51 protein-coding genes and 1 riboswitch (2 of these 52 running past the window's edge) are annotated in these 56,860 nt (G+C 59.8%); of the genes, 23 read left to right on the forward strand and 28 right to left on the reverse strand.

The annotated features are described in order from the left end of the window. The 3 genes in view from AC1Q6D_RS01870 to AC1Q6D_RS01880 are tightly spaced (at most 32 nt apart) and all read left to right on the forward strand, a layout consistent with a single transcriptional unit that may run on beyond the window. Positions 1–65, forward strand: the final stretch of a protein-coding gene (locus tag AC1Q6D_RS01870; RefSeq protein WP_103402781.1) for a D-amino acid dehydrogenase. 1,177 nt of this gene lie to the left of the window's left edge; only the last 65 of its 1,242 coding nucleotides appear in the window; its start codon lies beyond the left edge, outside the window; its stop codon occupies positions 63–65. Between the two features lie 27 nt (positions 66–92). After that, entirely contained in the window at positions 93–446 is a 354-nt protein-coding gene (locus tag AC1Q6D_RS01875) for a RidA family protein (protein WP_103402780.1), read from the forward strand. Between the two features lie 32 nt (positions 447–478). Beyond that, positions 479–1,381 (forward strand): transporter substrate-binding domain-containing protein, encoded by a 903-nt coding sequence (locus AC1Q6D_RS01880; RefSeq protein WP_103402779.1) that lies wholly within the window; start codon positions 479–481, stop codon positions 1,379–1,381. 98 nt (positions 1,382–1,479) lie between these two features. Here AC1Q6D_RS01880 and AC1Q6D_RS01885 read toward each other — a convergent pair whose 3' ends face one another. Next, entirely contained in the window at positions 1,480–2,199 is a 720-nt protein-coding gene (locus AC1Q6D_RS01885; protein WP_103402778.1) for a 16S rRNA (uracil(1498)-N(3))-methyltransferase, read from the reverse strand. 82 nt (positions 2,200–2,281) lie between these two features. Beyond that, positions 2,282–3,688 carry an adenosylmethionine--8-amino-7-oxononanoate transaminase gene (locus tag AC1Q6D_RS01890; RefSeq protein WP_103402777.1) on the reverse strand — a complete coding sequence of 469 codons (1,407 nt, stop codon included), beginning with the start codon at positions 3,686–3,688 and terminating at the stop codon, positions 2,282–2,284. Positions 3,689–3,911: 223 nt separating this feature from the next. On the opposite strand from AC1Q6D_RS01890, the gene AC1Q6D_RS01895 reads away from it, so the two are divergent. Further along, positions 3,912–5,678, forward strand: coding sequence for a flavin monoamine oxidase family protein (locus AC1Q6D_RS01895; RefSeq protein WP_103402776.1), 1,767 nt, complete (start codon positions 3,912–3,914; stop codon positions 5,676–5,678). 404 nt (positions 5,679–6,082) lie between these two features. On the opposite strand, the gene llpB is transcribed toward AC1Q6D_RS01895, so the two are convergent. Then, complete coding sequence (gene llpB, locus AC1Q6D_RS01900) at positions 6,083–6,583, reverse strand: lectin-like bacteriocin LlpB (RefSeq protein WP_103402775.1); 501 nt, start codon at positions 6,581–6,583, stop codon at positions 6,083–6,085. 980 nt (positions 6,584–7,563) lie between these two features. On the opposite strand from llpB, the gene AC1Q6D_RS01905 reads away from it, so the two are divergent. Together AC1Q6D_RS01905 and AC1Q6D_RS01910 are read left to right on the forward strand one after the other, a co-directional pair. Further along, positions 7,564–8,115 carry a cytochrome b gene (locus AC1Q6D_RS01905; protein ID WP_103402774.1) on the forward strand — a complete coding sequence of 184 codons (552 nt, stop codon included), beginning with the start codon at positions 7,564–7,566 and terminating at the stop codon, positions 8,113–8,115. 32 nt (positions 8,116–8,147) lie between these two features. Continuing rightward, positions 8,148–8,741, forward strand: coding sequence for a YceI family protein (locus tag AC1Q6D_RS01910; protein WP_103402773.1), 594 nt, complete (start codon positions 8,148–8,150; stop codon positions 8,739–8,741). Positions 8,742–8,986: 245 nt separating this feature from the next. On the opposite strand, the gene rhlE2 is transcribed toward AC1Q6D_RS01910, so the two are convergent. The 4 genes from rhlE2 to ahcY form a co-directional block, all read right to left on the reverse strand. Continuing rightward, positions 8,987–10,855, reverse strand: a complete 1,869-nt coding sequence (gene rhlE2 / locus AC1Q6D_RS01915) for an RNA helicase RhlE2 (RefSeq protein ID WP_103402772.1) — start codon at positions 10,853–10,855, stop codon at positions 8,987–8,989. Between the two features lie 223 nt (positions 10,856–11,078). Continuing rightward, positions 11,079–11,894 carry a substrate-binding periplasmic protein gene (locus tag AC1Q6D_RS01920; RefSeq protein WP_047534442.1) on the reverse strand — a complete coding sequence of 272 codons (816 nt, stop codon included), beginning with the start codon at positions 11,892–11,894 and terminating at the stop codon, positions 11,079–11,081. A gap of 193 nt (positions 11,895–12,087) precedes the next feature. Next, positions 12,088–12,933, reverse strand: coding sequence for a methylenetetrahydrofolate reductase [NAD(P)H] (gene metF / locus AC1Q6D_RS01925; RefSeq protein WP_047534440.1), 846 nt, complete (start codon positions 12,931–12,933; stop codon positions 12,088–12,090). 185 nt (positions 12,934–13,118) lie between these two features. After that, positions 13,119–14,528, reverse strand: a complete 1,410-nt coding sequence (gene ahcY, locus AC1Q6D_RS01930; protein WP_103402771.1) for an adenosylhomocysteinase — start codon at positions 14,526–14,528, stop codon at positions 13,119–13,121. Between the two features lie 23 nt (positions 14,529–14,551). After that, positions 14,552–14,654, reverse strand: a riboswitch (S-adenosyl-L-homocysteine riboswitch). 198 nt (positions 14,655–14,852) lie between these two features. Here ahcY and AC1Q6D_RS01935 point away from each other — a divergent pair. Together AC1Q6D_RS01935 and AC1Q6D_RS01940 are read left to right on the forward strand one after the other, a co-directional pair. Next, positions 14,853–15,260 (forward strand): acyl-CoA thioesterase, encoded by a 408-nt coding sequence (locus AC1Q6D_RS01935; protein ID WP_003229043.1) that lies wholly within the window; start codon positions 14,853–14,855, stop codon positions 15,258–15,260. A 172-nt stretch (positions 15,261–15,432) separates the two neighbouring features. Beyond that, positions 15,433–16,320: a formate/nitrite transporter family protein gene (locus tag AC1Q6D_RS01940; protein ID WP_103402770.1), complete on the forward strand. Its 888-nt coding sequence runs from the start codon at positions 15,433–15,435 to the stop codon at positions 16,318–16,320. A gap of 21 nt (positions 16,321–16,341) precedes the next feature. On the opposite strand, the gene AC1Q6D_RS01945 is transcribed toward AC1Q6D_RS01940, so the two are convergent. Then, positions 16,342–17,511: an MFS transporter gene (locus tag AC1Q6D_RS01945; RefSeq protein ID WP_103402769.1), complete on the reverse strand. Its 1,170-nt coding sequence runs from the start codon at positions 17,509–17,511 to the stop codon at positions 16,342–16,344. A gap of 328 nt (positions 17,512–17,839) precedes the next feature. Between AC1Q6D_RS01945 and AC1Q6D_RS01950 the strand changes: the two genes are divergently transcribed. Both AC1Q6D_RS01950 and AC1Q6D_RS01955 read left to right on the forward strand, forming a co-directional pair. Further along, the gene (locus tag AC1Q6D_RS01950; RefSeq protein ID WP_103402768.1) at positions 17,840–18,673 is read left to right on the forward strand and encodes an EamA family transporter; all 834 of its coding nucleotides are present in this window, start codon (positions 17,840–17,842) and stop codon (positions 18,671–18,673) included. Positions 18,674–18,724: 51 nt separating this feature from the next. Then, positions 18,725–19,108, forward strand: coding sequence for an MAPEG family protein (locus AC1Q6D_RS01955; RefSeq protein ID WP_103402767.1), 384 nt, complete (start codon positions 18,725–18,727; stop codon positions 19,106–19,108). Between the two features lie 97 nt (positions 19,109–19,205). Here AC1Q6D_RS01955 and mltA read toward each other — a convergent pair whose 3' ends face one another. Then, a complete protein-coding gene (gene mltA, locus AC1Q6D_RS01960; RefSeq protein WP_103402766.1) occupies positions 19,206–20,387 on the reverse strand; it encodes a murein transglycosylase A in 1,182 nt (393 codons plus the stop codon). 129 nt (positions 20,388–20,516) lie between these two features. On the opposite strand from mltA, the gene AC1Q6D_RS01965 reads away from it, so the two are divergent. Beyond that, positions 20,517–20,966 (forward strand): c-type cytochrome, encoded by a 450-nt coding sequence (locus AC1Q6D_RS01965; RefSeq protein ID WP_103402765.1) that lies wholly within the window; start codon positions 20,517–20,519, stop codon positions 20,964–20,966. Between the two features lie 130 nt (positions 20,967–21,096). On the opposite strand, the gene AC1Q6D_RS01970 is transcribed toward AC1Q6D_RS01965, so the two are convergent. From AC1Q6D_RS01970 to AC1Q6D_RS01990, 5 genes are all read right to left on the reverse strand, one after another. Continuing rightward, complete coding sequence (locus AC1Q6D_RS01970; RefSeq protein WP_090466632.1) at positions 21,097–21,492, reverse strand: DUF1090 domain-containing protein; 396 nt, start codon at positions 21,490–21,492, stop codon at positions 21,097–21,099. Between the two features lie 99 nt (positions 21,493–21,591). Next, positions 21,592–23,271: an NAD-dependent DNA ligase LigB gene (gene ligB / locus AC1Q6D_RS01975; protein WP_103402764.1), complete on the reverse strand. Its 1,680-nt coding sequence runs from the start codon at positions 23,269–23,271 to the stop codon at positions 21,592–21,594. A 244-nt stretch (positions 23,272–23,515) separates the two neighbouring features. After that, on the reverse strand, positions 23,516–24,706 hold the full coding sequence (gene metK / locus AC1Q6D_RS01980) for a methionine adenosyltransferase (RefSeq protein ID WP_103402763.1): 1,191 nt from the start codon (positions 24,704–24,706) through the stop codon (positions 23,516–23,518). 19 nt (positions 24,707–24,725) lie between these two features. Next, positions 24,726–25,721: an ArsR/SmtB family transcription factor gene (locus AC1Q6D_RS01985; RefSeq protein ID WP_103402762.1), complete on the reverse strand. Its 996-nt coding sequence runs from the start codon at positions 25,719–25,721 to the stop codon at positions 24,726–24,728. Between the two features lie 12 nt (positions 25,722–25,733). Next, positions 25,734–25,955, reverse strand: a complete 222-nt coding sequence (locus AC1Q6D_RS01990; protein ID WP_146041450.1) for a hypothetical protein — start codon at positions 25,953–25,955, stop codon at positions 25,734–25,736. A 39-nt stretch (positions 25,956–25,994) separates the two neighbouring features. Here AC1Q6D_RS01990 and tkt point away from each other — a divergent pair, with 39 nt between their 5' ends. From tkt to AC1Q6D_RS02025, 7 genes are all read left to right on the forward strand, one after another. Next, entirely contained in the window at positions 25,995–27,992 is a 1,998-nt protein-coding gene (tkt, locus tag AC1Q6D_RS01995; RefSeq protein WP_047534409.1) for a transketolase, read from the forward strand. Between the two features lie 203 nt (positions 27,993–28,195). Beyond that, entirely contained in the window at positions 28,196–29,260 is a 1,065-nt protein-coding gene (gene epd / locus AC1Q6D_RS02000; protein ID WP_090466638.1) for an erythrose-4-phosphate dehydrogenase, read from the forward strand. Positions 29,261–29,277: 17 nt separating this feature from the next. Then, positions 29,278–30,441, forward strand: a complete 1,164-nt coding sequence (locus AC1Q6D_RS02005) for a phosphoglycerate kinase (protein ID WP_103402760.1) — start codon at positions 29,278–29,280, stop codon at positions 30,439–30,441. A gap of 35 nt (positions 30,442–30,476) precedes the next feature. Further along, complete coding sequence (locus AC1Q6D_RS02010; RefSeq protein WP_103402759.1) at positions 30,477–30,698, forward strand: hypothetical protein; 222 nt, start codon at positions 30,477–30,479, stop codon at positions 30,696–30,698. A 56-nt stretch (positions 30,699–30,754) separates the two neighbouring features. Beyond that, the gene (locus AC1Q6D_RS02015) at positions 30,755–31,087 is read left to right on the forward strand and encodes an MliC family protein (RefSeq protein WP_047534398.1); all 333 of its coding nucleotides are present in this window, start codon (positions 30,755–30,757) and stop codon (positions 31,085–31,087) included. A 255-nt stretch (positions 31,088–31,342) separates the two neighbouring features. Beyond that, a complete protein-coding gene (fba, locus tag AC1Q6D_RS02020) occupies positions 31,343–32,407 on the forward strand; it encodes a class II fructose-bisphosphate aldolase (protein ID WP_019694035.1) in 1,065 nt (354 codons plus the stop codon). A gap of 236 nt (positions 32,408–32,643) precedes the next feature. After that, positions 32,644–33,060 carry a hypothetical protein gene (locus tag AC1Q6D_RS02025; RefSeq protein ID WP_103402758.1) on the forward strand — a complete coding sequence of 139 codons (417 nt, stop codon included), beginning with the start codon at positions 32,644–32,646 and terminating at the stop codon, positions 33,058–33,060. A gap of 95 nt (positions 33,061–33,155) precedes the next feature. On the opposite strand, the gene AC1Q6D_RS02030 is transcribed toward AC1Q6D_RS02025, so the two are convergent. Beyond that, complete coding sequence (locus AC1Q6D_RS02030; RefSeq protein WP_103402757.1) at positions 33,156–33,824, reverse strand: polysaccharide lyase family 7 protein; 669 nt, start codon at positions 33,822–33,824, stop codon at positions 33,156–33,158. Positions 33,825–34,146: 322 nt separating this feature from the next. On the opposite strand from AC1Q6D_RS02030, the gene AC1Q6D_RS02035 reads away from it, so the two are divergent. The 3 genes from AC1Q6D_RS02035 to AC1Q6D_RS02045 are packed head-to-tail and all read left to right on the forward strand — an operon-like array spanning position 34,147 to position 37,121. Next, positions 34,147–36,270, forward strand: a complete 2,124-nt coding sequence (locus AC1Q6D_RS02035) for a putative bifunctional diguanylate cyclase/phosphodiesterase (protein WP_103402756.1) — start codon at positions 34,147–34,149, stop codon at positions 36,268–36,270. A gap of 45 nt (positions 36,271–36,315) precedes the next feature. Continuing rightward, on the forward strand, positions 36,316–36,807 hold the full coding sequence (locus tag AC1Q6D_RS02040; RefSeq protein WP_047534383.1) for a M48 metallopeptidase family protein: 492 nt from the start codon (positions 36,316–36,318) through the stop codon (positions 36,805–36,807). A gap of 17 nt (positions 36,808–36,824) precedes the next feature. Further along, positions 36,825–37,121, forward strand: coding sequence for a winged helix-turn-helix domain-containing protein (locus AC1Q6D_RS02045; protein ID WP_007894945.1), 297 nt, complete (start codon positions 36,825–36,827; stop codon positions 37,119–37,121). Between the two features lie 106 nt (positions 37,122–37,227). On the opposite strand, the gene AC1Q6D_RS02050 is transcribed toward AC1Q6D_RS02045, so the two are convergent. Then, the gene (locus AC1Q6D_RS02050; protein ID WP_047534377.1) at positions 37,228–37,680 is read right to left on the reverse strand and encodes a GNAT family N-acetyltransferase; all 453 of its coding nucleotides are present in this window, start codon (positions 37,678–37,680) and stop codon (positions 37,228–37,230) included. A gap of 255 nt (positions 37,681–37,935) precedes the next feature. Between AC1Q6D_RS02050 and AC1Q6D_RS02055 the strand changes: the two genes are divergently transcribed. Further along, on the forward strand, positions 37,936–38,673 hold the full coding sequence (locus AC1Q6D_RS02055; RefSeq protein WP_103402755.1) for a substrate-binding periplasmic protein: 738 nt from the start codon (positions 37,936–37,938) through the stop codon (positions 38,671–38,673). Positions 38,674–38,700: 27 nt separating this feature from the next. Here AC1Q6D_RS02055 and yccS read toward each other — a convergent pair whose 3' ends face one another. The 11 genes from yccS to betI form a co-directional block, all read right to left on the reverse strand. After that, positions 38,701–40,884, reverse strand: a complete 2,184-nt coding sequence (yccS, locus tag AC1Q6D_RS02060; protein WP_103402754.1) for a YccS family putative transporter — start codon at positions 40,882–40,884, stop codon at positions 38,701–38,703. 252 nt (positions 40,885–41,136) lie between these two features. Continuing rightward, on the reverse strand, positions 41,137–42,315 hold the full coding sequence (locus AC1Q6D_RS02065; protein WP_103402753.1) for a BaiN/RdsA family NAD(P)/FAD-dependent oxidoreductase: 1,179 nt from the start codon (positions 42,313–42,315) through the stop codon (positions 41,137–41,139). A 156-nt stretch (positions 42,316–42,471) separates the two neighbouring features. Next, complete coding sequence (gene dbpA / locus AC1Q6D_RS02070) at positions 42,472–43,809, reverse strand: ATP-dependent RNA helicase DbpA (RefSeq protein WP_256590107.1); 1,338 nt, start codon at positions 43,807–43,809, stop codon at positions 42,472–42,474. A 105-nt stretch (positions 43,810–43,914) separates the two neighbouring features. After that, positions 43,915–45,342 carry a multidrug transporter subunit MdtD gene (mdtD, locus tag AC1Q6D_RS02075; protein ID WP_103402751.1) on the reverse strand — a complete coding sequence of 476 codons (1,428 nt, stop codon included), beginning with the start codon at positions 45,340–45,342 and terminating at the stop codon, positions 43,915–43,917. Between the two features lie 162 nt (positions 45,343–45,504). Beyond that, positions 45,505–46,842, reverse strand: coding sequence for a TldD/PmbA family protein (locus AC1Q6D_RS02080; protein ID WP_103402750.1), 1,338 nt, complete (start codon positions 46,840–46,842; stop codon positions 45,505–45,507). Then, entirely contained in the window at positions 46,842–48,284 is a 1,443-nt protein-coding gene (locus AC1Q6D_RS02085) for a TldD/PmbA family protein (protein ID WP_103402749.1), read from the reverse strand. The genes AC1Q6D_RS02080 and AC1Q6D_RS02085 overlap by 1 nt, the downstream gene beginning before the upstream one ends. A 231-nt stretch (positions 48,285–48,515) precedes the next feature. Next, a complete protein-coding gene (locus AC1Q6D_RS02090) occupies positions 48,516–48,860 on the reverse strand; it encodes an AzlD domain-containing protein (RefSeq protein ID WP_103402748.1) in 345 nt (114 codons plus the stop codon). After that, on the reverse strand, positions 48,857–49,582 hold the full coding sequence (locus AC1Q6D_RS02095) for an AzlC family ABC transporter permease (RefSeq protein ID WP_103402747.1): 726 nt from the start codon (positions 49,580–49,582) through the stop codon (positions 48,857–48,859). Before AC1Q6D_RS02095 ends, AC1Q6D_RS02090 begins: the two co-directional genes overlap by 4 nt. Before the next feature lie 314 nt (positions 49,583–49,896). Continuing rightward, positions 49,897–51,600, reverse strand: coding sequence for a choline dehydrogenase (betA, locus tag AC1Q6D_RS02100; RefSeq protein WP_103402746.1), 1,704 nt, complete (start codon positions 51,598–51,600; stop codon positions 49,897–49,899). Between the two features lie 133 nt (positions 51,601–51,733). Further along, a complete protein-coding gene (gene betB / locus AC1Q6D_RS02105; protein WP_476304846.1) occupies positions 51,734–53,206 on the reverse strand; it encodes a betaine-aldehyde dehydrogenase in 1,473 nt (490 codons plus the stop codon). Between the two features lie 107 nt (positions 53,207–53,313). Further along, positions 53,314–53,907: a transcriptional regulator BetI gene (gene betI, locus AC1Q6D_RS02110; protein ID WP_047534344.1), complete on the reverse strand. Its 594-nt coding sequence runs from the start codon at positions 53,905–53,907 to the stop codon at positions 53,314–53,316. Positions 53,908–54,286: 379 nt separating this feature from the next. On the opposite strand from betI, the gene AC1Q6D_RS02115 reads away from it, so the two are divergent. Beyond that, positions 54,287–56,227, forward strand: coding sequence for a BCCT family transporter (locus tag AC1Q6D_RS02115; protein WP_236693156.1), 1,941 nt, complete (start codon positions 54,287–54,289; stop codon positions 56,225–56,227). A gap of 197 nt (positions 56,228–56,424) precedes the next feature. On the opposite strand, the gene choV is transcribed toward AC1Q6D_RS02115, so the two are convergent. Further along, on the reverse strand, positions 56,425–56,860 hold the 3' end of the coding sequence (gene choV / locus AC1Q6D_RS02120) for a choline ABC transporter ATP-binding protein (protein ID WP_103404188.1). The gene runs 743 nt beyond the window's last position; the window shows 436 of its 1,179 coding nt (coding positions 744–1,179); its start codon lies off the right edge, out of view; the stop codon is at positions 56,425–56,427.

Raw genomic sequence — 56,860 nt, forward strand, 5'->3', positions numbered from 1 at the left:
GTGAACTGATCGGCCAGCGCCGGCCCTCCATCGATATGCACGGTTTCAACCACCGGGCCGCCTGATCTTTTATTTGCCAAGAGGACACTGCAATGACCATTACCCGACTCCACAGCAACCCGAGGTTGTCTGGCGCCGTGACGTTTGGCGATCTGGTATTTCTCTCTGGCCAAGTGCCGGGTGAAGCCTCGGACGTGGGCGGTCAGACCCGCGAAGTGCTGGCCAGGATTGATGCGTTGCTGGCCGAAGCCGGCAGCCACAAGGATCAAATGCTCAGCGCGACCATTTACCTGAAAAATATCACCGACGATTTTGCCGCCATGAATGAGGTCTGGTCGAACTGGCTATCGCCAGGGCAGGCCCCGAGCCGCACGACCGTGCAGGCCGAGCTGGCGAGACCGCAGGTGCTGGTGGAAATCACTGTCATCGCCGCTCGTTTGAAATGACCCTCATCCAACACCCACAACGGAGAATAACAATGCAAAAAATCACGTTGCTCGGCTGCACCCTCGGACTGTTGCTCACGAGTCAGGTCCAGGCCAACGAGGCCCCACTGACCGGCACCCTGAGCAAGATCGCCAACGCCAAGAGCATTACCCTGGGCTATCGCGATGCGTCAGTGCCGTTCTCATACGTGGGTGATCAAACCGGCAAACCGATGGGCTATTCGGTGGATCTGGCGGGCAAGATTGTCGAGCGTATCCAGCAGCAACTGGCGCTGCCGGACCTGAAGGTGAATTACAACCTGGTGACCTCGCAAACACGCATTCCTCTGGTGCAGAACGGTACCGTGGACCTGGAGTGTGGCTCCACGGGCGTGACCGCCGAGCGGCAGAAGCAAGTGGCGTTTTCCTATGGCTTCATCTATGTAAAAGGCCAATTGCTGACCGCCAGGGACAGCGGTATCAAAAGCTTCGCCGACTTGCGTGGCAAGAACGTGGTGACGACTGCCGGTACGACCAACGAGCGCTTCCTGAAGAGCTACAACGTCGACCACAAGATCGACATGTTCGTGATCAGCGCCAAGGACCACGGCGAAGCCTTTCAGATGCTGCAATCGGGTCGTGCCGCCGCTTTCTATATGGACGATGCGCTTCTCTACGGCGAGCGCGCCAAGGCCCATGACCCACACAAGTGGGTGGTGGTGGGAGAGGAACAATCGCGGGAAATCTACAGCTGCATGGTGCGCAAGGACGACCCGCAGTTCCTGGCCCTGGTCAACGGCGCACTGGGGGATCTGTACAGTTCGGGGGAAATCAACGGCATTTACCAGCGCTGGTTCGAACAGCCGATTCCGCCGAAGGGTTTGAACCTTGAGTTTCCGATGACCAGCGAACTCAAGGCGATCATTGCCAGGCCGGTGAGCGATCCGGTGCAATAGTGATCGGTGCTGTTCCCGTAGACCGCGTCGCGGCCATCGCGAGCAGGCTCCCACAGTGGAACGCATTTGAACTGTGGGAGCCTGCTCGCGACAGGGGCCTAGAAATCGCCCCAAAGCTGCTGGGCCACCGCCAAGGCAACCACCGGCGCGGTCTCTGTACGCAATACCCGAGGCCCCAGCCGGGCTGCATGAAAACCAGCGCCCTTGGCCTGATCCACTTCCGCATCCGATAACCCGCCTTCCGGGCCGATCAGAAAGGCCAGCGTCGCAGGCTTGGCATGACTGATCAGTGGTTCGGCCACCGGGTGCAGCACCAGCTTCAATTCAGCCTGAGTCTGCTTCAACCAATCGGCCAACAGCACCGGCGGATGAATCACCGGCACCCGTGAGCGCCCGCATTGCTCGCAGGCGCTGATCGCGACCTGGCGCCAGTGCAGCAGGCGTTTGTCGGCGCGCTCGTCCTTGAGCCGGACTTCGCAGCGCTCGCTGAAGATCGGGGTGATTTCGCTGACACCCAATTCAGTGGCTTTCTGGATTGCCCAGTCCATGCGCTCGCCACGGGACAGGCCCTGACCGAGATGGATCTGCAGTGGCGATTCGACCTGGCCGGCGAACTGCTCGTCGATCTGAACCACGACACGCTTCTTGCCGACCTCAACCAGAGTGGCGCGGAACTCCTGGCCCGAGCCATCGAACAGTTGCAGCAGATCGCCCTCGGCCATGCGCAATACGCGGCTGATGTAATGGGCCTGGGCTTCGGGCAATTCGTGTTCGCCGGTACTCAGGGGGGCGTCGATAAAGAAACGGGACAGTCTCATTGGGGGTCTCTACTAAATTCGATCGGAGTCGCTTTTGGGGCGAGGGCGCTTGCTCCCACGCCACAGGGTCGTGCAGTGACGGTCAGCCCGGATCACGGAACCCCGGATGGAAGTCCTTCGGCACCGAAACACTGACGCTGTCGCGAGTCGCGATGTCGATGCCTTCGCTGGCCACTTCGGCCAGAAAGTCGATCTGCTCCGGCGTGACCACGTACGGCGGCAGGAAATACACCACGCTGCCCAGAGGTCGAAGTAAAGCACCGCGCTCCAGCGCATGCTGGAACACCTTCAGGCCACGGCGCTCCTGCCACGGATAGGCCTCTTTGCTGGCCTTGTCCTTGACCATTTCGATGGCCAGGACCATGCCGGTCTGGCGCACTTCGCTGACGTTAGGGTGATCCACCAGGTGCGCGGTGGAGGAGGCCATGCGCCGCGCCAGGGCCTTGTTGTTCTCGATGACGTTGTCTTCTTCGAAGATATCCAGCGTTGCCAGCGCCGCCGCACAGGCCAGCGGGTTGCCGGTGTAGCTGTGCGAGTGCAGGAAGGCGCGAAGGGTAGGGTAGTCGTCGTAGAAGGCGCTATAGACGTCTTCGGTGGTCAGGCAGGCGGCCAGCGGCAGATAACCACCGGTCAGGGCCTTGGACAGGCAGAGGAAATCCGGGCGGATGCCGGCCTGTTCGCAGGCGAACATGGTGCCGGTGCGACCGAAGCCGACGGCGATTTCGTCATGGATCAGGTGTACGCCATAGCGGTCGCAAGCTTCGCGCAGCAGCTTGAGGTACACCGGGTGGTACATGCGCATGCCGCCGGCACCCTGGATCAGCGGCTCGACAATCACTGCCGCGACCGTGTCGTGGTTCTCGGCCAGGGTCTGTTCCATGGCGGCGAACATGGTGCGCGAGTGTTCTTCCCAGCTCATGCCTTCGGGGCGCAGGTAGCAATCCGGGCTTGGCACCTTGATGGTGTCGAGCAGCAGGGCTTTGTACGTTTCGGTGAACAGCGGCACGTCGCCCACCGACATCGCCGCCATGGTTTCGCCGTGGTAGCTGTTGGTCAGGGTCACGAAGCGCTTCTTGTTCGGCTGACCGCGGTTGAGCCAGTAATGAAAGCTCATCTTCAGCGCCACTTCGATGCAGGACGACCCGTTATCGGCGTAGAAGCATCGCGTCAGGCCTTCCGGCGTCATCTTCACCAGGCGCTCGGACAGCTCGATCACGGGCTGATGGCTGAAACCGGCGAGGATCACGTGTTCGAGTTGATCGACCTGATCCTTGATGCGCTGGTTGATGCGCGGGTTGGCATGGCCGAACACATTGACCCACCAGGAGCTGACGGCATCGAGGTAGCGTTTGCCTTCGAAGTCTTCCAGCCAGACGCCTTCGCCGCGCTTGATCGGGATCAGTGGCAGTTGTTCGTGATCTTTCATCTGGGTGCAGGGATGCCACAACACCGCGAGATCGCGTTCCATCCACTGTTTATTCAGGCCCATTTTCACTCTCCTGGAGGCGGTCCGTGACAAGCGCGGACCTACAATCGCGCAAGCCTATGCAATGGATCGCGTGGGGACAACCCATTGTGTCGATTGAGCTACTTTGTATAGGGCGATCAGACGCTGCTGGCAGGCGTCTGGCGGCTGACGTATCCTTCGCGGTTCTTGAGCCGACTGGCTCGCAAAAACCGCTATTTTTTCGTGTATTTCCGGAGTTCGCTGAATGTCTGTCGGTTGGCTGCGCGCCTGTGCGCTGGTGATGTTGGGGCTGTTCAGCGTGTCTGCGCTGGCCAAGGATAAAACCGCGATCGTGATCGGCGGTGGGGTTTCGGGCCTCACGGCGGCTTACGAACTGCAGAACAAGGGCTGGCAGGTCACGCTGCTGGAAGCCAAACCGAGCCTGGGCGGTCGCTCCGGCATGGCCACCAGCGAGTGGATCGGCAACGATAAGACCCAGCCGGTTTTGAACAAGTACGTCTCGACCTTCAAGCTGAGCACCACACCAGCGCCTGAGTTTGTGCGTACCCCGGGCTATCTGATCGACGGCGTGTATTACAGCGCTGCCGACCTGGCGACCAAGGAGCCGGCCACCGCCGACGCACTCAAGCGCTACGAAAAGACCGTGGACGACCTGGCGCGTTCGATCGACGACCCGCAGAACCCGGCCGCCACCAACACGTTGCACGCCCTGGATCAGATCAACGTGTCCAGCTGGCTCGACAAGCAAAACCTGCCGGCCACCGCGCGCCAGTTGATCAACCAGCAAATTCGTACTCGCTACGACGAACCTTCGCGCCTGTCGCTGCTGTACTACGCGCAGCAGAGCCGTGTTTATCGTGGCGTGTCGGACCGTGACCTGCGCGCTTCGCGTCTGGTCGGGGGCAGCCCGGTGCTGGCCCAGGCCTTGGTCAAGCAGCTGAAAATCATCAAGACCAACTCCCCGGTCTCGGCCATCACCCAGGAAAAGGACAGCGTCACCGTCAAGGTCGGCAGTGTCGGCTATCAAGCTGACTACGTCGTGCTGGCCGTGCCATTGCGCGCCCTGAACAAGATTCAGATGACCCCGGCGCTGGACGCCCAGCATCAGGCGGCGATCAAAGGCACTAACTACGGTTGGCGCGACCAGATCATGCTCAAGTTCAAGACGCCTGTGTGGGAAAGCAAGGCGCGCATGTCCGGCGAGATCTACAGCAACACCGGTCTGGGCATGTTGTGGGTCGAGCCGGCCTTGAAGGGCGGTGCCAACGTGGTGATCAACCTGTCCGGCGACAACGCCCGGGTGATGCAGGCGTTCGGCGACAAGCAAATGGTCGATCAGGTGCTGATTCGCCTGCATGCGTTTTACCCACAGGCCCGTGGTGCGTTTACCGGTTATGAAATCCGTCGCTACAGCACCGACCCATCGATGGGCGGCGCTTACCTGGCGTTCGGTCCCGGCCAGATCAGCAAGTTCTGGCGCCTGTGGGAACGTCCGGTCCAGCGTGTAGCCTTTGCCGGCGAACACACCGACACCTTGTACCCTGGCACCCTGGAAGGCGCATTGCGCACCGGTCAGCGTGCAGCCAGCCAGGTAGAAGACCTGGCGGCGGGCAAGTCGTTTGAGCCGGAGAAAGTGCTTCCGGTGGCGGCTGCGGCAGCAGGTGCTGGCGCGGTGGCGGCGAAGAAAGGCAACTTCTTCACCAATCTGTTTGGTGGCTCGGATGATGAGAAGAAACCGGCACCGGTCAAGGCCCCTGAGCCTGTCGCGCCACCGGCTCCTGCTCCTGCTCCTGCGCCGGTCGCTGCGCCAGCCCCGGTCGAAGCAGCGAAGCCTGCAACACCGGTGAAAGCCGAGCCGGCCAAGAAAGCTCCGGCGAAGAAACCGGCGGCCAAGACCGAGGCGAAAAAAGCCCCGGCCAAGGCACCGGTCAAGAAAGCCGAACCGGCTAAGAAGCCAGCGGCCAAACCGGCAGCCACCCCGGCTCCGGCAACGGAGGCGAAGGCTCAGTAACCTTCAGGTGTAAAAAAAGCGCGGCCCATGGGTCGCGCTTTTTTTTGCTCATTTATTAAGCGAAAGAGACGTCCTGTTTTCGCGCAGGATTTTGCATTCCACAATCTCGGTCCTACACGCTTCAGTGATATATCAGAGCCTTCCCACAAAATAATCAGAAATAAATTATAGATAGTGCAAGATATTAAGATATATTCTCTTCGAAAATCTTGGGGGGTATATGAAAGTATTATTGGCAATAACAATTTTCGTTGCGCTTTTTGGTTGTGTAGATGGTCGCCTGACTATTCAAGGGAGTAACCTTGAACTGACCCATAAATGCCAGATTGATCCGTACAAACCAGATTGCTTACAGCCACCCCCTGCCATTAAAGGTCCTTAGGTATCTAAAATTTTTATCATAATTAGATGGGGCTTAACGAGAAAGTCCAGGTTTTAATTACTATATCTTCAAATAAAATATTAATCGGCTTCGGTTTTGGGATTCGACCAGGGACGAATCCGTAGCGTGCCCAGCACAGGTTACCGTTTCGCCTATCGTAAATGACTAGATTTCCGTCATCTTGAATAGCCATACAAGCGTTGTTCCAAAGCGATTTATCAATGCTGTGGGTGCTTTCAGCAATCCATGTACGCCTTCTGGACGGGTCATAAAGAAAACCATTGTTGCTGATCACAAAACGCAGAGGCTCACGCATTTTTTTCTGATACAAGGTTCTGCTATAAGCTTGATTAGCATCTGCAATCCAGACTACAGCGCCATTATCCGTGATGACTAAATTTCCATCAGCTTGCAATACCAATCGAAATCGACTGTTTGGAGACATTAGATATTGCCCTGGCAACATCGATTGATAGGGAGGCAGCACCGGAGAACCACTTGCTTGAAATTGTGTAGTAGCCATGTTTTTTCCTGATCTAATGAATAGTTGAGTTCTCATTGAATCAGGTTGAAATTCGGAAAAGGCTATACATATTTATCGCTTGGCCAAAAAATCACCGTGGTTGGCGCGAAACAAAAAAGGATACGTCGGCAGTCGTGTGTGCTCTGGATCGGTAAGGGCCGAGCCGGCCAAGAAAGCTCCGGCGAAGAAACGAGCGGCCAAACCGGCAGCCACCCCGGCTCCGGCAACGGAGGCGAAGGCTCAGTAACCTTCAGGTGTAAAAAAGCGCGGCCCATGGGTCGCGCTTTTTTTTGCCATAAATTCCGCTTTCAACTACGCGGTCCTACACGCCTCAACGATGTGTCAGATGCGTCCCACAATCGAATCAGAGCGAAATGATAGAAGGCGGCTGCTCTTGAACCCCAGGATCTTCAAAACCTGGAGGTCCCATGAAAGCACTCGCACTGACCGTTTTATTGATGGCCCTTTCTGGCTGTGCAAACGGCCATTTTTTTCCCCAAAGGACATGGTTATGAATCGGACTTCAAATGTCAGATGAACCCTTACGATCCTGTATGCCTAGAGATACGTCAGGTCTACCACAATTAGGGAAACGGGTAAGCCGTGCTATCCAGCGGGAGTGATCACTCCTCTCCACAGGTTCACGCCGATCAGTCAAGAGAATGCGAGCCACCGCAGGCGCGAGCTTGCTCGCGACAGTCATTAACGATAACGCGCTTTCGTCTAACTGATCGGCATTGGGCCCCAGGGCCCCGTGCTTTGCTTGAGGAAAAACCGTAAGCAGAAATCGAATAAATCGTTCAGTACAGGTGTTCTCAGATTTGTATTCACTTTTACTGACAATTTGGCCTTTAATCTTTTCTTAACTCGGCGATTTCACACTCTTGATCGTATTTCTCGATATTTCAAAGCAAAATTTTCCGCTTTAATTCGATAGATAACTCGATAGTCTTGGGCCAGCACTTACAGGGATCTAGGCAATGCAGCTACGTAATTCCACTTCTCGCTATGGCTGGGTCAGCATCTTCCTGCACTGGGGGGGAGCGCTGGCGGTATTCGGCCTGTTCGCCCTGGGTCTGTGGATGGTCGATCTGGGTTATTACGACCCTTGGCGTAAAGCCGGGCCGGACATCCACAAGAGCATCGGGCTGATATTGCTGGCGTTCATGGTGTTGCGTGTGTTGTGGCGTTTCATCAGCCCGCCACCGCCGACGTTGAGCAGCTACAGCCCTATGACGCGTCTGGGCGCCAAGTTGGGCCATGCCTTTCTGTATGTCTGCCTGTTTGCCGTGATGATTGCCGGTTACCTGATTTCCACCGCAGAAGGTGTCGGGATTCCGGTGTTTGACTGGTTTGAAGTGCCTGCACTGGTTTCCGGACTTCCGGACCAGGCAGATAACGCCGGTGCGATTCACCTCTACCTGGCATGGGCGCTGGTCATTTTTTCCGGCCTCCATGCGTTGGCAGCTTTGAAACACCACTTTATCGATCGTGATGTGACCCTCAAGCGAATGCTGGGTCGCAAAGCCTGAAATTCAACCTCGACTATTAAGGAAAACCAAGCATGTTGAAAAAGACTCTCGCCGCTCTGGCAATCGGTTCCGCCCTGCTGTCCGCCAACGTCATGGCCGCTGACTACGTTGTCGATAAACAAGGCCAGCACGCCTTCGTTGACTTCAAGATCAGCCACTTGGGTTACAGCTACATCACCGGTACTTTCAAGGACATCGACGGTACGTTCAGCTTTGACGCTGCCAAGCCTGAAGACAGCAAGATCGAGTTCAACGTGAACACCGCCAGCGTCTTCACCAACAACGCTGAGCGCGACAAGCACATCTCCAGCAAAGACTTCCTGAAAGTGGCTGATTTCCCCAAGGCTACGTTCAAGTCCACCAGCGTTAAATCCACCGGCAAAAATGCCGACGGTAAAGCCACTGCTGACGTGACCGGCGACCTGACGATTGCTGGCGTGACCAAGCCAGTCGTGGTCAAGGCCACTTTCCTGGGTGAAGGCAAGGATCCATGGGGCGGCTACCGTGCCGGCTTCGAAGGCACTACCAGCATCAAACGCTCTGATTTCGGCAAGATGATGGACCTGGGTCCACAGTCCGACGCCGTTGAGCTGTACGTCACCTTTGAAGGTGTGAAAGCGAAATAATTTTTCGCCCCTGACACAAAAAACGCCCGCTGCTTTTCAGAGCACGGGCGTTTTTTATTGCCGGGCACACATCCCTGTGGGAGCGAGCCTGCTCGCGAAAAACCCATAGGCGCCGCTGGGCATCTGGTTTAACGCGTTATCGTTCACGACCATCGCGGGCAAGCCCGCTTCCACAGGGATTGTTTTTGTCCCATAAAAATTGCCCCGGCTCTTTCGAGTCGGGGCATTTTTATTTCGGCGATAAATCAGCGATTGCGGGTCAGCAATGCCGGTTTTTCTCCGCGAGGACGGCTTGGCAGTTGATCCAGTTGCTCAGGTGTCGGGAAGCGATCAGCCTTCGACTCCTTGTGCATGATCTTCGGCGCCGGGCCACGCGGGTTCTGCACGGCCGGCTCCGAACGAGGCTGGTCGTCGCGGGCCGGACGGCGGTTGCGCGAGTCTTCGCGACGGGCCTGGCCGTCACGAGGTGCACCATTGCGTGGGCCGCTGCGTTTGGCCGGTGGCGTGCCGGTGCTGGCGCCATCGCTGCTGCGCGGACCGTTCTGGCGACCTTGTGGCTTGCCGCCACGTGGTGCGCCCGAACCGGCTGCCGTGCCTTGTGCCGGAGCACCCGGACGGCGGCCACGGCCCTGGGCCGGCTTCTGCTGTGGCACGTAGTCGACGCGGTTACCGAAGTTATCGATATCGTCGTCCAGGAACTCGTCCGGGGCACGATCAGCAGCGGCACGTGGCGGCTGGCTTGGCTGGCGCTGTTCGCGGGCCGGCGTGCCTTCGCGTGGCTTTTGCTCACGGGCCGGGCGCTCGCCGCGACCGGAGGCCGCTGGTTTTTCCTTGCCTTTGTCCTTGCCCTTGTCCTTGCGGCCGCCACCGCCGCCGTTCGGGCCATCGCCGCGCGGGCCACGTGGATTGCGCGGGTTACGCACATCCGGACGCTCGCGAACTTCAGGCTTCTCGGCTTCCACGGCGCTCGAATCGAAGCCCATCAGATCGCCGTCGGCGATTTTCTGCTTGGTCATGCGTTCGATGCTTTTGAGCAGCTTCTCTTCGTCCGGTGCCACCAGCGAGATCGCTTCACCCGAACGACCGGCACGGCCAGTCCGGCCGATACGGTGCACGTAGTCTTCGTCGACGTTCGGCAGTTCGAAGTTGACCACGTGTGGCAATTGGTCGATGTCCAGGCCGCGGGCGGCGATGTCGGTGGCGACCAGGATGCGTACGTCACCGGCCTTGAAGTCGGCCAGGGCTTTGGTACGGGCGTTCTGGCTCTTGTTGCCGTGGATCGCGACGGCACTCAGGCCGTGTTTGTCCAGGTACTCGGCCAGGCGGTTGGCGCCGTGCTTGGTGCGGGTGAACACCAGCACCTGTTCCCAGGCGCCTGCGGTGATCAAATGCGCCAGCAGCGAGCGTTTGTGGTTGGCCGGCAGGCGGAACACGCGTTGCTCGATGCGCTCGACCGTGGTGTTCGGCGGCGTGACTTCGATGCGTTCCGGGTTATGCAGCAACTTGCCGGCGAGGTCGGTGATGTCCTTGGAGAAGGTTGCCGAGAACAGCAGGTTCTGCCGCTTGGCCGGCAGGCGGGCCAGGACCTTTTTCACGTCGTGGACGAAGCCCATGTCGAGCATGCGGTCGGCTTCGTCCAGCACGAGGATTTCCACGTGGGACAGATCGACGCTGCCTTGGCCGGCGAGGTCGAGCAGGCGGCCAGGGCAGGCCACCAGTACGTCTACACCGCGGGACATGGCCTGAACCTGCGGGTTCATGCCGACGCCGCCGAAGATGCAGGCGCTGACGAATTTCAGGTCACGTGCGTAGACCTTGAAACTTTCGTGCACTTGCGCGGCGAGCTCGCGAGTCGGGGTCAGGACCAGTACGCGCGGTTGACGCGGGCCATGACGCTGGGATTTGTCCGGATGACCGTTGGGGAACAACCGCTCCAGGATCGGAAGGGCGAAACCGCCGGTTTTACCCGTACCTGTCTGTGCCGCGACCATCAGGTCGCGACCTTGCAACACGGCGGGAATGGCCCGCTGTTGCACCGGAGTAGGCTCGGTATAGCCCGCTGCCTCGATGGCGCGGACTAAAGCCTCGGAGAGACCGAGGGAAGCAAAGGACATGAGTAATCCTGTTTTAGTTAGGGCTTGGCCCAATGGGAGTCTTGCCTGGCGCGAATGGCGTTTAAGAGGAACGCAATCCCGTCCGGTCCTACTGGGTTTCGAAAGCTCGTCAGGAGCGCTCGCGCGGGCCGCAAAGCTGCGCTGTAGCGGGGTCGAGATGCCTTGAACGATTCCGAGCGTCCGGGCGTGAGCCTGGCGGGAAGGCCGGAGTATAACAGAGCAATCACTGCGCGCCGCTTTCCTGCTGCTCAACGGTTTTTGCCGTAGTGGCGGTGGGGCCCGGCGGGTTCACCACGGTGGCCGGGTCGGCACCGTATCGGGCGCTTAGCTCTGCGTAGGCCGGCTCACGCTTGAAGCGCTTGAGTTCAGCGCCGAAGCGTTGCACCAGCAAGTCCATGCCAGCATTGCGTCGCACTGCCAGGAATTGGCTCTGTTGGCTGATGACGGTCGGGTTTTCGGTGATTTGGTCGCGGATGTGCAGTTCGTCGAGCAGGTGCTGGCCGACCCGGCGATCGGTGATCAGCAGGTCGATGCGCCCGCGCACCAGTTTGCCGAAGTTGGCTTCATGACTCGGCGCCGGTTCACGGGTGAACAGTGTCGATTCCCTGAAGTCCTGGCTGTACAGGTAGCCCGGTGAGGTGCCGATGGTCAGGCCGCGCAGTTCGTCGAGCGTGCGAAAGGGGTGCGGTCGTTCGTTGGCGTAGAACATCACGAACTGCACTTCGGAGAGCGGTTCGCTGGGGTAGAGCAGGGTCGCGTCGCGTTCATCGCTGTGGAAAATGTCCAGCGCGCCATCGGCCTGGCCGGTTTCAAGCATCGACAGGCAGCGTTTCCACGGCAGGAATTGCCACTCGACTTCGATACCCAGGCGCTTGAAGACGATTGCCGTGGTTTCGTAGTCCAGCCCCAGGGATTTACCGTTCTCCTCATAGACGTAAGGAGCCCAGGGTTCCGTGACAATGCGCAATTTCTCGCCCCGGGCGGCAAAGCTCAGGCAAGTGAAAACAAGCACGGCGAATAACTGTGTGATCAAAGGCATAGGTTTGAGATTACGACGAGAAACGGGAAAGAGCCAGAAACTGGATCCAGAAGCTCTATCTCCATGTGTTGCGCATCAACAAATGTGCTGTGAAAAGCAAAAAATCGCCGCCTGCGAAGGTGCCTGCAGAAACGTCGGTTTCCATGCAGGCGCCTTTGCGGGCGGCGATCTTTTGGTCTTGCTTTGATCGCTTTTAGCGCGGCAACTTCAGATTGTTCCACACCGCCAGGCTCGCTTCGGCCTGATTCAGTGTGTAGAAGTGCAGCCCTGGCGCACCACCTTGCAGCAGGCGTTCGCACATCTCGGTGATGACTTGCTCACCAAAGCGTTGAATGCTCTGGGTGTCATCGCCGTAGGCTTCCAGTTGCTTGCGGATCCAGCGCGGAATTTCCGCACCGCAGGCGTCGGAGAAGCGTGCGAGTTTGCTGTAGTTGGTGATCGGCATGATCCCCGGCACGATGGGGATGTTCACGCCCAGTGCCCGTACACGCTCGACAAAATAGAAGTAGCTGTCGGCGTTGAAGAAGTACTGGGTGATTGCGCTGTCGGCGCCGGCTTTGGCCTTGCGGACGAAGTTGGCGATATCGTCTTCGAAATTGCGCGCTTGCGGGTGCATCTCCGGGTAAGCGGCCACTTCGATGTGGAAGTGATCACCGGTCTCTTCACGAATGAATTCAACCAGGTCATTGGCATGGCGCAATTCGCCGCTGGCCATGCCCATGCCCGAAGGCAGGTCACCACGCAGGGCAACGATACGTTTGATGCCGGCAGCCTTGTACTGGCTCAACAGGCCGCGCAAGTCATCCTTGCTGTCGCCCACGCAAGACAGGTGCGGCGCGGCAGGTACTTTGACTTCGCTTTCGAGCTGCAACACGGTGTTGAGGGTGCGATCACGGGTCGAACCGCCAGCGCCGTAGGTGCAGGAGAAGAAATCGGGGTTATAGGTTGCCAACTGGCGGGCAGTGGCGAGCAGCTTTTCATGCCCAGCGTCGGTCTTCGTAGGGAAGAACTCGAAGCTGTAGCGACGGTCTTGGGACATGGAGGGGGCCTCCAGCTGCAAGCTGCAAGTTGCAAGCTACAAGAGGGCGTAGCGCCGACTCTCGTCGTTGAAACCCGCAACTAACGGCTGCGTAATAGCGATGAAGAAGCGAGCAACAAGCCTCAAACCTCAAGTAAACGAACCGCTTTTACTTGCCGCTTGAAGCTTGCCACTTGCAGCTGCTGTCAGTAGCGATAAGCGTGTGGCTTGAACGGACCTTCGACGGTCACGCCGATGTAGTCGGCCTGGGTCTTGGTCAGTTGAGTCACCACGCCGCCGAAGCCACGGACCATTTCCAGGGCCACTTCTTCGTCGAGTTTCTTCGGCAGTACTTCAACGGTCAGGCGCTCGGCTTTCTGGGCTGGCGACAGGTCGGCGTACTTTTGACCGAACAGGAAGATCTGAGCCAGAACCTGGTTGGCGAACGAACCGTCCATGATGCGGCTTGGGTGGCCAGTGGCGTTGCCCAGGTTAACCAGACGGCCTTCGGCCAGCAGGATCAGGTAGTCGTCGTTCTGGGCATCGAATGCGCCAGGACCGGTACGGTGGATCTTGTGTACCTGTGGCTTCACTTCTTCCCATGCCCAGTTCTTGCGCATGAAAGCGGTGTCGATTTCGTTGTCGAAGTGGCCGATGTTGCAGACAACAGCACGCTTCTTCAGGGCTTTGAGCATGTTCGAGTCGCAAACATTAACGTTGCCGGTGGTGGTCACGATCAGGTCGATCTTGCCCAGCAGTGCCTTGTCGATGCTGGCTTCGGTGCCGTTGTTGATCCCGTCGATGAACGGCGAAACCACTTCGAAACCGTCCATGCAGGCTTGCATGGCGCAGATCGGGTCGACTTCGGACACTTTAACGATCATGCCTTCCTGACGCAGGGACTGAGCCGAGCCCTTGCCCACGTCACCGTAACCGATGACCAGCGCTTGCTTGCCGGACAGCAGGTGGTCGGTACCGCGCTTGATCGCATCGTTCAGGCTGTGACGGCAGCCGTACTTGTTGTCGTTCTTGCTCTTGGTGACCGAGTCGTTGACGTTGATGGCCGGGATTTTCAGCTCGCCCTTGGCCAGCATGTCCAGCAGGCGGTGTACGCCGGTGGTGGTTTCTTCGGTCACGCCGTGGACGCGATCCAGAACCTGCGGATATTTCTTGTGCAGCAGCTCGGTCAGGTCGCCGCCGTCGTCGAGGATCATGTTGGCATCCCAAGGCGCGCCATCCTTGAGGATGGTTTGCTCCAGGCACCACTCGTACTCTTCTTCGGTTTCGCCTTTCCAGGCGAAAACCGGAATGCCGGCAGCGGCGATGGACGCAGCGGCCTGGTCTTGAGTCGAGAAAATGTTGCAGGACGACCAGCGTACTTCGGCACCCAGGGCAACCAGGGTTTCGATCAGCACGGCAGTCTGAATGGTCATGTGGATGCAGCCGAGGATCTTCGCGCCCTTGAGCGGTTGCTCTTCGGAGTACTTGCGGCGCAGACCCATCAGGGCTGGCATTTCGGATTCGGCGATGATGGTTTCGCGACGGCCCCAGGCTGCCAGGGACATGTCGGCCACTTTGTAATCGGTAAAATCTGCAGGCGTGATAGCAGCGCTCATGAAGAGCCTCCATTCGTAATGTATGCGAATGGGCGCCGTTGTGCGTTTAGTGTCTGGCCGATGACAGCCAAGCAACGCCCCATCCGAGCCTGACAGGTTGAACCTGCTGCAGCGCCCCTCGGACAGGTGGCGGGAAAACGGTACCAGGTTGAGGTTACCGTTTTGAAACGGGGGCGATTATAGCGGGCTATGCTGATCTTCCAAAGTCTTTCTGTTGGTCAATGTCCGAACGGTAATCGAGACCATAGTCGATGGTTAATAGAGCTCTAGCCCGGGGTCTGCCAAGATAGCGCCCATCATTCGGCAAGACGCTCAGGAGTGAATATGAATTTCCACACCCGCAAATGGGTTAAACCAGAAGACCTCAACCCCAATGGCACCCTGTTCGGCGGTAGCCTGTTGCGCTGGATCGACGAAGAGGCGGCGATTTACGCCATCGTCCAGTTGGGCAACCAGCGCGTCGTCACCAAGTACATTTCGGAAATCAACTTCGTCAGCGCCTCGCGCCAGGGCGACATCATTGAACTGGGCATCACCGCCACCGAATTCGGTCGCACCTCGATTACCCTGACCTGTGAAGTGCGCAACAAGATCACCCGCAAAAGCATCCTCACCGTTGAAAAAATGGTGTTTGTGAACCTCGGTGAAGACGGTCTGCCGGCGCCCCACGGCCGCACCGAGATCAAGTACGTCAAAGACCAGTTCAAGGAAGATGAATTGGTTACGAAGTGACATCGGCGTTGGCTTCATCGCGAGCGGGCTCGCTCCCACAAGGCGCGCGTTGCACCTGTGGGATCGAGCTTGCTCGCGAAAGCGGTTGTGCCGTCACCGAAGATTTACCCGCCTACTGAACAGCCGTGAGCCACGGGGGTCGTAGCTAAAAGCCCCCCACGGTGACCACGTCATGATCACGCCAACAGACGGCAAGACCCCCGACCTCTCGGCGAAAGAACAGCACGAGGTCGAAAAAAACCAGCCACCGCGCGCGGCGGTGCTGCACGAAATCATCCGCACCCAGGGCGATCAGGAGCTTGAGCGCAGCATCGCCGCGCTGTGGTGGTCGGCGCTGGCCGCCGGCCTGACCATGGGCCTTTCCCTGATGGGCATGGGCTTGCTCAATTCCCGGCTGCCAGAGGGTGAAGGCTTCAAGGTGATTGCCAGTTTCGGTTACTGCGCGGGTTTTCTCGCGGTGATCCTCGCCCGTCAACAGTTGTTCACGGAAAACACCCTGACCGCCGTATTGCCGATCATGAGCAAGCCCACGCTGGCCAACTTCGGTCGCTTGCTCAGGCTGTGGACGGTGGTGCTGGTCGGCAATCTGTGCGGCACCTTGCTGGTGGCCTACGTCATGCTGAAGCTGCCGATCTTCGACAGCAAAACCGATTTGGCCTTTCTCGACATCGGGCGCAAGGTCATGGAGAACGATTCCGGCCAGATGTTCGCCAAGGGCATCGTCTCCGGCTGGATGATCGCCACCATGGTCTGGATGATTCCATCCATGGAGAGCGCCAAGATGTGGATCATCATCCTCATCACCTACCTCATGGCGCTGGGGGATTTCACCCACATCGTGGTCGGTTCGGCCGAGGTTTCCTACCTGGTGTTCGCTGGTGAATTGCCGTGGAAGGATTTCTGGCTGGTGTTCGCCGGGCCGACGCTGGCGGGGAATATCATCGGTGGCAGCTTCATCTTCGCGCTGATCAGTCATGCGCAAATTCGTAGCGAAGGTGATGCACCAAAGGAAGCGGCGGACCGAGACCGGAAGTCCGATCCGCATGAGCTCGAAAAGTGATCAGCCCCGCAAGGCGTTGGTTTAGCCGGTTACGTTGACGGCGGCGGTATCGCGCCGTTGCAGATAGATGAAATACAGCGCTGTCAGTACGGTCAAGCCGCTGACCAGCGCGCCCGTCCAGGGCAGGTCGGCCAGGTCGGCACCGCTGGCCACCACCAGGCCGCCGATCCAGGCGCCCGCTGCGTTGCCGAGATTGAATGCGCTCTGATTCAGGGTCGAGCCCAGGTTTGGTGCCTCATGGGCCTGGTCGATGATCAGCAATTGCAGGATCGGGCACAGGGCGAAGGCAAAGATTCCCCACAGCACCAGCGTGATGGCGGCCGGGATCACCGAGTGGCTGGTCTGGCTGAATGCAGCCAATACCACCACCACGGCCAGCGCCATGCCGACCAGTGACGGCAGCAGGCGGCTGTCGGCCAGGCGCCCGCCGAGCATGCTGCCGGCGGTCAATCCTACGCCGAACAACAGCAGCATGATGGTCACGCCGTGGGGGCTGACGCCGGTGATGTCCTGCAGGATCGGCGCAATGTAGGTGAACACGCTGAACAGGCTGGTTGATGCCAACACGCTCATGCCCAGCGCCAGCAGCACGTTGGTTTTGCCCAATACCTTGAATTCGCTGGCCAGGTTGGCTTTGTCCATGGCGATGTGCTTTGGCAGCCACACCCACTGAGCAATCGCGGCGATCACGCCGATCACCGACACCGCCCAGAAGGTCGATCGCCAGCCGGCATATTGACCGAGCGCCGTGCCCAGCGGCACGCCGAGCACGTTGGCCAGGGTCAGGCCGGTGAACATCATGGCAATCGCCTGGGCCCGTTTGTTCGGCGCCACCAGTCCGGCGGCCACCACTGAGCCAATGCCGAAGAATGCACCGTGACAGAGCGCCGTAATCACTCGCGCCGCCATCAGCGTGGCGTAGTTCGGCGCCAGCGCGCAAAGCATGTTGCCCAGAATGAACATCAGCGTCATGCCCAGCAGCGTGGCCTTGCGCGGCATGTTCGCCGTGCCGACGGCGAGGATTGGCGCACCGAACACTACGCCCAGTGCATAGCCGGTGATCAGCAATCCGGCATGAGGAATGCTCACGGCCAGATCGCGGGCGACGTCGGGCAACAGCCCCATGATGACGAATTCGGTGGTGCCGATGCCGAACGCGGCAACAGCGAGGGCCAGCAAAGCGAGTGGCATGCGCAAGGTCTCTGTCGGTAGTCTTGACGCTGTGATCAGGCATACGCGTGCCAACGTCCGTTCTCGACGAGAGCGGGCAGGGGCAGATTTTATTGGAATTAGTCTGTGCGCAACTGAGTGCGGCGTGGTCGCTTGCAGTATAAACAGCCGCTGACCTATGGCGAATCAATTATCCGCCCGAATACGGTAGGAGCGAGCCTGTCGAATCGTCGCACCGTCGCGAAGGACGTCAACGAAGACGCGTAGTCACTGGCTGGCTGCGTTGCCTTCACGCGTTTCGCGAGCAGGCTCGCTCCAACAGGTTGGGGTTCAACAAAAGGAGTGTGCCGTGCTTGCAACAGCACTGGTGTTGGTAGCGGCGCTGTTGCACGCGGCGTGGAATACCCTGATCAAATTCAGCGCCGAACGGCTGCTGGTGGTGGCCTGCATGGACAGCGTGGCGTTGCTCTTTGTCGCCATCATGCTGCCATTCGTGGCGTTACCGCCGCTGGACATCTGGCCGTGGATCCTGGCATCGGCGGCGTTCGAGTTGCTCTATCGCTACTTGCTGATCCAGGCCTACCGGGTCGGCGACCTGGGGTTGGTCTATCCCCTGATGCGAGGCTTGTCGCCGCTGGTGGTGCTGGCGCTGACCCTGATCTTTGCCGGCGAGTCGCTGTCGGATCAGCAGGTTTTCGGGATTCTGTTGATCCCGCTCGGCATGTTGTGCCTGCTTTGGCAGGGCGGCGGCGGTGCGCGTTTGCCGTGGTCGATGTTGCCGGTGGTGGCGCTGATCGGCTTGTGCATCGGTTGCTACACCTACATTGACGGCCAGGCGCTGCGGCGCTGGTCGCATCCGCTGGATTACCTGGTCTGGGTGACGTTGCTCAGTGCCTGGCCATTTCCGTTGCTGGCCTGGGTGAGCAAGCGGCCGGCGTTCAAGCTGTTTTGGCGTGAGCAGTGGCGATTGGGGCTGGCGGTCGGGTTCTGCGTATTGTTCAGCTACGCTCTGGTGCTGTGGGCCATGCAGTTGGGCTCTATTGCCGAAGCGGCGGCGTTGCGCGAGATCAGTGTGATTCTGGTGGTGCTGTTCGGCATGCGCTATCTGAAAGAACCTTTTGGCAGACCTCGGCTCTTAGCCTGTGGGCTGGTGTTGGTTGGCATGCTGGTCATGAAGTTCTGACCGGCCCGCGAGGGAGCCCGATTGTCTATAACCTGAAGAAAGGACTGCTCTATGACGGTTGCTCTATGGTGCATTTTGATTGCGATTTTCCTGCCCTATCTGTGCACGGGTATCGCCAAGGCCAGTGGCAGGTACAACCTGAAAGACAACCATGACCCCCGGGATTTTCTCGAGTCGCTCAATGGTTTTGGTCGTCGCGCACACGCGGCGCAATTGAACGGTTTCGAAGTGACCCCGGCGTTTGCGGCAGCCGTGATCGTGGCGCACCTGGTCGGCAATGCTGAACTGGTGACGATCAATGTGCTGTCGGTGTTGTTCATCACCAGTCGGCTGCTTTATATCATTTGCTATCTGGCGGACTGGGCGATTTTGCGGTCGCTGGTCTGGCTGGTGGGAATGGGCCTGATTGTGTCGTTTTTTGTTGTATCTGTTTGAATCTCCACTTCGCCAGCAGGCTCGCTCCCACAGGGGTATGCATTCCAATGTGGAAGCGAGTCTGCTCGCGAAAGCTTTCTAACGGGCAGCGCCGGTCTCAGGGTTTAGTTTTTTCTGCATCAGCCACCTGCGGTACTTGTGGCAGTGCCGCCCCTTTGGGCCACAGCATCCAGATCTGCCCCTGCTGCTTCATGTCCCCGGCCAATTGCCCGGCGGCCTCGCCCGTGCCCCAGAACAAGTCCGCACGCACTTCGCCGGCAATCGCGCCGCCGGTGTCCTGTGCCGCCACGGGGCGAACCAGCGCCGTACCGTCCGGCTTGGTGGTGGACAACCACAACAGGCTGCCCAGCGGAATCACTTTGCGATCCACCGCTGCGCTGTAACCCGCCGTCAGCGGTACGTTCAGTGAGCCGCGAGGGCCTTCGTTGCTGTCGGGATTACGGGTGAAAAACACGTAGCTGGGGTTGCTGCCCAGCAGTTCCGGAATGCGCGTCGGATTCGCCTTGGCCCATGTGCTGATCGCACCCATGGTCACGTCTTCTTTCTTCAATTCGCCTTGCTCGACCAGCCAGCGACCGATGGGCCGATACGGGTGGCCGTTCTGATCGGCATAGGCGATGCGCAACTGGCGGCCACTGTCGAGCTGGATACGGCCCGATCCCTGGATTTGCAGGAATTGCAGGTTCATCGGGTCGGTCAGCCAGGCCACCACCGGTGCCTTGACCCCCTTGCTCTCGATGGTGGCGGCATCGTCATAGGGTTTGAGCACGCGACCTTCGAGCCGGCCCCGCAGGCGTTTGCCTTTGAGTTCCGGATAAATGCTGTCCAGAGCGACGATGATCATGTCTTCAGGCACGCCATACACCGGGATGTTCGCCGTTGCGGTCTGGGTCAGGCTGCCGGGGTACACCGGTTCGTAGTAGCCGGTGATCAGGCCGTTGGGGTTATCGTTGGCGGCGCGCAGGCCGTAGACATCAAGGTTCTGCTTGAGAAAACCACGAATCTCGCTGGCGGTCTGCGGGACGTTGGCCGCCGCTGTGCAGGTCGTGCCCCAGACCGGGTCAGCCTTCAGTCGGTTGCAAGCGCTGCGCCACGAGCCGAAACCGGCGACAAGGTCGTTATCCGACACCGCCGGCAGCGCTTCCCACGTGGCACTGGAGTAGGTGGCCAGGGCGTGGGTTTTCGGTTTGTTGTCACCACCGGTGCAGCCTGCGAGCAGGGCCACCATCGGCAGGGTCCAGGCCAGGCTGTGACGCCACGCCTTGAAACGGCTGTTCATGGAGTAATTTCCTTTGCCGGTTGCCTGAGTGCTCCATGCGCTCAGGCAACCCTTATTGATAATAGGGCTATTGGTGTTTGCTGTTGACGCGAGGATACTGGCCGCCGTTTCCAGTGACTTGAAGCCACCATGACTCTTAAAAGACTTTCTGTTGTATTGCTGGCCTGCCTGACGTTGACCGCTTGCGGCGGTGTCGATCCCAACTCGCCGCTCGGTCAGCGCAAGGCTATTTTCAAGCAGATGCTCAAGACCGGCGAAGACCTGGGCGGCATGTTGCGTGGCCGGATTCCGTTCGATGGCCAGAAATTCGCGGACGGTGCGGTGAAGCTCGACGCGTTGTCCCATGAGCCGTGGAAGCATTTTCCTCAAGTGCGCGGAGAAGATCACACCAGCGCCAAAAGCGATGTCTGGGAGCAGCAGGCACGCTTTCAGGGCATGGCCCGCGACCTTGAAACGGCGACCGGTGAACTGGTGATCGCCAGTCAGGTTCAGCCCTACAAGGCTGGCAACCTGGGGCCGGCGGTGCAGAAGGTCGAAGACGCCTGTAGCGCGTGTCATAAAGCGTTTCGGGATCATTGATCGGCGGTACCCGGTCTGACGTCTTCGCGAGCAGGCTCGCTCCTACAGATGAATGTGGACAACTGTGGGAGCGAGCCTGCTCGCGAAGGCCGATTTGGCAACACCAGAGATTCCAGATCGTTATCCGTTCTTACTTATCCAGCTCATCCAGTGCGTCCTGCAACTCCTTGCGGGACTCGGCGAGTTTGTCCTTGCGCTTGTTGATCTTGTCGGCATCGCCTTTCTTCATGGCCTTGTCGAGGTCGGCCTGACGCTTGCTGACTTCATGCTTGGCGTCGAGGACCCGGTTTTCCCGTTCCTTTTTCAATGAGGCATCGGTGCAATGTTCGGTGACTTCGCTCAAGGCTTTTTCCAGGCCGGCCTGCTGGTCCGCATTGCCGTGGGATTTGGCCAGTTCGATCTGATTGATGATGCCTTGCTTCTTGGCGGCGCAACCGGTCAGCTCCGGTGCCTCTTCGGCGGCCATCAGCGGGGCGGCCAACACGCTGCAGAGGGTCAACAGGGCGAGCGGTGAAAGAAATTTCATAAAAGCTCCAGGTGAAAAGGCAATCGGGTCGACGCAGCGATGGCTTGTTTGAGCTCATCGGTACCACAGGGTTCCCGCACGGGCGGGTTTCTGCGGCCATTAAAAGCCGTCGATCCCCACCCCACGTAAAGTTTCACTCAGGGCCAGCACCTGCGGGTCGCGGAAAAATGCGCTCAATTGCGCCGCGCGTCCCGGGCCGATCCCGGCCTCGGCCTGCCATTGCTCGGTGTCTCGTTGAGCCAGTTCCTGCCAGGAACCGGCAAGGTTTGCCTGGCCTGTCGGCGGCAAGCCCAGTGCTTTCAGCCAGCGTACAAAAGGGCGTTGCCGGGCACTGTTGAAACTGTCCACGAGACGAGCGGCACTGCGCTCGCCGAAACCGTCAATGTTAGCAAGCTCTTGAGCATCGAGGGTCAACCAATCCAACAGGTTGTTCAGACGGCCTGTTGCAAGCAGTTTTTCCCAGGTGCCGGGGCCGACTTGGGGCAAGGACAGGCCCTGCTTGCCACTGAGCCAGGACAGGCGCGCGAGAAACTGGCTTTCGCAGCCCGGCGTCGGTTGCCAGCAACTGAGTGGATGAAAGTCTTCTACCGCCGGCACCCTCAATTCGGGTCGTACGGTGCTGCGCAACACAACACCATCCAGCCTCGGAATGGTCAAGCCCGCGAGGCTGATGGCGACCTGGTCGCCCGGGCGAATATCCAGGGTTTGCCAGCGTTGCAGGGAACCCACGCTGACGCGTTTGATTTGCCGGTCATCGAGTGTCACCGGTGTCAGTTCCAGCAGGGGAGTGATGCGCCCGGTCCGGCCAATCTTGAAGTGAACCTTGCGCACTTCGGCCAGGGCCTGGGCGAAGGGGTATTTCCAGGCGGCGATCCAATACGGCGGTTTGGCCTGCCAGCGTTCGGCAGGCGGGCGCTGTTCCTGACGCAGGACGATGCCATCACTGGCAAAGGGCAGGGGCGAGCGGTACCAGTGATCACGCCAGCGCTCGGCGTCGGCAAAACCACCAATCGGCTGGCTGTAGGCGGCGGTATCCGGGAAGCCCAGCGCATTCAGGGCCGCATGGCGGGCGAGCAATGTCGCGGGGCCCTGTGGCCAGTCCCAGACAAACAGGCCGATACCCGCCGCCTGTCCGGCATCCAGCACCTTGCGGGTCATCAGGCCGGCCACCGTGGTGCGGGCGTTGAGGCTGCCGGCTTGAGCTTGTACGTGGTCGGTCAGGCGCCAGTAGAGTTCGCCTTGCACCAGCAAATCCCGTGCTTGCGACAGTTGTCCGGGAATGGCCGGGATCTGGCGTGCCGGGGCCGTCCAGTCCTGGCCACTTACGCCGTCGCCGCGACTGATGGCCTTTACCAGCAGGCCATTGCGATACACCAGGGTGACCGCCACGCCGTCGACTTTGGGTTGAACCCAGACATCGGAGCGGCCGCGCAGCCAATGCTCGACGGCGCGGGCGTCGCGCAGTTTTTCCAGGCCAGTGTGGACGACGGGGTGGGGAACCGTGCCCCGCGCGGTGCGCAGTGGTTCTGTGGATGAACCGGGCTTGAAGCAGTGGCGCCACTCGGTGAGGCGTGCCAGGGACTGGTCATACAGCTCGTCGGCGACCAGCGAGCGACCCTGGCGGTGATAGTGATCGTCCCAGCGATCGATTTGCTTTTGCAGGGCGGTGACTTCGATCAAGGCCCGTTCAGCAGGCCAGTCGGGGCATTGCTCTGCATGGGCGTTCAGGCAGGAGAAAATCAGCAGACAGGTGAAAGACAGGCGCAGGTTGCGGAACATCGTGAGCGTCCTTGCTCATGGGGGTGTTTGAAAGCTAGGTCATTAATGGTAGGTGCGAGGAGCGGGAGTTTTTCCGGGTATTTCTGCTGGCGGTGCCGGCCTCTTCGCGGGCAAGTCCGCTCCCGCAGGGTTCGACGGTGTACGCAGAATATGCGCCCCCTAATCCTTGAGGGAGCAAGCGAGAAACCAAAAAAAGCCCCGCACGGCGAACCGTGCAGGGCTTTTGGGTACCGCGGGGGAAGGCTTACAGGCCGGCAGCAGAACGCAGTGCGTCGGCGCGGTCGGTTTTTTCCCAGGTGAATGTGGTGAAGGTGTCGTCGCCCACAGTCTTGGTCGCCGGGGTACGACCGAAGTGGCCGTATGCAGCGGTTTCCTGGTACATCGGGTGCAGCAGGTCGAGCATCTTGGTGATGGCGTATGGGCGCAGGTCGAAGACTTCGCGGACCAGTTTGACGATTTTTTCGTCGCTGATCTTGCCGGTGCCGAAGGTGTTCAACGAGATCGAAGTCGGCTGAGCGACGCCGATGGCGTAGGAAACCTGGATCTCGCAGCGCTCGGCCAGGCCGGCAGCGACGATATTCTTGGCGACATAACGGCCGGCGTAGGCTGCCGAACGGTCAACCTTCGATGGATCCTTGCCGGAGAACGCGCCACCGCCGTGACGGGCCATGCCGCCGTAGCTGTCAACGATGATCTTGCGACCGGTCAGGCCGCAGTCGCCCACCGGGCCACCGATGATGAACTGGCCAGTCGGGTTGATGTGGAACTGGGTGTCCTTGGACAGCAGTTCGGCAGGCAGCACGTGCTTGACGATCAGCTCCATCACGCCTTCGCGCAGGTCGTTGTACGACACTTCCGGGTTGTGCTGGGTCGACAGAACAACGGCGTCGATGCCGACCACCTTGCCGTTTTCGTAACGGCAGGTCACTTGCGACTTGGCGTCCGGGCGCAGCCAAGGCAGCAGGCCGGATTTACGGGCTTCAGCCTGACGCTGCACGAGTTGGTGCGAGAAGGTGATCGGTGCAGGCATCAGCACGTCGGTTTCGTTGCTGGCGTAGCCGAACATCAGGCCCTGGTCGCCGGCGCCTTGATCTTCAGGCTTGGCACGGTCAACGCCCTGGTTGATGTCAGGGGACTGCTTGCCGATGATGTTCATCACGCCGCAGGTCGCGCCGTCGAAGCCGACGTTGGAGCTGGTGTAGCCGATGTCGATGATCACGTCACGGACGATCTGCTCCAGGTCAACCCAGGCCGAGGTGGTGACTTCGCCGGCGATGATCGCCACGCCCGTTTTCACCAGAGTCTCGCACGCCACACGGGCGAACTTGTCTTCAGCAATGATGGCGTCCAGCACCGCATCAGAAATCTGGTCGGCGATTTTGTCCGGATGCCCTTCAGACACGGACTCGGAGGTGAAAAGGGAGTATTCGCTCATCTCGATGTTTTCCTGATATTTACCGATGGTGAGTGTTGCCAGCCGGCCGCTGAAAATGGCGGACCTGGATCTGGAAACCATTACGTAAGCCTACATAGAGGCTTTCCCCGGGAACGAGTCCCGCAGCGGTGGCCCAACGGGCCAGATCGTCCTGTTCAAACCCCAACCAGAGATCACCGCAGGCCTCCCTGGCCCAACTCTGGTTATGGCTACATAACTCTGTCACTAACAGGCTACCGCCTGGTTTCAGCAAGTCGGCCATGCGCTTGAGTGCTTCGGCCGGCGCGGCGAAATGGTGCAACACCATGTTCAATACAACGCAATTTGCCGTCAGGCTGACGCCGTTCAATGCATCGGCCAGTTGCAAGGTAACGTTAGCCAGCGCATCGCGTTCGCAAACCTGGCGAGCCAGTTCAAGCATCGCCGGGCTGTTGTCCAGCGCGGTGACCTGTGTGAAGCGGCGCGCCAGTTCCGGCAGAAACGCGCCGTCGCCGGGGCCGACTTCAATCGCCGAGGCGCCAGCGCCGAAGCTCAGTTTGTCGAGCAAGGCCACCACGCTTTCGCGGTACTGCGGCAGGCCGGCGATCAAATCTTGCTGGGCGCGAAATTTCTCCGCGACCCGTGAAAAAAAATCCTGGCTGGCCGCCGCCCGTTGCCCGTGGACCAGCGTGATCCGGGACTGCACATCGGCAGGCAAGGACAGGTTGTCCACTTCTTCGAGCAAGGCTGCGTGCAGCTTGCCACCCAGCAGTTCGGTATGGGGCAGGGCGCGACGGTAGAAAATCGCATTGCCTTCACGGCGGGTCGCCACCAGGTCGGCCTGGGCCAAGACCTTGAGGTGATGACTCATGCCTGACTGGCCGATGCCGAAGATCTGCGCCAGTTCCAGCACGCCAAACGAGTCGTTGGCCAGGGCGCGCAATACATTCAACCGCAGAGGATCGCCGCCAGCCTTGCACAGGGCTGCCAGCTCATCGCAATCGTCATGTTGAATGGAAGGCACGCGTAAATTCATAAGGCCGGCAGTCTAGACACGCGTCGGAAACACCGCAAGGGCAATATCAAAAAGTTTTGATATTGCTCGATGGATGGCACTTCTTACGAGGTGGTTAACTCTACAAACGAACAGCGGAAAGGTTTCATCAGGCGAAAGCGTCGCAATCCATGGGAAAAACGCCTCCAGATGACTATCTGTCATTGCCCCGAGGCGTCCGTGTGAGGGAAAATGCTCGCCTTTTTTCCGTTTCATTTTTATCACTCTCGATTCAGAACCCGCAGGAGATCAGCGATGCCCAGCCGTCGTGAGCGTGCCAACGCCATTCGTGCACTCAGCATGGATGCCGTGCAAAAAGCCAACAGCGGCCATCCCGGTGCCCCTATGGGTATGGCAGATATCGCCGAAGTGCTTTGGCGCGACTACCTCAAGCACAACCCGACCAATCCATCGTTCGCCGACCGTGACCGCTTCGTGCTGTCCAACGGTCATGGTTCGATGTTGATCTATTCGCTGCTGCACCTGACCGGCTACGACCTGTCGATCGACGACCTGAAGCAGTTCCGTCAACTGCACAGCCGCACCCCGGGCCACCCGGAATTCGGTTACACCCCGGGCGTCGAGACCACCACCGGTCCACTGGGCCAGGGCTTGGCCAACGCCGTGGGTTTTGCCCTGGCTGAAAAAGTCATGGCGGCCCAGTTCAACCGTCCAGGGCACAACATCGTCGACCACCACACCTACGTGTTCCTGGGTGATGGCTGCATGATGGAAGGCATTTCCCACGAAGTCGCTTCCCTGGCCGGTACCCTGGGCCTGGGCAAACTGATTGCCTTCTACGATGACAACGGCATTTCCATCGACGGCGAAGTCGAAGGCTGGTTCACCGACGACACGCCGAAGCGTTTCGAGGCCTACAACTGGCAAGTGATTCGCAATGTCGACGGTCACGACCCGGAAGAAATCAAGACCGCGATCGAGACGGCACGCAAGAGCCCGCTGCCGACCCTGATCTGCTGCAAGACCACCATCGGCTTCGGTTCGCCGAACAAGCAAGGCAAGGAAGACTGCCACGGCGCCCCGCTGGGTGACGCGGAAATCGCCCTGACCCGTGCGGCGCTGAAGTGGAACCACGGCCCGTTCGAAATCCCGGCCGACATCTACGCCGAGTGGGACGCCAAGGAAGCCGGCCGCGCCGTCGAAGCCGAGTGGGACCAGCGTTTCGCGGCCTATTCCGTTGCTTTCCCGACTGAAGCCAACGAACTGATCCGTCGCCTCAGCGGCGAACTGCCGGCAGACTTCAGCGAAAAGGCCGATGCCTACATCGCCGAAGTGGCCGCCAAAGGCGAAACCATCGCCAGCCGCAAGGCCAGCCAGAACGCGCTGAACGCTTTCGGTCCGCTGCTGCCTGAGTTCCTCGGCGGTTCGGCTGATCTGGCCGGTTCCAACCTGACCCTGTGGAAAGGCTGCAAGGGCGTCACGGCTGACGACGCCAGCGGCAACTACATGTACTACGGTGTGCGCGAATTCGGCATGACCGCCATCATGAACGGCGTTGCCCTGCATGGCGGCCTGGTGCCTTACGGCGCGACTTTCCTGATGTTCATGGAATATGCCCGCAATGCCGTGCGCATGTCGGCCCTGATGAAGCAGCGCGTGATCCATGTCTACACCCACGACTCCATCGGTCTGGGCGAAGACGGTCCGACTCACCAGCCAATCGAGCAACTGGCCAGCCTGCGCTGCACGCCGAACCTCGACACCTGGCGTCCAGCCGATGCCGTTGAATCGGCCGTGAGCTGGAAGTATGCACTGGAGCGTAAAGACGGTCCTTCGGCCCTGATCTTCTCGCGTCAGAACCTGCAACACCAAACCCGTTCTGCCCTGCAGATCGCCGACATCAGCCGCGGTGGCTACGTATTGAAGGACTGCGCGGGCGAGCCTGAGCTGATCCTGATCGCGACCGGTTCGGAAGTCGGCCTCGCCGTTCAGGCCTTCGACAAACTGACCGAGCAAGGTCGCAAGGTGCGTGTGGTTTCCATGCCGTGCACCAGCGTGTTCGATGCCCAGGATGCCGGTTACAAGCAGTCGGTTCTGCCATTGCAAGTCAGCGCCCGTATCGCCATCGAGGCCGCTCACGCGGACTACTGGTACAAATACGTCGGCCTGGAAGGTCGCGTGATCGGCATGACCACCTACGGCGAGTCGGCGCCTGCGCCTGCCTTGTTCGAAGAGTTCGGTTTCACCCTGGAAAACATCCTGGGTCAGGCTGAAGAACTGCTGGAAGACTAAACACGTCGCGGTGGTTTCAAGACCACCGCGATTCCCTGTAGGAGCGAGCCTGTCGAATCGTCGCACCGTCGCGATGGTCGTTAACGATAACGCTGGGTGTCTGAATGCCCGCGTTGTCTGGGCCACCATCGCGAGCAGGCTCGCTCCTACATGGGGCGTGTTGCACACAAGAATTTCGTCTGACTGCGTCTATCGAGAACCCCATGCCTCAACCGCGTCCCTACAAAGTTGCACTCAACGGCTACGGCCGGATTGGTCGTTGCGTCTTGCGTGCGTTGTTCGAGCGAGGCGAGAAGGCCGGGTTTGAAATTGTCGCGATCAACGATCTGGCCGACATGGCCAGCATCGAATACCTGACACGCTTCGACTCCACCCACGGGCGCTTTCCCGGCGAGGTGAAGGTCGACGGCGATTGTCTGCATATCAATGGCGACTGCGTGAAGGTCCTGCGCAGTGCCACCCCCGAAGGCATCGATTGGGCGTCCCTGGGCGTCGATCTGGTGCTGGAATGCTCCGGCGCCTACCACACCCGTGCAGACGGCCAGCGTTTCCTCGACGCCGGCGCCCCCCGGGTGCTGTTTTCCCAGCCGATGGCCAGCGAGTCGGATGTCGACGCCACCATCGTCTACGGCGTGAACCAGGATTGCCTGACCGGCGATGAATTGCTGGTGTCCAACGCGTCCTGCACCACCAACTGCGGCGTGCCGTTGTTGCGCCTGCTGGATCAGGCCATTGGTCTGGAGTATGTGTCGATTACCACCATTCACTCGGCGATGAACGATCAGCCGGTGATCGATGCGTACCACCATGAAGACCTGCGTCGCACCCGTTCGGCGTTTCAGTCGGTGATTCCGGTGTCCACTGGTCTGGCGCGCGGCATCGAACGCCTGTTGCCGGAACTTGCCGGGCGAATTCAGGCCAAAGCCGTACGTGTGCCAACGGTTAACGTGTCTTGCCTCGACATTACGATGCAGACCGTCAGCGATACCGACGCCGTGGAGGTCAACCGGATCTTGCGTGAGGCGGCCACCAGTGGCCCGCTCAAAGGTCTGTTGGCCTACACCGAGCTCCCCCATGCAAGCTGTGATTTCAATCATGACCCACATTCGGCCATCGTCGATGCCAGTCAGACCCGTGTTTCCGGCCCCCGGCTGGTCAACATCCTGGCCTGGTTCGACAACGAATGGGGTTTTGCCAACCGAATGCTGGATGTAGCAGAGCATTATCTGCAAACCGCTACTTCACTTTCTGTCTCTACAAAACAGTAACTCAGGAAATGCGACCCATGACCGTGTTGAAGATGTCCGACCTCGATCTGCAAGGTAAGCGCGTATTGATCCGCGAAGACCTCAACGTCCCAGTCAAGGACGGAGTTGTCACCAGCGACGCGCGAATCCTGGCTTCGCTGCCGACCATCAAGCTGGCCCTGGAAAAAGGCGCGGCCGTGATGGTTTGTTCGCACCTTGGCCGTCCGACCGAAGGCGAGTTCTCGGCCGAGAACAGCCTCAAGCCAGTCGCCGACTACCTGAGCAAGGCCCTGGGCCGTGAAGTGCCGCTGGTGGCTGACTACCTGGGCGGCGTCGACGTCAAGGCCGGCGACATCGTGCTGTTCGAAAACGTGCGCTTCAACAAGGGCGAGAAAAAGAACGCTGACGAACTGGCCAAGCAATACGCCGCCCTGTGCGACGTGTTCGTGATGGACGCCTTCGGCACTGCTCACCGTGCCGAGGGTTCGACCCACGGCGTGGCCAAGTTCGCCAAGATCGCTGCGGCAGGTCCCCTGCTGGCCGCCGAGCTGGACGCACTGGGCAAAGCCCTCGGCGCTCCGGCCAAGCCAATGGCCGCCATCGTCGCTGGCTCCAAGGTGTCGACCAAACTCGACGTACTGAACAGCTTGAGCCAGATCTGCGACCAGTTGATCGTCGGCGGCGGCATCGCCAACACCTTCCTCGCGGCTGCCGGTCATCCGGTCGGCAAATCCCTGTATGAGCCTGACCTGCTCGACACCGCCCGCGCCATCGCCGCCAAGGTCAGCGTACCGCTGCCGGTGGACGTGGTGGTGGCCAAGGAGTTCGCCGAAAGCGCCGAAGCTACCGTCAAACTGATCGCCGACGTCGCTGCCGACGACATGATCCTGGACATCGGCCCACAGACCGCAGCGAATTTCGCCGAACTGCTGAAGTCATCGAAAACCATCCTGTGGAACGGCCCGGTCGGCGTGTTCGAGTTCGATCAGTTCGGTAACGGCACCAAAGTGCTGGCCCAGGCCATCGCGGACAGTGCGGCGTTCTCGATCGCTGGCGGCGGCGACACCCTGGCGGCTATCGATAAGTATGGCGTTGCCGACCAAATCTCCTACATTTCTACCGGTGGCGGCGCGTTCCTCGAATTCGTCGAAGGCAAAGTGCTGCCAGCCGTTGAAGTCCTGGAAAGCCGGGCCAAGGCCTGAGGGTCGCCCGTTTGACCCGGCAAGGGAGTGTTCACATGGTCAAGACGCTAGCGCTGTTGATCGTCGCGGGCTCACTGGCGGCTTGCGGGAGTAACCCGAAAGCCACGCCTGACCCTGCGCCGGTTGCACCCCACAACGGCTGCTACCAGGCCGAGTGGCAGGCGGAGACCAATCCGGTGATCAACAAGCGTTCCGGGCCTGATGGCCTGGACAAGTACGAGACACAGACGCCCGCCAAGGAACGTGGTTGCCCTTGACGGGTCTGACTGATTACTCAGGGCTGGCGGCGTGTGCTGTCAGTCGAGGAGCACGGATGAAAGGTTTTATCGCCGTTGCGGCGTTGGCGTTGTTGGCGGGTTGCGCTCAGTTGAACCTGTTCCAGTCCTCCGCTCCTGTGGATAACTGGACCACCTGGACCTGCGACAGCCAGGCCAAAGTGCTTTGGCGCTACACCGACGACAGCCGCAAGGAAGTCGACGTGCGCCTGGGCGGTGCCGATCAGGTTTACCGCTTGAAGCAGGAGCCGGGTGCGTCAGGTTCGCTGTATAGCGACAACATGCTGGCGTTTCACATAAAAGGTGAGGAAGGCCTGGTCTACTGGGTCGCCACCAATGATTTGATTGGCCGTGGCTGTAAGGCGCAATAAACGGACTACGCCGTACCTGTAGGAGCGAGCTTGCTCGCGATGGTCGTTAACGATGACGCTGGGCGCCTGAATGCCCGCGTTGTCTGGGCCACCATCGCGAGCAAGCTCGCTCCCACAGAGGGCCGATGTTCTGGGATTGATGCAACACCGAATTCGCAGCCCGGAATTAACCCCCGATCTGCAATAACTTGAATAGCCGCCGCCGCTACGGCAGGCTGGCACGATTAACGACCCAATCCGGGAGAGACACACACAATGGCACTTATCAGCATGCGCCAGATGCTGGACCACGCAGCCGAGTTCGGCTACGGCGTTCCAGCCTTCAACGTCAACAACCTTGAACAGATGCGCGCCATCATGGAAGCCGCTGACAAGACTGACTCCCCGGTGATCGTCCAGGCCTCGGCCGGTGCTCGCAAATACGCTGGCGCGCCGTTCCTGCGTCACCTGATCCTGGCGGCAATCGAAGAATTCCCGCACATCCCGGTGTGCATGCACCAGGACCACGGCACCAGCCCTGACGTCTGCCAGCGTTCCATCCAGCTGGGCTTCAGCTCGGTGATGATGGACGGTTCCCTGGGCGAAGACGGCAAGACCCCGACCGACTACGACTACAACGTCCGTGTGACCCAACAAACCGTGGCCATGGCTCACGCCTGCGGCGTTTCGGTAGAAGGCGAGCTGGGCTGCCTGGGTTCGCTGGAAACCGGCATGGCCGGTGAAGAAGACGGCATCGGCGCCGAAGGCGTTCTGGATCACAGCCAGATGCTGACCGACCCGGAAGAAGCCGCTGACTTCGTCAAGCGCACCCAGGTCGATGCCCTGGCCATCGCCATCGGCACCAGCCACGGCGCCTACAAGTTCACCAAGCCACCTACCGGCGACGTGCTGGCGATCGACCGTATCAAGGAAATCCACAAGCGCATCCCGAACACTCACCTGGTGATGCACGGTTCGTCTTCGGTACCGCAAGAGTGGCTGGCGATCATCAACCAGTACGGCGGCGACATTAAAGAAACCTACGGCGTACCGGTTGAAGAAATCGTCGAAGGCATCAAGCACGGCGTGCGCAAGGTCAATATCGACACCGACCTGCGTCTGGCATCCACTGGCGCAATGCGTCGCCTGATGGCTACCAACCCGAGCGAATTCGACCCGCGTAAATTCTTCGGCGCCACCGTGACGGCCATGCGCGACGTGTGCATCGCTCGCTACGAAGCCTTCGGCACCGCGGGCAACGCTTCGAAGATCAAGCCGATCTCTCTGGAAGCGATGTTCCAGCGTTACCTCAAAGGTGAGTTGAACGCCAAGGTCAACTAAGCCTTCAGCGTTTGAGTTGCATGAGAAACCCGCCGAAAGGCGGGTTTTTTATGGGCAGGTTAAAAGTCAAAACTTGAATCTATTAATTTTATTAGTTGTAGGAAGAGTTACTCGATGAACAGGCATTTTTCCATTTGTTTTGGTTGCCTTTGACAGGGTGCAAGGGGTGAGCTAAATGAGTTTATCGATGGCTGGAGCGCCATCGATTTTTTCATTCATGGAAGAGGAACTTGAGCATGTTTTCTGGAAAAAATATCAAGCAACCAGGTCTTTACGTTTTATCGATGTTGTTCCTGGGGGCCAGCTCGGCCAGCGCCCATGCAGCCGACCACTATTTTACGGCTTCTATTGATAGCAAGGGTGCAGTGATTAGGCAGTCGCCCGAATGGATCCGTAGCGTGAAACATTATCCGCGGCCGGGGTATTTTTCTGAATATGAAATATCCCTCGAGGCTGGCGTATTTGAGCGAGCATCAGGGTTCTGCTCTGTATCTGTAACGGATGTTGAGTCATACGATGATTTGTTATTCGCTCAAGCCAAACTGGCCGGAACGCCGACGACACGCAAGTTGAAAGTGATCACCCAAGTATCAGGCAGTTCAGAAAAGGATGTGGGGACGTCCAAGAGTTTCATGCTGATGTGCGTTCGCTAGACTTCAGGACGAGCAAGTGATCCGGTGAGACTTCGGTCGCGCCGGGTCACTCTTTGACAGCCCGTCAGGTGCTTCGGGACTTGAAAGAAAAATAGTTATTTATCGTGATCGATATCCAGCTTGCTGAACGTCACCATGCCGCCCTCGCTGGTGTATCCGGTGTTGTCCTGCACATACACCCCGGCCTTGAAGTACAACGGTTTGTTGCGCCACGTCGCGCTGATATTGCTATCCCACTGGTAACCCGCCGCGCTGATGCCCAGTGCGCCGCCGGGACTGAGGTGGATGAGGTAGGAGAACTGCTGATTGAGTTTCACCCCGGTGGCGATGGTGATCACCCGGCCTTCGTCGTCGTCAGGGTGCATGCGCACTTTGGCGACGATGTTGCCGCTCAAGGTCTTGGTCTTGTACTGGTACTCGACCTTCACCAAGGGTTTCTGGCTTTCATAGGCATGGATCTGGCCAATCACGATCTTGCCCGAACTGGGTACCTGGTTCACCGCCAGGGTGGCGCGCAGGGAGTTGTCGGCGTCCGGGTAGTACCAGTTTTTCAGCGTGCCATTGCTGTAGGTTTCCCGCAGCTCGGTGCGTGGATAGATAGCATTTTCAGTGCGCGAGCCGGTCACCGGGGACCAGAAGAACAGTGTGCCGGTGTCGGAATGGAAGTATTGATCCTTGAAGCCGTTCACCAGTTTGGAGGTTTCAACGGTGTACGGCGGGCTGCCAACGGGAACGCTGAGGTTCCAGGTTGCGAGGTCGATCATAGTCAGAAACTTCCACGAATTTTGCTGCACGCGCGTGCCAATCGCTCTAGCACGCGCCTTTTGGGCGGCCTTTATAAGCGCAGAGGGCTTTTTTGTTAATGCCCGTCTGGCGGTTTGCTGGCGCCAACATCCTGTCGAAATGCCATCTATGCCGGTTTTGGCGGGCTACAGCGCCGACCGTTAGTCGGCAAATGTACGCTTCGGTTAAATGATGGCGCTCTGACACCTTCTGATTTCCCGGATCCGGGTCTAGAGTGAAGGCTTAGTATTTGTCCGGTTTTCAAAAGAACCCGGCCTGACGTCCCGAATATAGAGAAGCAGCATGGAATGCGCCCACCTCAAGCCAGCCGAAGGCAGCTCAACCTTATTAATCGTCGACGATTACCCTGAAAACCTGATCAGCCTGCGCGCGTTGTTGCAGCGCCAGGACTGGCAAGTCATCACAGCTGCATCGGGTTTCGAGGCCCTCGGCCTGTTGCTTGAACACGAAGTCGACCTGGTACTGCTGGATGTGCAGATGCCGGGCATGGATGGATTTGAAGTCGCGCGCCTGATGCGTGGCAGCCAACGAACCCGACTGACACCGATTATTTTTCTCACCGCCAACGAGCAGTCCCAGGATGCCGTGATCAAGGGCTATGCCAGTGGCGCGGTGGATTACCTGTTCAAGCCATTCGATCCGCAGATTCTCAAGCCCAAGGTTCAGGCGTTGCTGGAGCACCAGCGCAATCGCCGGGAGTTGCAGCGCCTGAGCCATGACCTGGAGGTCGCTCGCGCCTTCAATGCCTCGATATTGGATAACGCCGCCGAGGGCATTCTGGTGGTCGGCGACGATGGCCGGATCGGCTTTGCCAACCCGGCGATCTCGCGGCTGCTCAATGCACCGGTGCGAGAGCTGCAAGGCAGGGAGTTCCTGGATTTCCTGCAAAAACCGCATGTCCCGGTCTGGGCCGATTCGGATCTATTGGCCGGGTATAAGCGCGGCGAAACGTTACGCCTGCACGATGCGCTGTTGCGTACTGCGCCCGGTCAGCAGGTGTCGGTGGCGCTGTCCTGTGCGCCGTTGCCCGCCGAACAGCGGGCGATGGTAGTGACGATTCAGGATATGTCGGTGGTGCGTCACCTGCATCAGCAGCTGGAATCCCAGGCGGTCACCGATCCGTTGACCGGGCTGCTCAATCGGCGTGGTTTTTACCAGACCGTGGAAACCCTGCTGTTGCGCGGCGAACGCTCCGACAGTGCCTGGGTGCTGTTGTACCTGGACCTCGATGGCTTCAAGCGGGTCAACGATTTCCTTGGTCACGATGCCGGCGACCGGGTGCTGCGCTGGGTGTCCGAGCAACTGAAGGCCTGTCTGCGGCCCTTCGATATCCTGGCGCGCATGGGCGGCGACGAATTCACCGCCTTTCTGGACCTGGAGTTTCCGGAGCAAGCGGCCAAGATTGCGGAAAAACTGATTGAACGGGTTTCGATTTGCCAGCAAATCGACGGCCTGGATATCGCCCTGGGCGCGAGCATCGGTATCGCGACGTTCCCGGATTGCGGCGCCAATCTCGACGGTTTGTTGCGGGCCTCCGACATCGCCATGTACGAAGCCAAGCGCGCCGGACGTCAGCAGTATCGTTTTTACGATCATGAAATGAACGGCCGGGCACGCTCGCGGTTGATGCTCGAAGAAAGTGTGCGCACGGCCATCGAGAATCGCGATTTCAACCTGGTGTATCAACCCCAGGTGTCCATCGCCGACGGGCAGATTCGTGGCTTCGAGGCGTTGCTGCGCTGGCAGCACCCCAGCGTGGGCGATGTGCCGCCCGGGCTGTTTTTGCCGTTGCTGGAAGAGGCGCGGTTGATCAGCCGCCTGGGCAGCTGGATTTACCATCGCGGTGCCGCGCAGCGCAAAGCCTGGGAAGCGCTGTTTGCCGAGGATCTGGTGCTGGGCGTTAGTTTGAGCAGCACGCAATTCGCCATGCCTAACCTGGTCACCGAGCTGCGCCAGGTGCTGGATCGTCATGGCTTGCAGGCGCGTCATCTGGAAGTCGAGGTGACGGAAGCGGCCTTGATGCATCATCCCGAAGAGACCCGCAAACAGCTGCGGTTGCTGCGCAATCTTGGCGTCCGGGTCGCGCTGGATGATTTCGGTTCTGGCCCGTGTTCGCTGGCTCATTTGCGCGATCTGGAACTGGATACGCTCAAACTTGACCGCCATTTGATCGCGCGGCTACCGGACTCTTCGCGGGATGCGGCGCTGGTGCGCAGTGTCATCGAGCTGTGCAAGCAGTATGGGATGCTGGTGATTGCCGAAGGGGTGGAAACCATTGCGCAGTACAACTGGCTGCAAGCCAATGGTTGCGAGTATGTGCAGGGTTTTCTGGTGTCGCGTCCGATGATGGCCGAAGACACCGGCCACTTTGTGCAGCCGTTTGACTGGAGCGCGCTGACTCATTGAATTCGCTACACTGGCGACCTTTTCGTCACTTGTGTTGCCGCACCGATGACCGCGTTGAAATACCTCCAGGCTTACCCCGCCACGCTGCAGGACCAGGTACGGCAGTTGATCGCTGACGGTCGACTGGGCGATTACCTGAGCCAGCGTTACCCGCAAAAGCATGACGTGCAGAGCGATAAGGCGCTGTACACCTACGCGCTCGACCTCAAGCAGGAATACCTGCGCAATGCCCCGGCCATCGACAAGGTGTTGTTCGACAACCGTCTGGACCTGACGCACCGCGCGCTCGGTCTGCACACCACGATTTCCCGAGTGCAGGGTGGCAAGCTCAAGGCCAAGAAAGAAATTCGCATCGCCTCGCTGTTCAAGGAAGCGCCTTCCGAATTTCTGAAAATGATCGTGGTGCATGAGTTGGCGCACTTCAAAGAGTCCGATCACAACAAGGCGTTCTACAAACTGTGCGAACACATGCTGCCGGGCTATCACCAGGTGGAGTTCGATGTGCGGGTCTACCTGACCTGGCGGGATATGCAATAAAAGAAAAGGATCGTCAGATGGATGTCAGCAAGACCAAAAGCAGCTTCTACCGTCGCCTGTACGTGGCGTACTTGATCGACAGCGGGTTGGCCAGCAGCGTTCCTGCGTTGACCGAGGTGACCGGCATGCCTCGGCGTACGGCCCAGGACACCATCGCCGCATTGGCGGATCTGGATATCGTTTGCGAGTTCGAGCAGGAAGAAGGTGCACGCAACCACGCCGGGCGCTATCGGATTCGCGAGTGGGGAGCGATCGATCGGGGATGGATCGAGCGCAATTTGCGGCAGATCAAGGCCGTGCTGGAGTATCCCTGAGATATGTGGCGCCGGTGATGACGCCATCGCGGGCAAGCCACGCTCCCACAAGGTTTGTGTCGTTTGCTAAAAACCTGTGGGAGCTGGCTTGCCAGCGATGGGGCCCTTACTGACGACGCATGCCGATATGTGGAATGCCATCCTCGACGTATTCCTCACCGGCCACCACAAACCCGTACCGCCCGTAATACCCCTGCAAATGCGCCTGGGCCGAGAGGTAGATCGGGACGTCGGGCCAGTACTTTTCGGCCTGTTTCAGCGCCTGGGCCATCAGCTCATGACCCAGCCCGGTGCCTCGTGCGGCGGGGGCAATGACCACTCGCCCGATCACCACGTCGCCGCCCTGTTGCTCGGGGTCCAGCAGTCGCAGATAGGCCACCAGGCGATCGCCGTCCCACGCCATCAAATGGCAGGTGTCACCTTCCAGGTCCTGGCCATCAATATCCTGATAGACGCATTTCTGTTCGACGACAAAGACCTCGTCACGCAGTTGCAGAATGGCGTACAGCTGTTCCTTGCCCAGATCGCTGTGGTGTTTGCAGACCCAATCGATTGTCATGTCCTGATTCCCTGAAAACGTCCTCGGGATACTAAGCGTCCTGACGCTGGATGTCTTTATGGCGGAGAAAACTGTGATAAAGACCAAAATGCCATCATTCATTTTTCGCGCCACTGTCATCTTTGTGTAATCTGGGCTCAAGCGATGTGCAGTGGCTTCAATGAGCTAATGTTTAGTGCCTGGGTGTGCCGGTACGGGGCTTGGAGTTTGGCTGAAAAACACGTCGGGCGGCCCGCCCGCTAAGGATTTTCTAGCATGCCGCGATTGCATCGAGCCTTTGCCTTGATTGGATTGTTGTTGCTGATTCAAAGTGCAGCAGCCGAAAAGCTGCGCCTGGTGGCAGATGTCTGGCCACCGTTTACCGACGCCACGCTGGTCAATGGTGGGTTGGCTACCGATATTGTCAGCACCGCCCTGGCGCGTGCCGGCTATGCCAGTGATTTCGAGCAGGTGCCTTGGGCACGCGCACTGCTGGGCGTGGGCGAGGGTCGCTACGACGTGCTGGTCAACGCCTGGTACAACGACGAACGCACAAAGGTCGGCCAGTTCTCCGCCGGGTACCTGATCAATCGCATACGCTTCCTCAAGCGCAAGGACGCGCCAATCGAATTCAACGATCTGCAGCAACTGCACAGTTATCCGATTGCGGTCGTGCGTGGCTACGCCTATTCGGCGGCGTTCGATGAAGACGAATCACTGCAGAAGATCCCGGTGCACGGCTTTGCCATGGCCGTGCGCATGGTCGCCGCCGACAGGGTCAAGCTGACCCTGGAGGACGAGTACGTCGCCCGGTATTACCTGGCCCGTGAGTCGCCCAAGGTGCGCAATGCCGTGGAGTTTCTGCCCAAGTCCCTGAGCGAGAACAGCCTGCATATTCTGGTCAGCCTGAAGAACCCGCAGCATGAACAGATCGTTGCCGGTTTCGACCGCGAGATCGCGGCGATGAAGGCGGATGGGAGTTATGAGCGGTTGATGAAGCAGCATGGGATGTAGATGACGCCCGTCAGGACACCGCAGCCCTCAATTCTCGCTCGTATCCTTGATCAAATGGGCCGCCAGCGTCCGTAGTGGTCCCAGTTGCCGGCAGATCAATGCCAGTTGAGTCTGCACCAGCCGCTGGCCTTCATCGATTTCATCGGGCATCTGCTCAAGCTCATTGGCCAGCGCTTCTTCCTCATCGCTCTGAATGGCAATCGCCGATTTACTGGCAAGGCCCTGGGCGATTTCGTCGATGCTGGTGGCCAGTTTCACGCCGGCCCCTTCGATCAAATGCTCGCGCACATCTGCTGGCAACTGCGTTTCCCGGTGCGCCCCCAGGCCTGACAGATAGCTGAGCAAGGTGTGCGACAGCACCAGAAAACGGAAACCCACATCCGCTTCCTTACGGAAATACCCCGGTTCCATCAGCATGTTCGCCAACGTGGTCGACAGCGCAGCGTCGGCGTTGTGCGCGTTTCGCCGGGCCAGGCGATACGCCAGGTCGTCGCTTTTGCCGGCGGCGTATTGCTGCATGATCTGGCGCAGGTAAATGCTGTTGCAGGACAGGGTGTTGGCCAGCACTTTGTTCAGGCGCCGACCCTGCCAGTCCGGGAGGAACAGGAACACCGCGAGGCCGGCGATCAGGCCGCCGAGCAAGGTGTCGAACAGCCGTGGCAAAAACAATCCGTAGCCATCGCCCACCTGGTTGAAGCAGAACAGCACCATCAAGGTAATCGCCGCCGTGGCCACGGTGTAACGGGTGGTTCGATTGGTAAAGAACACCACTCCGGCGGCAATCGCGAAGCAGGACTGTATCAACGGATTGGGGAACAGGTCGAACAGCGCCCAGGCCAGGGTCAGGCCGATGGCGGTGCCGATGATCCGTTGACCGAGTTTGCGCCGGGTCGCGCCGTAGCTCTGTTGGCAGACAAAGAGCGTCGTCAGGATGATCCAGTAGCCCTGGGACGGGTGAATCAAATGCACCATCGCGTAGCCGATGCTCAAGGCCAGAGGCAAGCGCAGGGCGTGGCGGAACAGCAGGGACGTCGGGGTCAACTGCGTGCGCAGGCGCACCCAGACATCCTTGAGGTTACGTGGCGAGCGGTCGAGCAGGCTGCTGTCGGTGGCGTCGGCCAGGGCATCGGGGTTGCTCGCATCGCTGAGCAAGCGGTCGAGGGTGCCGAGGTTGGCTGCCAGTGCCCGCAACGAGCGCAACAAACCGCGCCAGGCCGGATTGCTCTGGATGCGCAGATGTTCGAGGGAGGCATGCAGGTCGCTCAGGGCTTCGGCGAAGCTGGCGTCATAGATGAACGGCTGGCGCATCTGGATCGACTCGGCCAGCGCCCGGCAGGCCTTGCCTTGCTGGCGCAGCAGGCGTTGGCAGCGGAACAGCACGTCGCTATGGAAGAACGCCTCGGCCAGCGCGTTATACGGGTAGTGCGAGGAGCTGGCGCGTTCGTGGATGTCCTGAGCGAGAAAGTACAGCTTCAGGTAGCGGCTGACTTTCGAGCCCGGCCGGCCGTTGCCGACCCGGTGCAGGATGATTTCCTTGGCGGCGTTCAGCGCGGCGACCACGCGACCGTTCTGCTGGGCCAGTTCCAGACGCCGTGCTTCCACGTCCATCTGACGGATCGGCTCGAACAGCGACGACTTCAACTTCAGGTAAAAACCCAATTCACGGAACAACCGCGCCAGACTTTGCTGCACCGGCTGGTTGGAAAACAGCGCCTGCCACAACACCGACAGAAAACCGTACCAGGCCGCGCCGGCTACCAGCAGCACGGGCTCGTGCCAGAAATCGGTCACCGCACCGCCGCGCTGGTCGACGCCAATCATGGTGTAGACCGACAGAATCAGCGTCGCCGAGGCAATTGCCCCGTAGCGTTCGCCCAGGGCACCAAGCATCGTCAGGCAGAACGCAGCCAGGGCGAAGGCAATGATGAAAATGATGGGGTAGGGGAACAGCAGTTCGACCGACAGCGCGGCGATCAGGAAACACACCAGCGTCACCGCCAGCGCGTTGAGACGGCCTTGCCAACTGTCGTCGGTTTCGGCCAGGGCGCTGGCAATAATCCCCAGGAACAGCGGGATCAGCAGCCCCATTTCATCCTGATACCAACACAGCGCCATGGTGCCGGTCAGGGCGATGAACACCCGCACGCTGTAACTGAATTTATCCAGCGCCCAAAGGCGACGCAGAGACTGACGAAACGAAGTCGATGACATGAAGTGCTAGGGCCTTCCGAGGCGATGACGCTAAATTGAGCCAGTAATGACGCCGATGCAATGGCGGCGATCACTTCTGATAGCAAAATCTGTTCCTTTGAGATCCTGTGCCGACCGCGATCTTTGAGATTGATAGAGAACCCTGTGGGCGCTGGCTTGCCAGCGATAGCGACCTGACAGTCAACAAAGATGTTGGATGTACCGGCCTAATCGCTGGCAAGCCAGCTCCCACAGGGATTGTATTGACATTGGTCAGACGTACTGCGCCGCCGCATAGCCCGACGCCCACGCCCACTGGAAGTTGAAACCACCCAGGTGCCCGGTCACGTCGAGCACTTCACCGATGAAGTACAGGCCAGGGCTTTTCAGCGATTCCATGGTCTTGGAGGACACCTCGTTGGTATCGACGCCACCCAGGGTCACTTCAGCGGTGCGGTAGCCTTCGGTGCCGGCCGGGACGATTTTCCAGCTCGCCAGTTTCTCGGCGATGGCGGCGATTTCCCCGTGGGTGTACTGCTTCATCGGTTTGGAGACGAACCAGTTGTCCGCCAGCAGGTTGGCCATCTTCTTGGTGAAGATTTCACCTAGCAGGGTTTTCAGCTCGCTGTTAGGGCGTTCGGCTTGCTGCTGTTGCAGCCAGGACGGCACGTCATGGTCGGGCATCAGGTTGATCTCGACCGTGTCGCCGGACTCCCAGAACGAGGAAATCTGCAGAATCGCCGGGCCGCTCAGGCCGCGGTGAGTGAACAGGATGTTCTCGCGGAAGCTCTGGTCATTGCAGCTCACCAGGCAATCGACCGAAGTGCCAGACAGCTCGGTGCACAATTCCTTGAGCTGATCGGTGATGGTGAACGGCACCAGCCCGGCGCGGGTCGGCAGCAGTTCGTGGCCGAACTGCCTGGCCACCTGATAGCCGAAACCGGTGGCACCCAGGGTCGGAATCGACAGGCCGCCGGTGGCGATCACCAGGGATTCGCACGTCACCTGGCCCAGCGTAGTGTCCAGCAGGTAGCCCTTTTCGAGTTTCTCGATGGTCTGGATCGAGGTGTCCAGGTGCAGGCTGACGCCGACCTGATCGCACTCGTTGAGCAGCATGTCGAGGATGTCGCTGGATTTGTTATCGCAGAACAACTGGCCGAGTTTTTTCTCGTGGTATGGCACACCGTGCTTGGCGACCATGCCGATGAAATCCCACTGGGTGTAGCGAGCCAGAGCGGATTTGCAGAAATGCGCGTTCTGCGAAAGGAAATTGCCGGGTTCTGTGTACATGTTGGTGAAATTACAGCGGCCACCGCCCGACATCAGGATTTTCTTGCCGGCCTTGTTCGCGTGGTCGAGCAGCAACACCTTGCGCCCGCGCCCGGCGGCCGTCAGCGCGCACATCAACCCTGCGGCGCCAGCGCCAATGATCACGACTTCGGTAGAGCGCAAAACGGTGTCCTCACACAAATTTCAGAGCGGTTTCGGTCCCTGTAGGAGCGAGCCAGCTCGCGATGGACGTCAACGATAACGCTGGCAACCTGGCTCACCACGGTGAGCCCGGATTTTTCGCGAGCAGGCTCGCTCCTACAGTGGAAAGCGGTGTTCTTACAGGATGCGCACGCGCAGCGAACGGCCCTTGATCTTGCCGTCGTTCAGGCGCTGCAGGGCTTGCTTGGCGATACCGCGTTCAACCGCTACATAGGCCTGGAAATCGAAGATTGCGATCTTGCCCACCTGAGCGCCGGGAATACCGGCATCGCCGGTCAGTGCCCCGAGAATGTCGCCCGGACGTACCTTGTCCTTGCGGCCGGCGCCGATGCACAGCGTGCTCATCTGCGGCAGCAGCGGACCACCGCCCTGGGACGTGAGGTTGTCCACCTGATCCCAGGTCAATGGCGATTGCTGCAACTGCTCGATGGCTTGGGCGCGTTGCGCTTCGGACGGTGCGACCAGGCTGATCGCCAGACCTTTCTCACCAGCGCGGCCGGTACGGCCAACACGGTGGATGTGGATTTCCGAGTCACGGGCCAGCTCGACGTTGATCACCATGTCCAGCGAGTCGATGTCCAGGCCGCGCGCGGCGACATCGGTGGCCACCAGTACCGAAGTACTGCGGTTGGCGAACATCGCCAGGACCTGGTCGCGATCACGCTGTTCCAGATCGCCGTGCAGGCCGACGGCGGAAATGCCTTTGGCGGTCAGGTGATCGACGGTTTCCTGAACCTGCTGCTTGGTGAAGCAGAACGCCACGCAGGACGCCGGCCGGAAGTGGCCCAGCACCTTGGTCACCGCGCTCATGCGCTCTTCCGGGGAGATTTCGTAGAAGCGCTGCTCGATCTGCGTGTCGTCGTGGAACGCCTCGGCCTTCACTTGCTGCGGGTTACGCATGAACTTGGCGGCCAACTGCTTGATGCCCACCGGATAGGTGGCGGAGAACAGCAGGGTCTGGCGACGTTCCGGAGCCTGCATGATGATTTCTTCGATGGAATCGTAGAAACCCATGTCGAGCATGCGGTCGGCTTCGTCGAGGATCAGGGTGTTCAGGCCGTGAAGCACCAGCGAACCTTTGCGCAGGTGCTGCTGAATGCGCCCCGGGGTGCCGACGATGATGTGCGCGCCGTGTTCCAGCGAAGCGATCTGCGGGCCGAGGGACACGCCACCGCACAGGGTCAGGACCTTGATGTTGTCTTCGGCACGGGCCAGGCGACGGATTTCCTTGGCGACCTGGTCAGCCAGCTCGCGGGTCGGGCACAGGATCAGTGCCTGGCAACCGAAGTAGCGCGGATTGATCGGGTTCAGCAGGCCGATACCGAAGGCTGCGGTCTTGCCGCTGCCGGTCTTGGCCTGGGCGATCAGGTCCATCCCCTTGAGGATCACCGGCAAGCTTTGTGCCTGGATCGGCGTCATCTGGGCATAACCGAGGGAGTCGAGGTTAGCCAGCATGGCGGCGGACAGCGGCAAAGTATTAAAAGCGGTGGCGATGGTGGTCACGGGACTGGCCTGCAAAACAAAATGTCGCGCAGTGTACCAGCCCAGTGGCCATTCGCCCTAAGGCTCTATGTGTTGTTCCGGACGTTTGACGCGCCGTCCGTCTTCCTTTGAGAGCTGCGAGAAGATGGTTGCAGCCAACATCGCCATGATGCCGACGGTCACAAAAGTCAGTTGGAACGCGCCGAGCACGGTTTCCACGCCATCATTTCCAACCTTCGCCGTGAACCCGCCAAGCAACGCACCGGCGCAGGCCACGCCCAGGCTCAGGGACAATTGCGCGACCACCGACAGCAGGCTGTTGCCGCTGCTGGCGCTGGCGTCATCGAGGTCGATCAGGGTCACGGTGTTCATGGCGGTGAACTGCAAGGAGTTGATCGCCCCCAGGATCGCCAGCAGGCACAGCAGCAGCCAGTACGGCGTCTGTTCGCTGACCAGGCCCATGCTCGCCAGCATGATGCCCAGCGCCAGGGTGTTGCCGGTCAACACGATGCGGTAGCCCAGGCGCTCGATCAACGGTCGCGCCAACCACTTGGCGATCATCGCCGCAGCCGCCAGCGGCAGCATGCTCATCCCGGCCTGGGACGGTGAATAGCCCAGCGCCACCTGCAGCAGCAACGGCACCAGAAACGGCAGGGCGCCGCTGCCCAGCCGGGCAAACAGGTTGCCGAGGATGCCGACCGCGAAGGTGCGGGTCTTGAACAGCGAAGGCGCGAACAGCGGGTTTTCGGTATGCCCCGCACGCAACCAGTACGCCGCCAGACACGCCAGGCCGCCGAACAGCAGCAACATCACCCGCAGGTGCGGCAGGTGCAGTTCCCCCAGGCCTTCCATGGCGATGGTGATCAGAATCATCGCCGCGCCGAACAGCAGGAAACCCAGGCTATCGAAACGGGTGCGCTCGGTGCCGCGCAGGTCCGGGATGAATTTCCAGACGGCGTAACAACCGATCAGCCCCACCGGCAGGTTGATCAGGAAGATCCAGTGCCACGTCAGGTATTCCACCATCCAGCCGCCCATGGTCGGGCCGATCAACGGGCCGAGCAGTCCGGGAATGGTGATAAAACCCATGATCCGCACCAGCTCTGAACGCGGATAGGCCCGCAGCACCACCAGCCGCCCGACCGGCAGCATCAGGGCACCGCCCAGGCCCTGGATGACCCGGGCGCCGATCAACAGGGTCAGGCTGGTCGACAGCGCGCACAGCAATGAGCCGATGCTGAACAGCAGGATCGCGCCGAAGAAGATTTTCCGGGTGCCGAAGCGATCGGCGATCCAGCCCGAAGCCGGGATCAGCAAGGCGACCGTGAGCATGTAGGCGATGATCACACCCTGCATGCGCAATGGGTCTTCCGCAAGGTCTGCGGCCATGGCCGGCAGGGCGGTGTTGAGGATCGTCCCGTCGAGGGACTGCATGAAGAAGGCAATGGCAACGACCCACGGCACCCAGCGGGCGGTGACAGGGTCGAGAGGCGGGCGGTTGGGCATGGGACCTCTTGTCAATGTGAGCTATCCACCATTCCTGTAGGAGCGAGCCTGCTCCGGGCGGCGTTCCGACGATGAACTCAAGGACGCCGCGGGGTATCAGGTTCCCCGCGCTATCGTTCGCCGACATCGCGAGCAGTCTCCCTCCTACAGGGTTTTGGGTGTTTACAGGGTCAAGGTAAGTTTGCTGACCAACGCCCCCGGCAACAACGCCGACGCCGTGGCCCGCTGGCTGTAGGTACTGGCCGATAACAGCATTTCGCGCTCCTGAGTCAACGCCTCCAACTGCGAGCCGAGCAGGCTGAAGGCGCTGTCGTCGAAACGCATGGTGCTGACCGGCGCCTGAATCTCGCCGTTCTCGACCCAGAACGTCGCAAACCGGGTCATGCCGGTCAGGCGCGCTGCCGGTTGGTCCGAGTAGTTCAGGTACCACAGGTTGCTGATGTACAAGCCGGTGCCCAGTTGCTTGAGGATTTCAGCTTCGGGCAACGAACCGCCCTTCATGTTCAAGGCATTGGGCGATTCGCCGCCGCTGGCGCCGTTGGCGGTCAAGCCGTATTCGGCGGCACTGCGCGATCCCACCAATTGCGCGCCCGCCTTGCCCTCGACAATCAGTTTGAGGTCACTGCGCGGATAGCCTTCGTCAGAGAACGCCGGGCTCAAGGAGCCGCTGACTTTTTCGTCCAGCGAGACCAGCGGGCTGAACGCGTGGTCGCCCCCGTAGAGCTTCTGCAACGGGCTGCTTTTGCTGGCGATCGACTGCGCCGAAAAGCCGCCCCAGGACAGCATGCTCATGATCTCTTCCAATGCCGCTGGCGCGAGGTAGGCGCGGTACTGACCGGGCGCCAGGGTGCGTAACGGTCGGCCCAGAAACTCAAGCTGCTCGCGGGCCTGCCGGAAGCGCCTGGCAAAGCCTTCGCTGCTCCAGTCGTGCCCGGCGTAGCTGGCTTTCACCGCCTGGCCGTTTTCATGGAACAGGCTGAAATCGAAGTTGAAACTGTTGGCCTGATGCCAGCCGAAGGCGCCGGCAGAGCTGGCAAAACCACGGCTGATGGGACCGGCGGCGTAGAAGCCGACCAGATCCAGGCCCTCAGCCGCTTGCGCGATTTCAGCGACCACTTGCTCGGTATCCGGCAGCGGATGCTCCTGCAGGTTCTTGCTCTGCCAGCCGTTGTAGTTCAGCAACAGATACGGATCCTGTGGCAGCAGCGGCAAGGTTTCGCGCAGCTGTTGCAGGCCTTCGGACAGACGCAGCAAGTCGACTTCCGGGTCGCCAGCCAGGGTGATGTGCAAATCCGCGTGTCGACCCTCGTTGATCAATTTCAAGCCGATGCTCGCCTGCTGCACCTGACCGGACTGGCGCACCCGGGCGTGGTTGAAGCGCACGAAGGCCGACGACTCGGCGGCATAGCTGAGGGTGAACTGTTCCGGTTCGCGCAGGGCTTCACGCAAACCGGCGACCAATGCCTTGAACGACTCGGCCTGGGTTTTCGATGGACTCATCAGGCGTCTCCTCCAAACACATCCACATGGCTGAACACACAGGCCGGCGAAGCATGGCCGACGCGGATCACCTGATTCGGTTCGCCCTTGCCGCAGTTGGGGGTGCCGAGCACCTTGAAGGTACTGGCATCGCCGACGGCGCTGAGGCTCTTCCAGAACTGCGCGGATATCGCCCGGTAATTCGGGTTTTTCACCACGCCCTTGAGTTCGCCATTTTCAATCAACTGGCCCCATTCGCAGCCGAACTGGAACTTGTTGCGCGCGTCGTCGATGGACCACGAGCGGTTGGTGCTCATCAAGATGCCGTGCTCGATGTTGCCGATCAGTTGCGCAAGCGGCTGATCGCCAGGCTCGATGTTGAGGTTGGCCATGCGGTCGATCGGCGGGCGATTCCAGCCGCAGGCGCGGCTGTTGGCGACGCCTTCCAGGCCGGTGCGGAACTGCGACAACGCACCACCCAATGGTCGCAGCAGCAGGCCTTCGCGGATCAGGAACTGTTTGCTGGCGGCGCTGCCGTCGTCGTCATGGCCGTAGCTGGCGAGCTGTTCGGGGATGTCCGGGTCGAAGGTCACGTTGAGCAGCTTCGAGCCGTATTGCAGGCTGCCGAAGTCTTCGGCCTTGACGAAGCTGGTGCCCGCGTAATTGCGTTCGTCACCGAGGATGCGATCCAGCTCCAGCGGGTGGCCGATGGATTCGTGGATCTGCAGCATCATTTGGTCAGGCATCAGCAACAGGTCGCGCGGGCCTTGGGGAGTGTTCGGCGCCAGCAGCAATTGCAGCGCCTGGTCGGCGACGGTCGGTCCGGCACCGATCAGGCCGCAACGGCTGATGATGTCGGCGCCGCCCTGTTGGCCGAAGTTCTCGCGACCGAGGCTGCGGGTCTGGCTGTCGTTGCCATCATAGGCCGTGACGTCGAGGCCGGGGTAGACGAAACGTTGAGCCTGACGCAATTCGGCGCCGGCGCTGTTGAGGTAGATCTGCTCGACGTGGGTGATGCCGATGCTCACCTGCCAGTTCACCAGGCGCTCGTCCTTGGGCACGGCGGCGGACTCGTCGCCGAGCAACTGGTAGCAGTCGCTCAGGGACGGAAAGGGTTGGTCGAGGTTCGGCGAGAAATAATCGGCGCGAGCCGTCGATACGGCATGGTCGCTCAAGTCCAGCAAGGCGTGGGGCTTGAGTCGGCGAGCTTGCTGTTCGGCTCGTTCGAGGGCGGCTTGCAGGCCCTGTTGCGACAGGTCGTTGGTGGCGGCATAGGCTTCGACACCGTTGACCCGCACCGTCAGCATCGCGCCTTCGTCACGGCTCAGGCTCGGCGGTTCGGCGACGTTCTTGCGCACCGACAGGTACTGGCCGGACTCGCGCACATAACGCAGGGAAAAGAATTCAGCGCCCGTGCGCAAGGCAGCAAAACGCTGCTTGAGCTGGGGATGGAAATCGAACATTCGGGAACCTCCTTGTATGGAGTGACGGCGAAGCGGCATTGCGAGGGGAGGGGTGAAACGATTGCGTGGCGCTAGATTAGGCCTGTGAAGGGGGGAGGATCAAGGGCGGAGCAGTGGAGGAAAGGATTGCGAAGTACGCAGGACGTGAGACAAGTTGGCTATTGATGGTGTTCGCGAACAGGCATGGCAGCGTGCTCGCGATCAACCCCACTGTCAGGCTCAGACCTGCTTTCAGCCGTTCAGATAGACGAAAGCTGCGACATATATGAACAGGCTTGCAAAAAAAGCAGGCAGGATTTTCCTTGTTTTCGCGACTGCGATGAAGGTGCCGACCAGCAAGACTAGCTTCAGTGCATCCAGCGGTTCAAATTGCTGGAACAGGGTCAGCGCATCCTTTTTGTTGAATGCCGTGTCGTAAATGATGACACCCAACATTGCTTGTGCGCTGTAGCTGATGAATCGGTAAAAGGAACCTTGGGTATGGGTGAGCGCGGCGCTGTTTTTGAAGGCAAAAGGCAGGGCGCGAAATGCAAAGGCGGTCAGGGCGGAAAACGCGATAAGAAGCCAGATTGTCATTGGGTTACGCCTTCGCGCTTTTTGTAGTTGTTTTCAATCAGCACGATCAATCCGCCGATAATGAAAGGCGTGCAGAGCAAACTGTAGTCCTTGAATAGATAGACCAATAATGGTGCGCCGATAAAACCAAGCCAGTAACTCGATACTTCCGAATAATGAGGCCAATGTTTGCCGGCCAAGGCGGTGAATTGCAGAGGCAACAACAGTGTCATCGCTGCGTAGATGACCGGAGAGGTGAACTCCGCGCCGGCGATGAAACCGATGTAGGTACAGATGATGGATATGCCGAATATGGGAAGGCCCAGGCCGATCATGTAGGTAAAGGGATGATCGGCCTTGCGTTTGAATCGAGTGACGCACCCCGTGAATATCGAAGGTGTGATCAGAATCAAGGACGCCATGGTTTTCAGGGTGGAAGTGTTTCTGATATAGGGGGCCAGTGTGGCGGAAAGTAATACAAAGCGAGCGTTGAGGGCCACGATGATAGGAAGCAATATCCACCCGTCGTTATAGCTTTGTATCAGCAGGAACTGCAGTGGCGTGGAAAATATCAACAGAGTCGTTGCCAGCGCCTGGCTTAACGATAGCGATTGCGTCGCGCTTAAAAGGCCTATGGATAAGTAGAGGAAAATGAACGCGACACCAAAGGTGATTGCGTCGCGTGCTCCTTCAATAAAAACGCTGGCAGCCGAGGATCGAACGAGCGTATCCGGAGTCGCCATCAATGGGCCTCCGCTGTATAGGCTGTCGATATTCGACCCTTAAAATAACTGGGTTCTTTGGTTCGGTAGAAGCCAGGCATGTTCTTGATTTCCATTGAAATTTCTCCTGTCCCGTGGAGCGGGGCGCGGATAGTAATGGAAGTTTTTAAGTGGGTCTGAACGCAAGTGTTACGAGTTTTTTTGTTCGGTGGCGTTAGTTGATTTTTAGTTACTTGATGTGAGGGTTGTTGTTTGCTTTAAGTAGATCGTGCTAGCCAAAAAAAACCGCCAGCCCGGAAAGGTTGGCGGTTTTGATTGAGGCCGCTTTTAAACTGTTACTGAGCTGCCTGGCTCACTTCCCGCATCGGCTTGCCCTTCACCGGCGCATCACCGGCCACGTAGTAGTCAGCCTTGCTGCGTGGCAGTGGCTTGCGACCACGAATCTTGTCGGCGATTTTCTCGGCGATCATGATCGTTGGCGCGTTGAGGTTGCCGGTGGTGATGATCGGCATGATCGAGGCGTCGACCACTCGCAGGCCCTGCATGCCATGCACGCGACCTTCGCCATCGACCACGGCCATCTCGTCGGTGCCCATCTTGCACGAGCAGGACGGGTGGAACGCGGTTTCGGCGTGCTCGCGGATGAACTTGTCCAGTTGCTCGTCGGTTTGCACGTCGATGCCGGGGCTGATTTCGCGGCCGCGGAAGGCGTCCAGTGCGGGCTGTTGCATGATTTCGCGGGTCAGGCGGATGCCGTCGCGGAATTCCTGCCAGTCCTGCTCGGTGGCCATGTAGTTGAACAGGATGCTCGGGTGCTGGCGCGGGTCCTTGGACTTGGCCTGGATGCGACCACGGCTCGGCGAACGCATGGAACCCATGTGCGCCTGGAAGCCGTGCTCTTTCACACCGTTGCTGCCGTTGTAGTTAATCGCTACCGGCAGGAAGTGGTACTGGATGTTCGGCCACTCGAATTCCGGACGGGTGCGGATGAAACCGCCGGCTTCGAACTGGTTGCTGGCGCCGATGCCGGTGCCGTTGAACAGCCATTCGGCACCGATGGCCGGTTGGTTCCACCACAGCAGCGATGGGTACAGCGAGACCGGTTGGGTGCACGCGTATTGCAGGTACAGTTCAAGGTGGTCCTGCAGGTTTTCACCGACGCCCGGCAGGTCGTGGACCACCGGAATATCGAGCTTTTTCAACAGTTCGGCCGGGCCGACACCGGAGCGTTGCAGGATCTGCGGCGACGCGATGGCGCCGGAGCACAGCAGCACTTCCTTGCGTGCCTTGACCTCGACACGCTCTTCGGCGGCGCCGACCAGGTAACGCACGCCGACCGCACGCTTGCCTTCGAACAGGATCTTGTCGGTCAGGGCGTGGGTAACGATGGTCAGGGTCGAACGCTTCTTGGCGATGTCCAGGTAGCCGCGCGCGGTACTGGAGCGACGGCCCTTGGGCGTCACGGTGCGGTCCATCGGGCCGAAGCCTTCCTGCTGGTAGCCGTTCAAGTCTTCGGTACGCGGGTAACCGGCCTGCACGCCGGCCTCGACCATGGCGTGGAACAGCGGGTTGTTGCCGGCCTTGGGCGTGGTCACGCTGACCGGGCCTTCGCCACCGTGGTAATCGTTCGGGCCGATGTCGCGGGTTTCGGCTTTGCGGAAATACGGCAGGCAGTCCAGGTAGGTCCAGTCTTCCAGGCCTGGCAGTTTGGCCCAGCCGTCGTAGTCCATGGCGTTGCCGCGGATGTAGCACATGCCGTTGATCAGCGAAGAGCCGCCCAGGCCCTTGCCGCGCCCGCACTCCATGCGACGACCGTCCATGTGCGGTTCCGGATCGGTTTCGTAGGCCCAGTTGTAGCGACGGCCTTGCAGCGGGAACGCCAGGGCGGCCGGCATCTGCGTGCGGAAGTCGGAACGGTAGTCCGGGCCGCCCGCTTCGAGCAGCAGGACGGTGACGCCTTCGTCTTCAGTCAGACGGGTCGCCAGGGTGTTACCGGCCGAGCCGGCACCGATGATGATGTAATCGAATTCTTGGGACATAGGCCCTCCGGGAATTTCAAGCTGCAAGCTTCAAGCTGCAAGAGAGAGCAGCGAGCGGTGCTGAGATTGAGCGGCAAACCAAACTGCTTTTACTTGCAGCTTGAAGCTTGCCGCTTGTAGCTGGATCAGCTAATCAAAATACCGAGACGTAATCGCCCAGTTCGACTTGCACGGACTTGATGCGGGTGAAGTTATTGAGAGAGCTGATGCCATTCTCACGACCCACACCCGACTGCTTGTAACCGCCGACCGGCATCTTGGCGTCGGATTCGCCCCAGGCGTTGATCCAGCAGATACCGGCTTCGAGTTGATGAATCACGCGGTGGGCGCGGTTCAGGTCGCGGGTGACGATACCGGCGGCCAGGCCGAAGTCGGTGTCGTTGGCGCGACGGATCACTTCTTCTTCGGTTTCGTAGGTGAGGATCGCCATCACCGGGCCAAAGATTTCTTCACGGACGATGGTCATGTCGTCAGTGCAGTCAGTGAACACGGTCGGGGCCACGAACGCGCCCTTGGCGAATTCGCCGTCGGTCAGACGCTCGCCGCCGCACAGCAGGCGGGCACCTTCTTCCTTGCCCTTGGCGATGTAGCCCAGCACGCTTTCCATGTGGGCGAAGCTGACCAGCGGGCCGAAGTTGGTGTTTTCGTCTTGCGGGTTGCCAACGCGAATGCGCGCAACGCGTTCAACGATCTTGGCTTCGAAAGCGGCTTTGAGGTGGGCCGGTACGAACACACGAGTGCCGTTGGTGCAGACCTGACCGGAGCTGTAGAAGTTGGCCATCATCGCAGTGTCGGCAGCGCGATCGAGGTCGGCGTCGTCGCAGATGATCAGCGGGGATTTGCCGCCCAGTTCCATGGTCACGTCCTTGAGCGAAGAGCTCGAGGCGCTGGCCATGACTTTCTTGCCGGTGTCGGTGCCGCCGGTGAACGAAACTTTTTCGATGCGCGGGTGCTCGGTCAGCCAGGTGCCGACTTCGCGGCCGCTGCCGGTCAGAACGTTGAACACGCCAGCCGGCAGGCCTGCCTCGGTGTAGATCTCGGCCAGTTTCAGGGTCGTCAGGGAAGTGACTTCGCTTGGCTTGAAGATCATTGCGTTACCGGCCGCCAGGGCTGGAGCGGATTTCCACAGGGCGATCTGGATCGGGTAGTTCCACGCGCCGATACCGGCCACGACGCCCAGCGGCTCGCGACGGGTGTAGACGAACGAGGTGGTGCGCAGCGGGATTTGTTCGCCCTCGATGGCGGGCACCAGGCCTGCGTAGTACTCCAGCACGTCAGCGCCGGTGACGATGTCGACGTAGCGGGTTTCGGAATATGCCTTGCCGGTGTCCAGGGTTTCCAGGGCGGCCAGCTCATCGTTGCGCTCACGCAGGATGTCCACGGCACGACGCAGGATGCGCGAACGCTCCATCGCAGTCATTGCCGCCCAGATTTTCTGACCCTTTTCAGCGCTGACCACGGCGCGCTCGACGTCTTCCTTGGTCGCACGCTGTACCTTTGCGAGGACTTCACCGTTAGCCGGGTTGATGGCTTCGAAAGTGGCGTCGCTGCTGGCGTCGGAGTACGCGCCATCGATGTAGAGTTTTTGCAGTTCGAAACGGGCCATATTGTCCTCGCAAGAGCATAAGTGGTTGGCGTTAACCACCGGGCGTGCCGTGCAGCCTTGGCATCGCGGGTCGGTGGCGGTTCAGGGGTCGAGCGGTTATGTGTGCTCTAACTCACCTGCTTGGCCAATTGGATATCCATGTATTCGTAAGCGATCTGCTGCGCCTGCCCGGTGTCGAAAGCGTCTCCCGACAGCGCGCCGCGCAACCACAACCCGTCAATGAGGGCTGCCAGTCCACGGGCGGCGCTGCGCGCTTGATCGAGCGGCAACACGCGGCGGAACTGGCAGCACAGGTTGGAATACAGACGGTGATCGTTGATCCGCTGCAACCTGTGCAAAGACGGCTGGTGCATGCTGGTGGCCCAGAAGGCCAGCCAGGTTTTCATTGCCGGGCCATTGACCTGGCTGGCGTCGAAGTTGCCTTCGATGATCACCCGCAGATGCGCCCGGGGGCTGTCATCCGCCAGCGCCTGTCGGCGCAGGGTGACGCTCTCGCTCAGGACGCTCATCAGATACCGCATCGTGGCGGCGATCAGGCCGTTCTTGTCCTGAAAATAGTGACTGATGATGCCATTCGAGACACCGGCCAAACGGGCGATCAGCGCAATGCTGGCGTCCCCCATTCCGACCTGATCGACGGCCTGCAAAGTGGCTTCGATCAACTGCTGACGGCGGATGGGTTGCATACCGACCTTGGGCATCTTGCACATCTCCTTAGGCCTTCCGGCGGACGAAGAACGACCACCGGACTGAGGCCAGTCTATTTTGTTTTGATTGAACGTTCAATCAACAAAGAATAAGATCTGCGACAAATCGTCGCTGCTTGCAGATTTTTCCTACATGTAAATGGCGAAAAACCGACATCCGAAAACGCTCGAACCCTGTACGCGCTGGCGTCTGCGGGGCTTCGGGCTTTTTTCGGCGTGTCTTTATATCACCCACCGGTCGGCTGCCCACTAACCGATTGGTCGGGTACCACACTGCCTTGCGTTCTTCTCTCGCGCTGCCTGGAGCATCTGTGCCATGAGTTCTGCCTCGCTAATAAAGACCCCACCAGAAAAGGTGACGGTCAACGGTTGGGTGTTCTACACCTCTACCGCGTTGATTCTGTTGTTGACCGCCATTCTGATCATCGCCCCGCAAGAGGCCGGCAGAATGCTCGGCACCGCTCAGGCCTGGTTATCCCGCAGCTTCGGCTGGTACTACATGGTGGTGATCGCCGCCTACCTGATTTTCGTCGTCGGCCTGGCGTTTTCGTCCTACGGCAAGCTCAAGCTCGGCAGCAAGGACGACACCCCGGACTTCAGCTACGGCGCCTGGGCGGGGATGCTGTTCTCGTCGGGTATCGGCATTTCGTTGCTGTACTTCGGTGCGTCCGAGCCGCTGGACCACTACTTCAATCCACCGGAAGGCGTGGCGGGCAGCAACCTGGCCGCCCGTCAGGCCGTTCAGCTGACGTTCCTGCACTGGGGCCTGCACGGCTGGGCGATCTATGCGCTGGTCGGCCTGGCCGTGGCGTACTTTGCCTATCGGCATAACCAGCCGCTGGCGTTGCGTTCGGCGTTGTACCCGCTGGTGGGCGAACGTTGGGTCAAAGGCGCGGCGGGTCATGCGGTGGACGGCTTCGGCATGTTCGTGACCCTGTTGGGTCTGGTGACCAACCTGGGGATTGGTTCGCTGCAAGTGTCGTCGGGCCTTGAAAACCTGTTCGGCATGCAGCACAGCAACACCAACCTGCTGATCGTCATCATCGTGATGAGCACCGTGGCGACCATCGCTGCGGTATCGGGTGTGGAAAACGGCATCCGTCGTCTGTCCAACCTGAACATCGTACTGTTCAGCGGCCTGCTGATTTTCGTGCTGCTGTTCGGCCCGACCCTGCACCTGCTCAACGGCTTTGTGCAGAACGTCGGCGATTACCTGAACGGGGTGGTGCTGAAAACCTTCGACCTCTATGTGTACGAAGGCGACAGTGAGAAGTCCGACCGCTGGTTGGGCCTGTGGACTCTGTTCTACTGGGCCTGGTGGATTTCCTGGGCGCCATTCGTGGGCATGTTCGTCGCGCGTATCTCCCGTGGTCGCACGGTGCGTGAGATGGTGGCCGGCGTGCTGCTGATTCCGCTGGGTTTCACCCTGGCATGGCTGTCGATCTTCGGTAACTCGGCGCTGGACCTGGTGATGAACCATGGGGCGGTGGAGCTCGGCAAGACGGCGCTGGAACAGCCGTCCATGGCGATCTACCAATTGCTGGAGCATTACCCGGCGTCGAAGGTTGTGATCGGCGTGTCGATCTTTGTCGGTTTCGTGCTGTTCCTGACCCCGGCGGATTCCGGCGCGGTGATGATGGCCAACCTTTCGTGCAAGGGCGGCAACGTCGATGAAGACGCCCCGCACTGGCTGCGGATCTTCTGGTCGGTGGTGATCACCCTGGTGACCATTGGCCTGCTGTTCGCCGGTAACTTCGAAGCGATGCAAACCATGGTGGTGCTGGCTGGTTTGCCGTTCTCGGTGGTGCTGGTGTTCTTCATGTTCGGCTTGCACAAGGCCATGCGTCAGGACGTGCAGATCGAACAGGAACAAGCCGAGTTGGCGGCGCGCGGTCGTCGTGGTTTCAGTGAGCGCTTGACGCAACTGGACCTGCAACCGAGCCAGTCGATCGTTCAGCGTTTCATGGACAAGCATGTAAGTCCGGCGTTGCAGGATGCGACGGCGCAAATGCGTGCTCAAGGCCTGGAAGTTCAGACGCTGCTGGGCAAGTCCAAGCGTTGCATGGGCGTGCGGGTCGAGATGGAAGAGGGCAACCCGTTTGTCTACGAAGTGAGCCTGGACGGCTACCTGGCCACGCCAACCGAATCGGCTCAGTCGGATGAAACGCGCCAGCGTTACTACCGCGCCGAGGTGTACCTGCACAACGGCAGCCAGGACTACGACTTGATGGGCTTCACCCAGGATCAGATCACCCGTGACGTGCTCGATCAGTTTGAAAGCCATCGGCAGCTCCTTGGCCGGGTGTACAGCTAAACAGCAAGTGCGCGGTGTTTGGGTCTGAAGCACCGCGTCAGCTTCATCGCCAGCAGGCTGGCTCCCACATTGGAATACATGCTCCTGTGGGAGCCAGCCTGCTGGCGATGGGGGCATCAGATTCAACTCTGGATTGCCCTATATCCCGATAAACAAAAACGCCGCGATCCTCTCGCGGCGTTTTTGTGTGTGTTGCCTTACCCCAGGTTCTTGCCGAGCAGCGCGTGGTACAGCTCGCTGTCGCCGAGAATCCCGACCACGTGGTTGTTGTCGTGGAGCACCAGTTTGTTGCCGGTCTGATAACGAATCTGCAGCGCATCGCGCATGCCGATATTCGAGTCCACCAGCGTTGGCCGACGACCCAAGCCTTCCACCGCCTGACCCGGTACCCAGTTCTGCAGGTCCAGGGCCGAGCCGTTCTGGCGCGCACCCTTGATGGTGTTGCCTTCCGCCAGGTCCAGCCAGGAGTCGCCGCCCGGATCAAGGCACACCGAACCGTTGATGCGCTTGCAGTTGTCCAGGGTGCGCATCAGGCTGCGACCGCACAGCACGTTCAGCGGGTTGGTGTGGGCCACGAAGGTCCGCACGTAGTCATCCGCCGGGTTCAGCACGATCTCTTCCGGCACGCTGTAC

This window comes from Pseudomonas sp. MT92 (assembly GCF_058792515.1).

Bases quoted from the DNA above. Each gene is read 5' to 3' on its own strand.
- AC1Q6D_RS02040 (WP_047534383.1), top strand. From the start codon at position 36,316: ATGACCGCGTTGAAATACCTCCAGGCTTACCCCGCCACGCTGCAGGAC.
- rhlE2 (WP_103402772.1), bottom strand. From the start codon at position 10,855: ATGTCCTTTGCTTCCCTCGGTCTCTCCGAGGCTTTAGTCCGCGCCATC.
- metK (WP_103402763.1), bottom strand. From the start codon at position 24,706: ATGAGCGAATACTCCCTTTTCACCTCCGAGTCCGTGTCTGAAGGGCAT.
- AC1Q6D_RS02090 (WP_103402748.1), bottom strand. From the start codon at position 48,860: ATGACAATCTGGCTTCTTATCGCGTTTTCCGCCCTGACCGCCTTTGCA.
- AC1Q6D_RS02005 (WP_103402760.1), top strand. From the start codon at position 29,278: ATGACCGTGTTGAAGATGTCCGACCTCGATCTGCAAGGTAAGCGCGTA.
- AC1Q6D_RS01910 (WP_103402773.1), top strand. From the start codon at position 8,148: ATGTTGAAAAAGACTCTCGCCGCTCTGGCAATCGGTTCCGCCCTGCTG.
- AC1Q6D_RS02030 (WP_103402757.1), bottom strand. From the start codon at position 33,824: ATGATCGACCTCGCAACCTGGAACCTCAGCGTTCCCGTTGGCAGCCCG.
- AC1Q6D_RS01920 (WP_047534442.1), bottom strand. From the start codon at position 11,894: ATGCCTTTGATCACACAGTTATTCGCCGTGCTTGTTTTCACTTGCCTG.
- AC1Q6D_RS02085 (WP_103402749.1), bottom strand. From the start codon at position 48,284: ATGTTCGATTTCCATCCCCAGCTCAAGCAGCGTTTTGCTGCCTTGCGC.
- AC1Q6D_RS02080 (WP_103402750.1), bottom strand. From the start codon at position 46,842: ATGAGTCCATCGAAAACCCAGGCCGAGTCGTTCAAGGCATTGGTCGCC.
- yccS (WP_103402754.1), bottom strand. From the start codon at position 40,884: ATGTCATCGACTTCGTTTCGTCAGTCTCTGCGTCGCCTTTGGGCGCTG.
- AC1Q6D_RS02010 (WP_103402759.1), top strand. From the start codon at position 30,477: ATGGTCAAGACGCTAGCGCTGTTGATCGTCGCGGGCTCACTGGCGGCT.
- AC1Q6D_RS01885 (WP_103402778.1), bottom strand. From the start codon at position 2,199: ATGAGACTGTCCCGTTTCTTTATCGACGCCCCCCTGAGTACCGGCGAA.
- AC1Q6D_RS01965 (WP_103402765.1), top strand. From the start codon at position 20,517: ATGACTCTTAAAAGACTTTCTGTTGTATTGCTGGCCTGCCTGACGTTG.
- AC1Q6D_RS01955 (WP_103402767.1), top strand. From the start codon at position 18,725: ATGACGGTTGCTCTATGGTGCATTTTGATTGCGATTTTCCTGCCCTAT.
- betI (WP_047534344.1), bottom strand. From the start codon at position 53,907: ATGCCCAAGGTCGGTATGCAACCCATCCGCCGTCAGCAGTTGATCGAA.
- AC1Q6D_RS02050 (WP_047534377.1), bottom strand. From the start codon at position 37,680: ATGACAATCGATTGGGTCTGCAAACACCACAGCGATCTGGGCAAGGAA.
- dbpA (WP_256590107.1), bottom strand. From the start codon at position 43,809: ATGCTGGCTAACCTCGACTCCCTCGGTTATGCCCAGATGACGCCGATC.
- AC1Q6D_RS01985 (WP_103402762.1), bottom strand. From the start codon at position 25,721: ATGAATTTACGCGTGCCTTCCATTCAACATGACGATTGCGATGAGCTG.
- AC1Q6D_RS01990 (WP_146041450.1), bottom strand. From the start codon at position 25,955: ATGAAACGGAAAAAAGGCGAGCATTTTCCCTCACACGGACGCCTCGGG.
- llpB (WP_103402775.1), bottom strand. From the start codon at position 6,583: ATGGCTACTACACAATTTCAAGCAAGTGGTTCTCCGGTGCTGCCTCCC.
- ahcY (WP_103402771.1), bottom strand. From the start codon at position 14,528: ATGAGCGCTGCTATCACGCCTGCAGATTTTACCGATTACAAAGTGGCC.
- epd (WP_090466638.1), top strand. From the start codon at position 28,196: ATGCCTCAACCGCGTCCCTACAAAGTTGCACTCAACGGCTACGGCCGG.
- AC1Q6D_RS02095 (WP_103402747.1), bottom strand. From the start codon at position 49,582: ATGGCGACTCCGGATACGCTCGTTCGATCCTCGGCTGCCAGCGTTTTT.
- AC1Q6D_RS01880 (WP_103402779.1), top strand. From the start codon at position 479: ATGCAAAAAATCACGTTGCTCGGCTGCACCCTCGGACTGTTGCTCACG.
- betA (WP_103402746.1), bottom strand. From the start codon at position 51,600: ATGTCCCAAGAATTCGATTACATCATCATCGGTGCCGGCTCGGCCGGT.
- metF (WP_047534440.1), bottom strand. From the start codon at position 12,933: ATGTCCCAAGACCGTCGCTACAGCTTCGAGTTCTTCCCTACGAAGACC.
- tkt (WP_047534409.1), top strand. From the start codon at position 25,995: ATGCCCAGCCGTCGTGAGCGTGCCAACGCCATTCGTGCACTCAGCATG.
- AC1Q6D_RS01895 (WP_103402776.1), top strand. From the start codon at position 3,912: ATGTCTGTCGGTTGGCTGCGCGCCTGTGCGCTGGTGATGTTGGGGCTG.
- AC1Q6D_RS02015 (WP_047534398.1), top strand. From the start codon at position 30,755: ATGAAAGGTTTTATCGCCGTTGCGGCGTTGGCGTTGTTGGCGGGTTGC.
- mdtD (WP_103402751.1), bottom strand. From the start codon at position 45,342: ATGCCCAACCGCCCGCCTCTCGACCCTGTCACCGCCCGCTGGGTGCCG.
- fba (WP_019694035.1), top strand. From the start codon at position 31,343: ATGGCACTTATCAGCATGCGCCAGATGCTGGACCACGCAGCCGAGTTC.
- AC1Q6D_RS02055 (WP_103402755.1), top strand. From the start codon at position 37,936: ATGCCGCGATTGCATCGAGCCTTTGCCTTGATTGGATTGTTGTTGCTG.
- AC1Q6D_RS01940 (WP_103402770.1), top strand. From the start codon at position 15,433: ATGATCACGCCAACAGACGGCAAGACCCCCGACCTCTCGGCGAAAGAA.
- AC1Q6D_RS01945 (WP_103402769.1), bottom strand. From the start codon at position 17,511: ATGCCACTCGCTTTGCTGGCCCTCGCTGTTGCCGCGTTCGGCATCGGC.
- AC1Q6D_RS02045 (WP_007894945.1), top strand. From the start codon at position 36,825: ATGGATGTCAGCAAGACCAAAAGCAGCTTCTACCGTCGCCTGTACGTG.
- AC1Q6D_RS01905 (WP_103402774.1), top strand. From the start codon at position 7,564: ATGCAGCTACGTAATTCCACTTCTCGCTATGGCTGGGTCAGCATCTTC.
- AC1Q6D_RS01890 (WP_103402777.1), bottom strand. From the start codon at position 3,688: ATGGGCCTGAATAAACAGTGGATGGAACGCGATCTCGCGGTGTTGTGG.
- AC1Q6D_RS01935 (WP_003229043.1), top strand. From the start codon at position 14,853: ATGAATTTCCACACCCGCAAATGGGTTAAACCAGAAGACCTCAACCCC.
- AC1Q6D_RS02025 (WP_103402758.1), top strand. From the start codon at position 32,644: ATGTTTTCTGGAAAAAATATCAAGCAACCAGGTCTTTACGTTTTATCG.
- AC1Q6D_RS01970 (WP_090466632.1), bottom strand. From the start codon at position 21,492: ATGAAATTTCTTTCACCGCTCGCCCTGTTGACCCTCTGCAGCGTGTTG.
- betB (WP_476304846.1), bottom strand. From the start codon at position 53,206: ATGGCCCGTTTCGAACTGCAAAAACTCTACATCGATGGCGCGTACTCC.
- ligB (WP_103402764.1), bottom strand. From the start codon at position 23,271: ATGTTCCGCAACCTGCGCCTGTCTTTCACCTGTCTGCTGATTTTCTCC.
- AC1Q6D_RS02035 (WP_103402756.1), top strand. From the start codon at position 34,147: ATGGAATGCGCCCACCTCAAGCCAGCCGAAGGCAGCTCAACCTTATTA.
- AC1Q6D_RS01875 (WP_103402780.1), top strand. From the start codon at position 93: ATGACCATTACCCGACTCCACAGCAACCCGAGGTTGTCTGGCGCCGTG.
- mltA (WP_103402766.1), bottom strand. From the start codon at position 20,387: ATGAACAGCCGTTTCAAGGCGTGGCGTCACAGCCTGGCCTGGACCCTG.